Origin of the sequence: Micromonospora antibiotica (assembly GCF_017599305.1) — a bacterium.
Lineage (GTDB): Bacteria > Actinomycetota > Actinomycetes > Mycobacteriales > Micromonosporaceae > Micromonospora > Micromonospora antibiotica.
Genome location: NZ_JAGFWR010000013.1, coordinates 1 through 57,671 on the forward strand (window position 1 = coordinate 1; position 57,671 = coordinate 57,671).

A 57,671-nucleotide genomic window follows, 5' to 3' on the forward strand; every position below is an offset into this window, starting at 1 on the left:
CTCGACGAAGTCGCCCACGAACTCAACACCCGACCCCGCGAAACACTCGACTGGAACACACCAGCCCAACGCCTCGCACAACTCATCGTCCCCTAACGATTGCACTCACCCCTTGACCCCGCCTCGCTGGATTGACGCAAACCTCTTGATCGCCGGAGAGGGTGACGCAAACCTCTTGATCACCGGGGCGGGCCGGGGCGGGGCGGAGGGGTGGGGGTGGGCGGGGAGCGGGGGCGGAGGAGGGGGGTGGGGGGAGAGGGTGGGGGAGTTAGGGTAGCCTTAGTTTTATGGCGGAGCGCTCCAAGATGGTTACTGCGGCGCGGGTGGTGCGGGTCGGACGGCCCACCCCGCACCTGGTCCGGCTCGTTCTCGGTGGGGAGGAGTTGGTCGGGCTGCCGGTGGGAGAGTTCACCGACCACTACGTCAAGCTGGTCTTTCCGCCCGAGGGGGTGGACCTGCCGAGGCCGCTGGACCTGACGGCGATCAAGCGGGAGCTGCCCCGGGAGCAGTGGCCCCGGCTGCGCGCGTACACCGTGCGGGCCTGGGACGCGGCGGCCGGTGAGTTGACCATCGACGTGGTGCACCACGGCGACGAGGGGTTGGCCGGTCCGTGGGCGGCCCGGCTGCGGCCCGGCGACGAGGTGCTGTTCACCGGCCCCGGCGGGGCGTACGCGCCGGACCCGACGGCGGACTGGCACCTGCTGGTGGGTGACGAGAGTGCCCTGCCGGCGATCGGCGCCGCGTTGGAGCGGCTGCCCGAGGGTGCCCCGGCGGTCGTCCTGGTCGAGATCGCCGACCCGGCCGACGAGCAGTCGTTGCCCAGCCCCGGCGCGGTGGCGTTGACCTGGCTGCACCGGGCCGGCCGACCGGTCGGCGAGGCCCTGGTCGCGGCGGTACGGGAGCTGGAGTTCCCGCCCGGCCGGGTGCACGCCTTCGTGCACGGCGAGGCCACGTTCGTCAAGGAGCTGCGCCGGCTGCTGCGGGTCGAGCGGTCGGTGCCCCGGGAAGCGCTGTCGATCTCCGGCTACTGGCGACGCGGCATGGACGACGAGGGCTGGCGCTCCACCAAGCCGGACTGGAACCGTCAGGTGGAGGCCGAGGAAGCCGAAGTTCTGACCTGAGCACCGCCAGGTGAGGGCCGAGGAGGCCGAAGTCCTTACCTGAGCACCGCCAGGTGGGGGCCGAGGGGGCCGAAGTCCTGACCTGAGCCAGGTGGAGGCCGAGAGGGCCGAAGTCCTGGCCTGAGCACCGCCCACGGGTCGTGGGAATGGGCGCAATCGCCTGCTGTCGGGGTCACCGGGCGGGACGATGTGACCATGGCTGAGCGGGCGCGGGACGTGGATGCGCGGGCGGGTGGCAGGCCCGACCCGGTGGTGCTCACCCTGGGCGTCGGCGGGGTGCTGGCGGTCGTTCTCTGGGGGTGTCCGCGCGCGGTTCGCTGGCCGACTTCGGCGAGTCCGGGCTGGCCTGGGTGATCGGCACCTTCGGCTGGTTCTTCGTCGTCGCGGCGGACGCCTTCCTGGTGCTCGCGGTGGTCATTGCGGCCTCCCGCTACGGCCGGATCCGGCTGGGCGCCGACGACGACCAGCCGGAGTTCGACACGCTGGCCTGGGTCGCCATGATGTTCAGCGCGGGGATGGGCATCGGTCTGGTCTTCTTCGCGGTGGCCGAGCCGATCCAGCACTACGCCACCCCGCCGCCGGCCACCGGCGTCGGGGCACAGACCCCGGGTGCCGCCGCAGCGGCCATGCAGTACACGCTCTTCCACTGGACGCTGCACCCGTGGGCGATCTACGCCGTCACCGCGCTGGCGCTGGCGTACTCGACGTTCCGCAAGGGGCGGGACAACCGGATCTCGGCCGCGTTCCACCCGCTGCTCGGCGCGCGGGCCGACGGGGTGGCCGGTCGGGCCATCGACCTGCTCGCCGTGTTCGCCACGGTCTTCGGTTCGGCCACCAGCCTCGGCCTCGGCGCGCTCCAGGTGGCCGCCGGTCTGGACCTGGTGGCCGGCGTACCGGACACCCGGTCGGTGGAACTGACCGTGATCGGCGCGCTGACCCTGGCCTTCGTCGTCTCGGCCTTCTCCGGCCTGCACCGGGGGGTCAAGTGGCTGTCCACCACCAACGTCCTGCTGGCCGTGGCGCTGATGGTCTTCGTGTTCGTGGTGGGGCCGACGATCTACACGCTGGAGGTGCTGCCCGCATCGGTCGGTGACTACCTCAGCAGCCTGGTGTTCATGTCCACCCGTACCGGCGCGTTCTCCGACCCGGCGTGGCTCGGGTCCTGGACGATCTTCTACTGGGCCTGGTGGATCTCCTGGGCGCCGTTCGTCGGCACCTTCATCGCGCGGATCTCACGCGGGCGGACCGTGCGTCAGTTCCTGGTCGGGGTACTGCTGGTGCCCAGCGGGGCCAGCGCGATCTGGTTCGCGATCATGGGCGGCAGCGCCCTGCGTACCCAGGCCAGCGGCACCCGCGATCTGGTGGCGGACGTCGGGGCGGGCAGTGAGCAGGCGCTGTTCGGGCTGCTGGACGCGCTCCCGCTGGGGACCGTCACCAGTGTGCTGGCCATGGTGCTCATCGCGCTCTACTTCGTGACCAGCGCCGACTCGGCGTCGCTGGTGCTGGGGGCGCTCACGTCGGGCGGCGCACTGCGCCCGCACCGCGTACTCGTGGTGCTCTGGGGGGTGCTGATCGGGGCGGTCGCCGCCGCGCTGCTGCTCGCCGGGGGCCTGGCCGCCCTGCAACAGGCGACCATCATGGTGGCGCTGCCGTTCGTGGTGGTGATGCTCGGGCTCGCCGTGGCGCTGCTGCGTGACATGGCCCGGGACCCGGCGGTCAACCCGCACCCGGACCGGGGACGCCGGTCCGGCCTGTCCGCCGCCGTGCGGGCCGCCCGGTCGTACGACGAGGAGAACCCACCCCCGGTCACCCACTGGCTGCACCGTCCTCCCCGCTGAGCCGGGCGTTCGCCAGCCGCCCGTCCCCCGCCCGACGGATCGTCGGTCCGGCAGGGCAGGATGGAGGGCCGAGGGGGTGGCACCGCATGGCTGGGCGGATCAGGGACGAGGACATCGCGTTGGTCCGCGAGCGTGCCTCCATCGCCGAGGTGATCTCGGACACGGTGACCCTGAAGTCGGCCGGTGGCGGCAACCTCAAGGGCCTGTGCCCGTTCCACGACGAGAAGAGCCCGTCGTTCAACGTCTCACCGGCCCGTAACGTCTTCTACTGCTTCGGTTGCGGCGTCGGTGGCGACGCGATCAAGTTCCTGATGGACGCCGAGCATCTCACCTTCGTCGAGTCCGTCGAGCGGCTCGCCGACCGGGTCGGCATCCAGCTGCGCTACGTCGAGGGTGACCAGGCCGCGCCCCGGGCCCGTCCGCAGCAGGGGCAGAAGCAGCGGCTGGTGGCCGCGCACGCCGCCGCCGTGGAGTTCTATCAGGCGCAGCTCACCACGGCCGGCGCCCGCCCGGCCCGGGAGTTCCTGGCCCGGCGCGGTTTCGACCGGGCCGCCGCGCAGCGGTACGGGTGCGGTTTCGCCCCGGACGCCTGGGACCTGCTCACCAAGCACCTGCGTCAGCAGGGGTTCACCCATGACGAGCTGGTGACCGGCGGGTTGTCCCGGCCGTCGCGCTCGGGCACCCTGATCGACCGGTTCCGTCGCCGGCTGATGTGGCCGATCCGCGACATCGCCGGTGATGTGATCGGCTTCGGGGCGCGGAAACTCTTCGACGACGACGACGGCCCGAAATACCTCAACACCCCCGAGACGCCGATCTATAAGAAGTCGCACGTGCTCTACGGCATCGACCAGGCCAAACGGGAGATCGCCAAGCAGGGCCGGGTGGTCGTCGTCGAGGGTTACACCGACGTGATGGCCTGCCACCTGGCCGGGGTCCCGACCGCCGTGGCGACCTGCGGCACCGCCTTCGGCGCCGACCACATCGGCGTGCTGCGCCGGCTGCTGCTCGACACCGACGCGGTGGCCGGTGAGGTGATCTTCACCTTCGACGGGGACGCCGCCGGGCAGAAGGCCGCGCTGCGTGCCTTCGAGGACGACCAGCGCTTCGTCGGGCGTACCTTCATCGCGGTCAGCCCGGACAACATGGACCCGTGCGACCTGCGGTTGGCAAAGGGTGACCTGGCGATCCGTGACCTGGTGGCCCGCCGCGAGCCGCTCGTCGACTTCGCCCTCCGGCACGTGATCAACCGCTACGACCTGGACACGGTGGACGGCCGGGTCGAGGCGATGCGCCGGGCCGCGCCCCTGGTTGCCAAGATCAAGGATCGGGAGAAACGTCCCGAGTACGTCCGCAAGCTCGCCGGTGACCTCGGCATGGAGATCGAGCCGGTGCAGCGGGCGGTGCTGGCCGCCGCCAACTCCCCGGGTGAACGGGAGGCTGCCGCCCCGCCCCGGGGTCGGACCCGTCCGGCCGTGCCCGCCGTGGACAGCCCGGAGTCGATGGTCGAGCGGGAGGCGTTGAAGCTCGCCCTCCAGGTGCCGGTCCTCGCCGGCCCGATGTTCGACGCCGTCGAGGCCGCCGAGTACCGGCACCCGGTGCACGTCGCGGTCCGTACGGCGATCGCGGCGGCCGGCGGGGTGGCGGTGGCGGCCGGCGGCGCGGTGTGGATCGGTGCCGTGCGGGACGCCTGCGAGGACCTGGCCGCCCAGGCGCTCGTCGGTGAGCTGGCGGTGGAGCCGCTGCGGATCGACGGCGAACCCGATCCGAGGTACGTCTCCAGCACCCTCGCCCAGTTGCAGTGGGGCTCGGTGACCGCCCGGATCAGGGACCTGAAGTCCAAGATCCAGCGGATCAACCCGGTCAACCAGAAGGACGAGTATTTCGCCCTCTTCGGGGAACTGCTCTCGCTGGAACAGCATGCGCGGGCCCTACGCGAGCAGGCCGCGGGAGGACTCTGATGGGACTGTTCGGCCGCAAGCCCAAGCTGCCCGCCGCCGCCCGCCCCGCCCTGACCGCCGGGGAACGGGTGCTGGCCTGGGCCGCCGCTGGCAACGGCGCCAGCAACGACGCACCGCCCACCGACGATGTGCCTGCCGGCCCGTCGGCTGTCGCCGGCCCGCCGCCCGCCGACGATGTGCCTGCCGCTGACGGTGCGTCTGTCACTGCCGGCCCGTCGGCTGCCACCGGCCCGCCGCCCGCCGACGATGTGCCTGCCGCTGACGGTGCGTCTTCCGTTGACGGAGGGTCCGCCGTCGCCGGCCCGTCGGCTGTCGCCGGCCCGTCGGTCGTTGGCGGTGCGTCGGCTGTCGGCGGTGCGTCGGCCGGTACCGGTTCCGGTGGCGGCGGGGTGCTGGTGGCGACCAACCTCGGGCTCTGGCTGCCCGGTCGGGCGGAGCGGCTGGGCTGGCACGACATCCTCAAGGCCGTCTGGTCCGAGCGGGAGCTGACCGTCACGGTGGCGGAGACGATCGACGAGCGGGACGGTTACCTGGTGGTCGCCGACGGTCCCGTCGAGACGTACCTGCTGCTCGATCCGGGGGACCTGCCGCACCAGGTGCGGGCGCGGGTGACCCGCTCGGTGGCGTACACCCAGCAGCACCCGGTGCCCGACGGCTCGGGGCGGATCGCGGCCCGGCGGGTGGCCGGGGCGGACGGTCTGACCTGGACGGTCCGCTACGAACCCGGCACCCCGGTCGACGCCGACGGGGTCCGCGCCGAGACCGACCAACTGGTCGCCGCCGCCCGCGCCGCCACCGCCCCGGCCGACCTCTGACTCTCGGCGGGTACGTCTCGCAACTCCGGCCAGGTCGCGTGGTCGCCGCGAGGCGGATGCCGCCATCTCGGCCCCGTTGAGTCGATCATGGTCGCGGGGGGCCGGGGTCGGCGGTGCGGTTCGAGCCCGGCGCGGCGAGATCGTGGTGACCGGCCAGACCGACCGATACCGACCGAGGCCGAGCCAGGCGGACCGATACCGACCGGGTCAGCGGGTTCTTGCCCAGGTCACAAAGCGTGCGGTCAGGTCGGGTGGGGCGACACCGTCGTGCAGGGTGGCGAGATCGCTCATCGCCTCGCCCAACAGGGTGCCCAGATAGAACAGCAGGGCGGTGCGATCCTCGCGGTACTCGCCGAGCAGCGCCAACCGGGCCGGCGAGCACGGCCAGGCCGCCCCGCACACCCGGCAACGCCAGGAGGGGCGGGCCGCGACATGTGGGCGGTACCGGGGCATCAGCGCACCCCTGGCCGGCCGCTGCGGGGGTGGGGGTGACGCGGGAATCCGCAGCGGAGCCGGCTGGTCTGGCGCATGGTCGAGCCTCCGTCACTGGTGGAGGGGAGCGCCCGCCGACGACACCGACGGACGCTCCCGGCCTGGTTCCGCCCACCGTCCGATCCCGGGAGCGGTCCCGCTGGGTGACAGTCTGTTGATGATCCGACTACGGTGGGAGGTTCGACCTGCCGACGGCCCAGGCGTGGACCGGTCGACCCGGAATGGTACGAGGATGTACGGAGGCTGTCTGGTGGAACGTTCGTCCATGCTGGACCACTTCGCGGAGGAGTTGCGGCTCGTGCGGGCCGCCAACGGCATGTCCCAGGCGACGCTGGCCGAGGCGCTGAGCTATTCGGGCGCGCTGGTGGCCAAGGTGGAGACCTGCGAACGCCGGCCGAGCCTGGACTTCGCGCGCCGCTGCGACACGGTGTTCACCACCGACGGCCGCTTCGAGCGCATCCAGAAACGGATCAGCCGGGAAACCGTGGTGCCGTGGGCCCGGGACTGGACGGCAGTGGAGGCGGAGGCGCGGGCGTTCCGCTGGTTCGAGCCGCTCTATGTGCCCGGTCTGCTCCAGACCGAAGAATATGCCCGCGCCATTCTGGTCGGTGCCGGGCTATTCGGTGCCGACGAAATCGAACAGCAGGTGGCTACGCGAATCGAACGCCAGATCGTGCTCACCCGGGACCGGCCGCCGCTGCTCACTGCCGTCATCGACGAGTACGTGTTGCGCCGCCGGGTCGGTGAGCCGCAGGTGATGTGCGAGCAGTTGCAGCATCTGGTGAAGCTCGGCACGACTCTGCCGAGGGTCCGAATCCAGGTCGTGCCGCTCTCCGCCGGTGCCTACCCCGGCCTTGACGGCCCCTTGGTGATTGCCACCGCGCCCACCGGCGAGGACGTCGTCTACCTGGAGGGGCAGCGTCACGGGCAGGTGGTCGACCGCACCGACTACCTGCGCGAGGTGGTCGAGGTATGGGAGTCGATCCGCGGTGCGACACTTTCGCAGCAGCAGTCCATCGAGTTGATATCGGAGGTGGCGGAAACATGGATCTGAGCGACGCCCGGTGGCGCAAGAGCACCCGCAGCAACGGTGGCGGCGGTGCCTGTGTCGAGGTGGCCGATAACCTGGCTGGCGTGGTGGTCGTGCGTGATTCCAAGGATCCGGGCGGGCCGGTGCTGGCCTTCGAGCCGCAGGCATGGTGCGCGTTCGTGGCACGGGTGGGCGGCCGGCCATGACGGCGGAGACTCGTGGCGCTGCGTTCTCCGAGCAGGGCCACCACCCCGGGTTCCCCTCGGGGCCGCCGTCCTTGTGGAGATTTGTTGTCGCTCCAGCGACAATAAATCTCCACAATCCTGCGGAAACCCCTGCCCTCAGCCCGCAGCGCCCAGGCTCCTGTCCGCCAGGGTGAGTTGAGGCCAGCGATGCAGAGCAAGTCCCTGCTACTTGGCGGAACGCCCCCGGGGACGTGACCGGTGCATCGCTTTCGACGGTGGGGAAGGTTGCCCCGGAGTCTCGCCAGAAGACTCAAGGGCTATGCGGTTATGAACTCGACCGCACCGTGGGTGATTTTGATGTCGAAGCTCATGCCGGTCCCTTTGGAGAGCTTCGCCAAGGTGGCGATGGAGGGGGGCTGGTCGCCGGACTCCAAGCGAGCAATGACGGACTGGGTCATGCCCACCATGCGCGCCAGGGCAGTCTGGGTGAGACCGTTGTCTTCGCGGTACTTCACGATGCGGAGAGCCACGTCGCGGGCGAATGCTGTCCGGTCCCACTCGGCGCGGAACGCCGGATCCTTGCGGCGTTCGTCGATGACTTGCTGCGAGGTTTTCAGGTCGGAGAGCTTCATCACGCGTCCTCTATGTCTTTGATCCTCTGTTCTGCGGCTGGCACTGCTCGGTTGAATCTTCGCTGGTTGACGCTGGCTTCAGGGTCGATTGCTCCGACGATGAACGCGGCGCCGGCCTGTCCGTAGATGGCTCGCCATTGGCTGCGTCCACCACGTGGGCGCAGTTCCCGTAGGCCGTTCGCAGTCTTGATGGAGCTTGAGTGGGGGTAGCCGAGGTTCACGCCCTGGCTTTCCAACTTCTCGACCACGTGACCGATTGCTGCTTGTTTGGTGGTGGGGAGGGCGTGAAGCTCGGTTTCGGCCTCAGGGTGGTAGAAGACTGGCCAGGACACTTGCTGACTATAGCAAACTTGCGATGTTGAAACAGGTTGCGCACAGATCAACGCGGCTGGGTTCGATCCCATGATCATGAACCCTCGCCGGAGCGGCTGGTCGAGGGCCCCTGTCTGGGATTGGTCGTCGTCTGCCGGGGAGGTGACGGGTCTGTGCTGCCGGTTTAGTCCGCGGGGTCGGTGGGGCATGTCGGAGGGCGACACCCGCAGATCCCCGAGGAGGGGCGATGGCCTCCGACGAGACCCACGCCGACCGCGACGACGCGGCCACCGTGACCGCAGCCCGGCGTGACCGGGACCGGTCGGGTGACCGAACGGCCGGTGACCGCCCGTCGGGCGAGCGCGTGTCCGGCGAGTCCGTGGCCGATGACCGACGGCGAGGTGACCGGCGGGACGCGGACCTCCGTACCCGGCCGGTGGGTCCCGACGACGGCCCGGACAGCCCCGCCGACCTGCACCGGGCGGACTGGAAGGCGGCGCTCAAGCGCACCGGGCGGGAGTTCCAGGAGGACAGCCTGACCGACTGGGCCGCCGCGCTGACCTACTACGGGGTGCTGTCGATCTTCCCCGGGATGCTGGTGCTGATCTCGATCCTCGGTCTGCTCGGCGAGCGGGCCACCAGCGGGGTCCGGGACACGGTCGGCCAGGTGGTGCCGGAGGAGAACATCCGGACCATCATCGAGACCGCGATCGACCAGGCCGGCCAGTCCGGTGGGCTGGCCAGCGTCGCCGCGATCATCGGTCTGGTCGCCGCCTTCTGGTCGGCCTCCGGCTACGTGGGCGCGTTCATGCGCGCCTCGAACAGCATCTACGACGTGCCGGAGGGGCGGCCGGTGTGGAAGACCCTGCCCATCCGGCTCGGGGTGACCGCCCTGGTGGGGGTGCTGCTGCTCGCCGCCGCGGTGATCGTGGTCTTCACCGGCGGCCTCGCCGAGCAGGTCGGCAACGCCATCGGGCTCGGCTCCACGGCGCTGACGGTGTGGAACATCGCCAAGTGGCCGGTGCTGCTGGTGCTGGTCAGCCTGATGTTCGCGATCCTCTACTGGGCGTCGCCGAACGCCCGGCACGGCGGGTTCCGCTGGGTCAGCCCGGGTGGCGTGCTGGCGGTGCTGCTCTGGCTGCTCGTCTCCGGCCTGTTCGCCCTGTACGTGAGCAACTTCGGGTCCTACAACAAGACCTACGGCGCGCTGGCCGGCGTGATCATCTTCCTGGTCTGGCTCTGGCTGAGCAACATCGCGATCCTGCTCGGTGCGGAGTTCGACGCCGAGCTGGAGCGGGGCCGGGCCATCTCCGCCGGCCACGACCCCGACGAGGAGCCGTACGTCGAGCTGCGCGACGACCGCAAGCTGCGTAAGAAGCGCAACGCCGCCCCCGGCCGCTGACCCACCGGCGACCCCACGCCGCCCCGCCTGCCCCACGCCGCCCCGCCTGCGTCGCCACCCGCGCCGGCCGCGCCCTGCCCCGCCCACCCGCGCCGGCCGCGCCCCGCCCCGCCTGCCCTGCACCGCCCCGCCCACCCGCGTCTGCCGCGCCCCGCCCCGCCTGCCCCGCCCCGCCGCGTCTTCGTGGCGGGGCGGCCACTTGTCACGGTCGGCCTGATCCGGTAGTGCTTCGGCCGCGCGGAGCGGGGCCGGTGTGCGAGGGTCACCCGGTGGTGGTTGCAGGTCGTTGCGGATGTTTCTCAGTCTGTCAACCTTTTCTTGATCCACTAGTAGCTTTTGTTCTTTCGGACAAAAGTTGCCGGCGGAACGACTGAAGGTATGGACATGCGCCTCGGAACTCTCCTACTGTGTCGACCACAACACATCGGCGTGACGTCAATGTGAACCCTGAGACGGAGGTGAGTCCCGTGCGGGCGGCAGATCCCCTGCATGTGCAGCTGTTGCGGCTGCTCCGCGACGAGGGGCCCGCGTCCCGGGCAGAGCTGGGCGACCGGTTGCAGATGCCCCGTCCCCGGCTCCTCGCCGAGTTGGAGCGCCTGGTCGGGCTGGGCCTGGTGGCCGAGGCCGGACTGGCCGCCTCCCGCGGCGGTCGTCGCTCCACCCTGGTCGAGCTGAACCCCGACCTCCGGTTCGCCGCCGTGGACATGGGCGCCAGCTCGATCGACGTCGAGGTGGTCAACGGGCGGCTGGAGCCGGTCGCCGCGTACGCCGAGGTCGCCGACATCCGCTCCGGCCCGAAGGCCATCCTGCACCGGGTCAACGACCTGCTGCACAAGGCCCGGGTGGACGGGGCGTACGAGCGGCTCAACGGCGTCGGCGTCGGGGTCCCCGGGCCGGTGAGCTTCCGCGACGGGTTGCCGGTGTCGCCGCCGATCATGCCCGGCTGGGACCGCTACCCCGTGCGTGAGCTGCTCAGCCGGGAGCACGGCTGCCCGGCGGTGGTCGACAACGACGTCAACATCATGGCGATCGGGGAGCGGCACGGGGGGGTGGCGCACTCGGTCGACGACTTCCTCTTCATCAAGATCGGCACCGGAATAGGGTGTGGGATCTACCTCAGCGGCGACGTCTACCGGGGCACCGACGGGTGCGCGGGGGACATCGGGCACATCCAGGTCGACGCCGGGGGGCCGACCTGCTCCTGCGGCAACGCCGGTTGCCTGGAGGCGCTCTTCAGCGGAGCGGCCCTGGCCCGGGAGGCCGGCGTCGCCGCGCGTACCGGCGCCTCGCCCGCGCTGGCCGAGCGGCTCGCCGCCCGGGGTGCCGTCTCCGCCCGCGACGTCGCCGAGGCGGCGATCGAGGGGGACGTCACCTGCATCCAGCTGATCCGCGACGGGGGTCGCCGGGTCGGGCAGGTGCTGGCCGGGCTGGTCAGCTTCACCAACCCGTCGATGATCGTCATCGGCGGCGGGCTGGCCCACCTCGGGCACATCCTGCTCGCCGAGATCCGCAGCGTGGTCTACCGCCGATCGCTGCCGCTGGCCACCGGCAACCTGCCGGTCGTCCTGTCCGAGCTGGGACCGCGCGCCGGAGTGGCCGGCGCGGCCGTCCTCGCCAGCGACGTCGCCTTCGGGGAGGCATCGTGAGCGCGAGGAGTGAGCCGGTTTTGCGAGCCCCGCAGTCGCGAACGAAGGAGACGCGGGTGAGCGCGAGGAGTGAGCCGGTTTTGCGAGCCCCGCAGTCGCGAACGAAGGAGACGCGGGTGAGCGCGAGGAGTGAGCCGGTTTTGCGAGCCCCGCAGTCGCGAACGAGGCAGACGCGGGTGAGCGCGAGGAGTGAGCCGGTTTTGCGAGCCCCGCAGTCGCGAACGGAGGACGCGCGATGAGTACCGAACCGACCGCCGCCGGGGACAAGGCCCCGCTGGTCGAGGCGCCCGCCGACACCGTCGCCGGTGAGGTGGTGCTCCGGCTGACCGACGTGGTCAAGACCTTCCCCGGGGTACGCGCCCTCGACGGCGTGCAGTTGGAGGTGCGGGCCGGTGAGGTGCACTGCCTGCTCGGGCAGAACGGCGCCGGCAAGTCGACCCTGATCAAGGTGCTCGCCGGGGTGCACCGGCCGGACTCCGGCCAGGTGCAGTGGCGCGGTGAGCCGGTGCACTTCGCCAACCCGCAGGCCGCCATGCGCGCCGGCATCGCCACCATCTACCAGGAACTCGACCTGGTCGAGGACCTCTCGGTCGCGGAGAACGCCTTCCTCGGCCACGAGCCCAAGGTCGCCGGGTTCGTCCGGCGCGGCCACATGGCCCGGCGTACCCGGGAGATCCTGAGCCGGCTCGGCCACGGCGAGATCCCGCCCGGCCGGATGGTGCGCGCGCTGCCGGCCGCCGGCAAGCAGGTGGTCAGCATGGCCCGCGCGCTGTCCCACGAGGCCCGACTGATCATCATGGACGAGCCGAGCGCGGTGCTGGCCCACGACGAGGTCGACAACCTGTTCCGGATCATCCGGGAACTCACCGCCCAGGGCATCGCGGTCATCTACATCTCGCACCGGATGGAGGAGATCCGCGAGATCGGCGACCGGGTCACCGTACTGAAGGACGGCCGGACCACGGCGGCGAACCTGCCGGCCCGCGACACCCCGACCCGCGACCTGGTCGCCCGGATGACCGGCCGGAACATCGAGTACGTCTTCCCGGACCGCCCGACCGCGCCGACCGCCGGTGACGAGCTGCTGCGGGTCGAGGGGCTGAGCCGCACCGGTGAGTTCGCCGACGTCTCGCTCAGCGTCCGTCCCGGTGAGATCGTCGGCATCGCCGGCCTGGTCGGCTCCGGGCGCTCGGAGCTGCTGGAGACGATCTACGGGGCCCGCCGCGCCGAGTCCGGCACCATCCGGATGGGCGGCCGGATCCTGCGACCGGGCAGCGTCGGCGCGGCGGTACGGGCCGGCATGGGCATGGCCCCGGAGGAGCGGAAGAGCCAGGCGTTGCTGCTCGGCGAGCCGATCCACCGCAACGTCACCCTGGCGACCTTCTCCCGGTACGCCCGCCTCGGCTTCACCAACGCCGGGCGGGAGCGGGCCGAGGCGGAACGGATCGCCGACGAACTCCAGCTCCGGCCCAACGACGTGCGCCGGGCGGTACGCACCCTGTCCGGCGGCAACCAGCAGAAGGTGGTGGTCGGGCGCTGGCTGCTCGGCGACACCCGGCTGCTGCTGCTCGACGAGCCGACCCGGGGGGTGGACGTGGGGGCCCGGGCCGAGCTGTACCGGGTGATCCGTGGCCTGGCCGCCCAGGGGGTCGGCGTGCTGCTGGTCTCCAGCGAGGTACCCGAGGTGCTCGGTCTGGCCGACCGGGTGCTGGTGATGCGCGAGGGCCGGATGGTGCGCGAGGCGCCCGCCGGCGAACTGGACGAGAACACCGTGCTCGACCTCGTCATGGCGGGGTCTCTGATGGAAGGCGCGCCGGCATGAGCGAGCGCAGTGGACATAACGAGGTGACGGCATGAGTGAGTCGACCGGGACCGCGACACCGGACCGGCCGGCGGACCTGCCGGCGCAGTCCCCGCCGGTCGACCCGGCGGTGACGGCGTCGCTCAAGGAGAAGCCACGGACGGGCGGGTTGTCCTTCTGGCAGGGCGACGGGGGTGAGGGCGCGAAGCGTAACCTCGGCCTGATCGGCGTGCTGGTGGTGCTGGTCGTGATCGGCGCCGCGACCCGCTGGGATCTCTACTCCAACCCGGACTGGGTGTGGGGCAACACGCTGACCATCCTCAAGCTCGCCTCGGTGGTCGGGGTGGTCACCGTCGGGATGACCTTCGTGATCATCGGCGGTGGCATCGACCTGTCGGTCGGCGCGATCGTCGCCCTCGCCGGGGTGTGGGCGACCACGCTCGCCACCCAGAGCTACGGCGCCGGCGGCATGATCTTCACCGCGATCGTGGTCGGCACGGCGGTCGGGGTGGTCAACGGGATACTCATCTCCTACGGCCGGCTGGTGGCGTTCATCGCCACGCTGGCCATGATGGTCGCCGCCCGGGGCCTGGCCGCACAGATCTCCGGCAAGCAGACCCAGGTGTCGAACAACTCCTTCATCAACGGCATCGCCAGCACCGAGCTGTTCGGTATCCCGCTGCTGGTCTACATCCTGGCCGCCGTGGTCGCCGCCGGCTGGGTGCTGCTCAACCGGACCACCTTCGGCCGGCGTACGGTCGCCGTCGGCGGCAACCCCGAGGCGGCCCGGCTCGCCGGGATCAACGTGCGGCGGCACACCCTGCTGTTGTACGCGCTGTCCGGGCTCTGCTGCGGCATCGCCGCGATCATGCTGACCGCGCAGGCCAACTCCGCCCAGGCGGCCATGGCCAACCTGTACGAGCTGGACGCGATCGCCGCGGCCATCATCGGCGGCACGCTGCTCAGCGGCGGCCGGGGCACCATCGTCGGCTCCCTGCTCGGGGTGCTGATCTTCTCCACCATCACCAACCTCTTCGCCATCAACGGCCTGTCCACCGAGGCGCAGAACATGGTCAAGGGCGGCATCATCGTCGGCGCCGTCCTGATCCAGCAGGTGCAGTTCCGCAGCGTCACCCAGTTCCTCGGCCGCAACAAGGCCACCACCTCCGCCTGACCGGGCACGTCCCTACCCCTTCGCACCAGCGCAATTCCGGCGGCCACCGACGGTGGCCGGGATCAGCACAACCTTTTTCACCCCCACCATCCGTCATTTCAGGAGGTCGTCATGACCCAGCCCCGTGACCTGTCCCGTCGCCGGTTGCTCTTCGGCGGTGCGGCGGTCGGCGCCGGTGTGCTCCTCGCCGGTTGCACCAGCAACGAGTCCACACCGACCGCGGCGCAGACCAAGGCGGCCGACAACTCCGGTGGTGGCAACGCCGCCCCCGGCAAGAAGGTCACCATCGGCTTCTCCGCCCCCGCCGCCGACCACGGCTGGATCGCCGCCATCACCAACAACGCCAAGGCGCAGGCCGGGGCGTACTCCGACGTGGACTTCAAGACCGTCGAGGCGGGTGCGGACGCGGCTGCCCAGCGGGCCGCGCTGTCCACCCTGGTCGCCCAGAAGCCGGACGTCATCGTGGTGCTGCCGCACGACGGCAAGGAGCTCAACGCCTTCGGCCTGGAGGCGATGAAGGCCGGTATCCCGGTGGTCAACCTGGACCGTGCCTTCCCGGACGCACTGGCCTACCGGCTCCAGATCATGGGCGACAACTACGGCATGGGTGTGGCCGCCGCGAACTACATCGTGGCGCAGCTCAAGGCCAAGGGTGTCAGCGCCCCGGTCATCGGCGAGATCCCCGGCATCGACTCGCTGGAGCTGACCCAGCAGCGGTCCAAGGGTTTCGCCGACACCCTCGCCACGGCCGGCTTCAAGGTGGCCAACCGGCGGCCGGCGGAGTTCACCGCCGACTCCGGCCAGCAGGCCGCCACCGGTCTGTTCCAGGCGCTGCCCAAGATCGACGCGATCTGGAACCACGACGACGACCAGGGCATCGGTGTCCTGGCCGCCGTCAACCAGGCCAACCGCAAGGAGTTCTTCATGGTCGGCGGCGCCGGCTCGAAGAAGGCCATGGAGGACATCCAGGCCGACAACACGGTGCTCAAGGCGACCGTGACCTACAGCCCGTCGATGGCCTCCTCGGCCATCTCCCTGGCCCGCCTGATCGGCCAGGGCAAGGGCATGTCCGACCTGGTGGAACTCCAGGTGCCCAAGGAGATCGTCCTCGCCTCGGAGACGATCACCAAGGAGAACGCGAGCAACTACCTCAAGCTCGGGTTCTGATACACGGGGGGAGACCCACCTTGTCCACTCATCACCGCGAACTCCGGGTCGGCATGATCGGATACTCGTTCATGGGCGCCGCGCACTCACAGGCGTGGCGCACCGTGAACCGGGTGTACGAACTGCCTGCCCGGGTTCGGATGGCGCAGATCTGCGGCCGGGACGCCGCGAAGGTCGCCGAGGCAGCCGACCGGCTGGGCTGGGACACGCACACCACAGACTGGCGTGCCCTGGTCGCCTCGGACGACATCGACGTGGTCGACATCTGCACCCCAGGTGACAGCCACGCCGAGATCGCCCTTGCCGCGCTCGCCGCCGGCAAGCACGTGATCTGCGAGAAACCGTTGGCCAACACGGTGGAGGAGGCGCGGGCGATGACCGCTGCCGCCGCCACCGCCGGGGCCTCCGGGGTCCGGTCCATGTGCGGGTTCAACTACCGCCGGGTGCCGGCCGTCGCGCTGATGCGACAACTGGTCGCCGAAGGCCGGCTCGGCACGATCCGGCACGTCCGCGCGACGTACCTCCAGGACTGGATCGTCGATCCGCAGTTCCCCCTGGTCTGGAGGCTGCAGAAGGACAAGGCGGGCTCCGGTGCCCTCGGTGACATCGGGGCGCACATCATCGACCTGACCCAGTTCGTGACCGGCCAACGGATCACCGGGGTCAGTGCGGTGACCGAGACGTTCGTCAAGGAGCGCCCGCTGCCGGGTGCGTCGAGCGGCCTGGCCGCCGAGGTCGACGGCACCGCGACGGCGACCGGCACGGTCACCGTCGACGACGCCGCGATCTTCGTGGCCCGGCTCGACGACGGGGCACTGGCCACGTACGAGGCGACCCGGTTCGCCACGGGCCGTAAGAACGCCCTCCGGGTGGAGATCAACGGTTCGCTCGGCTCGGTGGTGTTCGACCTGGAACGCCTCAACGAGTTGGAGTTCTACGACGCCTCCCGGCCGGCGACCGAGCAGGGATTCACCCGGATCCTGGTCACCGAGGCCGAACACCCGTACATGGCGGCGTGGTGGCCGCCGGGCCACATCATCGGCTACGAGCACTCCTTCACCCACGAGATGCGCGACTTCGTCGAGGCGGTCGCCAACGGTGTCGACCCGACCCCGTCGTTCGCCGACGCGTTGCAGGTCCAGCTGGTGCTGGACGCGGTGACCCGCTCGGCGGATCTCGGTTCACGGTGGACCGACGTCGAGCCGGCCCTGGCCGCGCTCGCCGTCTGACCCAGGCACCTCCGCCGTCGACCGGCGAGGGACCGGCCGTGGTTGCGCCCCGCGGCCGGGCCGGGGTCGGCAGTGGAGGGGCGCGCACCCGGGCCACCCGGCCCGGGGACACGCGCACGATGGCCGTCCGGTGCGGCCGGACCGGGATTCCCCGGCCGCACCGGAGGGCCGCCAGCAGGAATATAGATAAGTATGATTCGGGTTCCCTGGGGAATCCGGTTCACCACCACCCATTCGTCCGGCCGAGGGCGCGCCGCCGCCGTTGGCCGGATGCGGGGAGGCAGGGCCGAGACGCCGAACCGGCCCTGCCTGCCAGCCCCGCCCGCACGCCGTGCGGGACCGGGTACGGCGTCGACGCCGCCGACGTCTACGCCGTCACCGGTGCCATCCCGCACGACCGGGCGGGCGGGGCCACCCCGCGCCCCGCCGGCACGACCGAACCGAGCACGTTCCATCCGGAAGGAGCACCATGCGTACGGGTGTCTGGCTGGTGGGAGCGCGCGGTTCCGTCGCGACCACCGGCATCGTCGGCGGGCTCGCCCTACGGGCCGGCCTCACCGCCCCCACCGGCTGCGTCACCGAACTGCCCGACCTGCGGGGACCCGCCCTGCCCCCCTTCGCCGACCTGGTCTTCGGCGGTCACGACGTGGCCACCACGCCGCTGACCAAACGGGCCGAGGCGCTCGCCGCCGCCGGGGTGCTGCCCGGCCGGCTGGCCGCCGCGCTCGCCGCCGACCTGGCCGCCGTCGAGGAGGACCTGCGGCCCGCGCCGACCGGCGGCAGCCAGGCCGACCGGGCCGCCGCGGTCACCGCCGACCTGACCGCGTTCCGCGACCGGCACCGGCTCGACCGGGTGGTGGTGGTCAACGTCTCGGCCACCGAACCGGCCCCGTCACCGCACCCCGGCCACGCCGACCCGGACGCCCTGCGGGCCGCCCTCGCCGGCGGCGACGAGGTGCTGCCGCCCAGCTCGCTGTACGCGTACGCGGCCGTCGAGGCGGGCTGCCCGTACGTCGACTTCACCCCGTCCACCGGGCTGCGCCTGCCGGCGCTCGCCGCGCTCGCCGCGCAGCGTGGCCTGCCGTACGCCGGGCATGACGGCAAGACCGGGGAGACCCTGGTCAAGTCGGTGCTCGCCCCGATGTTCGCGATGCGTCACCTCGCGGTGCGCTCCTGGTCCGGGGTCAACCTGCTCGGTGGCGGCGACGGGGCGACCCTGGCCGAGCCGGGCGCCAACGCCGCCAAGGTGGACAGCAAGCAGCGGGTCCTCGGCGAGACGCTGGGCTACGTGCCGCAGGGCGGCACCCGGATCGACTACGTCGAGGACCTCGGTGATTTCAAGACCGCCTGGGACCTGATCACCTTCGCCGGGTTCCTCGGCACCGGGATGCGGATGGAGTTCACCTGGCACGGCTGCGACTCCGCGCTGGCCGCCCCGCTGGTGCTGGACCTGGCCCGGCTCACCGCCGCCGCGCACGCCGCCGGGCGGGTCGGCCCCCTGCCCGAGCTGGCCTTCTTCTTCAAGGACCCGATCGACGCACCCACCCACTCGCTGAGCGAGCAGTGGCAGCGGCTGGTCGACTTCACCCGGGAGCTGCACGCCGGGGGTGCCGGGTGACCAGCGTGGCCGACCTGGCCGAGCTGGTCCGGGCACCGGCCGCACTGTCCGTACCGGGGGACCTGGTGGCCGGGGCGGCGGCGGCCGGGGTGCTCGGCCCGCGTACCGCCGGGCTGGCCGGCGCGTCGGTGCTGCTCTACTGGGCCGGGATGGCCGCCAACGACTGGGCCGACCGGGGGTTGGACGCCGAGGAACGCCCGGAACGGCCGATCCCGAGCGGCCGGATCACCCCGGCCGCCGCCGCCGGGGTCGCCATCGGGCTCACCGCCGCCGGCCTGGGCCTGGCCGCCGCCGTGGGCGGCCGACGGGCCACCGCCGTCGCGCTTCCGCTCGCCGCCACCATCTGGGGGTACGACCTGGTGGCCAAGAACACCGCCGCCGGTCCCGCCGTGATGGCCGCCTGCCGGGGGCTGGACGTGCTGCTCGGCGCGTCGTCCGGCCGACCGGTCCGGGCGCTGCCGGCGGCGCTGACCGTCGCCGCGCACACCTGGACGGTGACCGCCCTGTCCCGGCGTGAGGTGACCGGGGCCGACGCGGCGCTGCCCCGGCGTACCCTCGCCGGCACCGCCCTGGTCGCGCTGGCCGCCACCACCCTGCCCCGCGCCACCACCCCGACCCGTCCCGCCGGCCGGCCGTCCCCGGTGGACGATGCGCCGACGGCGACCGAGGCGCCCGGCCGTCGTACCGCACCGGGCGTCCGCACCGGTGCCGCCGGGGTCGGCCGGTCGCTCGCCGGCGCGCTGCCGGTGGCGCTGGCCGGCTGGTACGTCGCCCGGTACGGCGGCGCGCAGGCCCGGGTGGCCGCCGACCCCACCGCCGGCCGGGTCCGGGCCGCCGTCGGGGCCGGCATCACCGGGCTGCCCTCGTTGCAGGGTGCGCTCACCGCCCGCGCCGGTGCCGGGCTGGTCGGCGCGCTGGTCGCGCTCGCCGCGCCGCTGGGCGGCCGGCTGGCCCGGAAACTCTCCCCGACATGACCGCCCCGGACGCCGTTCCGCCGGCCGCTGCCGGCGCGTCCCGCCGCAGCCCGGCCCCGGACCGTCCGGCCGACGCCGCCGGCCCGCCGGCCGGCGAGGTGGACCGGCTGCGGTTCGGCTACGGCACCAACGGCTTCGCCAACCACCGGCTCGACGACGCCCTGACGGTGCTGGCCGACCTCGGCTACGAGGGGGTCGCGCTCACCCTCGACCACGACCACCTCGACCCGTACGCGCCGGGACTGGCCCGCCGGGTCGACGCCGTGGCGCACCGGCTGGCCGCGCTCGGTCTCGGCGTGGTGGTCGAGACCGGTGCCCGCTACCTGCTCGACCCGTGGCGCAAGCATGCCCCGACGTTGCTGCACGACGACCCGGCCGGCCGGATCGACTTCCTGGACCGGGCCGTCCGCGTCGGCGCGGACCTCGGTGCCGAGGCGGTCTCCTTCTGGGCCGGCATCCGACCCGGTCACGTCGCCCCCGAGGTCGCGTGGGACCGGCTGGTCGCCGGCTGCGCGACGGTGACCGCCGCCGCCGACCGGGCCGGGGTGACCCTGGGCTTCGAACCGGAGCCCGGAATGCTGGTCGAGGACATCGCCGGCTGGCGTCGGCTGCACCGGGCCCTCGGCGAGCCGGCCCGCTTCGGCATCACCCTCGACATCGGACACTGCCGCTGCCTGGAGTCGTCGACCGTGGCGGACTGTGTGCGCCAGGTCGCCGGGCACCTGGTCAACGTGCAGATCGACGACATGCGCCGGGGGGTGCACGAGCACCTGGAGTTCGGCACCGGCGAGATCGACTTCCCGCCGGTGCTGCGCGCCCTGGCCGACGCCGGCTACCGGGGACTGGTCGCCGTGGAGCTGCCCCGGCACTCGCACGCCGCACCCACCGTGGCGGCCCGGTCGCTGGACTTCCTGCGTACCGCCGCCCGGGACGCCGGCCTCGCGGCGGGCGCGGCACCCGTCCCCGCCGGCACCACCGAGGCGGACTGACCACCGCCGGACGCACACACCTGGGGAGGGGAGACGGATGACACCGGATCGACTGCGGGCCGCGCTGGAGGGCGCACCCGATCCCGACTGGCTGGAGACCGCACTGCGCCGCGTCGCGGCCGAGCCCGGCGCGGTCGGACGGTACTTTCCCGCCGCCGCCCGGCGGTGCGGCCGGCACGACCTGCCCGGTGCCCCCGGCTGGACCGCCGACGAGGCGGCGCGGGCGCTGCTGCTGGCCGCGCTCCCCGCCGACCAGGCCGCCGCGCAGGCCGACGAGGTCTACCGGTACGGCGACGCCGCCGAGAAGCGGGCCGTACTCAAGGCCCTTGCGCTGCTGCCGATCGGCGACGCCGGGGTGCCGCTGCTGCACGACGCGATCCGCACCAACGACACCCGGCTGGTCGCCGCCGCGCTCGGCCCGTACGCCCGGCACCTGGCGGCGGACGCCTGGCGGCAGGCGGTGCTCAAGTGCGTCTTCATCGGGGTGCCGCTGGCCGTCGTCGCCGACCTCGACGACCGGGCCGACGGGGAACTGGCCACCATGCTCGCCGCGCTCGCGGCGGAACGGCACGCCGCCGGTCGGCAGCTCCCCGCCGATGCCACCGCACTGCTCGACCGGCTCACCATCAGGGAGGCGTGAATGCGCATCTTCGACCCGCACATCCACATGACGTCGCGGACCACCGACGACTACGAGCGGATGGCCGCCGCCGGGGTCCGCGCCGTGGTCGAGCCGGCCTTCTGGCTGGGGCAGCCGCGCACCAGCGCCGCCTCCTTCGCCGACTACTTCGACTCGCTGATCGGCTGGGAGCCGTTCCGGGCCGGCCAGTTCGGGGTCCGGCACCACGCCACCGTGGCGCTGAACCCCAAGGAGGCCAACGACCCGCGCTGCCGCCCGGTGCTCGACCTGCTGCCCCGCTACCTGGAGAAGGACGCCGTGGTAGCGGTCGGCGAGATCGGCTACGACGACATGACGCCGGCCGAGGACGAGGCGTTCGCCACCCAGCTCGCGCTGGCCGTCGACCACGACCTGCCGGCCCTGGTGCACACCCCGCACCGGGACAAGGCGCGCGGCGTCGAACGCAGCCTCGCGGTGGTCGCCGAGAGCGGCATCGCGCCGGGTCGGGTGGCGCTGGACCACCTCAACGAGGTGACCGTGAAGCTGGCCCGCGACAGCGGCTGCTGGCTGGGTTTCTCCATCTACCCGGACACCAAGATGTCGCCGCCGCGGATGGTGGAGCTGCTGCGCACGTACGGCACCGAGCGGATGCTGGTCAACTCGGCCGCCGACTGGGGCCGCTCCGACCCGCTGCTGACCCGGGCCACCGGTGAGGCGATGCTGGCCGCCGGATTCACCGACGACGACGTCGACCTGGTGCTCTGGCGCAACCCGGTGGAGTTCTACGGGCAGTCCGGCCGGCTCGACCTGACCGACCTGGACACCCCGTCCAGCGGCACCTTCGAGGGCAACTCCATCCTGCGCGGCGGCGACTGATGCGGCTGCGGCACGCCGATGGCAGCACCGTCCACCTCGGCTACTGCACCAACGTGCACCCCGCCGAGGACGCCGCCGGCATCCTCGCCCAACTCGACACGTACGCCCTGCCGGTGCGGGAGGCGCTCGGCTCGGACCTGCTCGGCCTGGGGCTGTGGCTGGCCGCCCCGGTCGCCGCCGAGCTGGCCGCCGACCCGGCCGCCCGTCGCCGGTTGCGCGCCGAGCTGACCCACCGGGGGCTGGAGGTGGTCACCCTCAACGGCTTCCCGTACGCGGCCTTCCAGGCCCCGGTGGTCAAGGGCGCGGTGTACCACCCGGACTGGACCACCGGGCAGCGGCTGCGCTACACCCTCGACCTGGCCCGGATCCTGGCCGACCTGCTCCCCGACGACGCGGCCCGGGGCTCCATCTCCACCCTGCCGCTGGCCTGGCGGCAGCCCTGGGACCCGACGCACGCCGGGGCGGCCCGCCGCCGGCTCGACGCGCTCACCGCCGGCCTGGCCGAGGTGGAACGCGACACCGGCCGCCCGGTGCGGGTCGGTTTCGAACCGGAACCGGGCTGCGTGGTGGAGAGCAGCGGGCAGGCCGCCGCCCTGCTGGGCGGCCTGGACCCGGACCGGCTCGGGATCTGTCTCGACCTGGCCCACCTCGCCTGCGCCTGGGAGGAACCCGTCGCGGCGCTGGCCCGGCTGCGCTCCGCCGGGCTGCCGGTGGTCAAGGTGCAGGTCTCCGCCGCGCTGGAGTCGGCCGACCCGGTCGCCGACGCCGACGCGCTGGGCCGCTGGGTGGAGCCCCGGTTCCTGCACCAGACCCGCACCGCCGGTTGCGCCCACGCCGCCGACCCGGCCGACCCGGCGTACGCGGCCGACGACCTGGACGAGGCGCTGGCCGCGCGGCTGCCCGGGGCGTGGCGGGTGCACTACCACGTGCCGCTGCACGCCCCGCCCGAGCCGCCGCTGACCTCCACCCTGCCGGTGCTGCGCACCGCGCTGGCCGCGCTGCTGGCCGGCCCGACGGCCGGCTGCGACCACCTGGACGTCGAGACGTACACGTGGGGGGTGCTGCCGGCGGCGCGGCGTCCGCGCACCGATGCGGAGCTGGCCCTCGGGATCGCCGCCGAGCTGGCCTTCGCCCGCGACGAACTGGTCACCCTCGGCCTCACCCCGGCCGAGCGAGCCGTCCCGACGACCCTGGGGGTACGACGATGAGCGAGCGTCACCGACCGGGCACCGTGCGGTGCCACCGCCGTGCCGGGCGCAGCGGGATGTCGGCATGAGCCGCCGGTTGGTGGTGCTGGACGTGGTCGGGCTGACCCCCCGGCTGCTGGCCCACATGCCCCGGTTGCGTGCCGTCGCCGAGCAGGGGTTCTCCGCCGAACTGGGTACCGTGCTGCCGGCGGTCACCTGCTCGGCGCAGGCCACCCTGCTGACCGGTGAGCAGCCGTCCGGGCACGGCATCGTCGGCAACGGCTGGTACTTCCGTGACCTCGGTGAGGTGCTGCTGTGGCGGCAGCACCACGCGCTGGTCGGCGGGGAGAAGGTGTGGCAGGCGGCCCGCCGGGTCGAGCCCGGCTACACGGTGGCCAACGTCTGCTGGTGGTACGCGATGGGCGCGGACGTCGACTGGACCGTCACGCCCCGCCCGATCTACTACGCCGACGGGCGCAAGGAACCGGACTGCTGGACCGACCCGCCGGAGCTGCACGACACGCTCACCGCCGCGCTGGGCACCTTCCCGCTGTTCACCTACTGGGGACCGGGGGCGGGGCTGCCCTCGTCCCGCTGGATCTGCCGGGCGGCTGAGCGGATCCTCGCCGACCAGGCCCCCGACCTGACCCTGGTCTACGTCCCGCACCTCGACTACGACCTGCAACGCTTCGGGCCGTCCTCGCCGCGGGCCACCGCCGCGGCGGCGGAGCTGGACGCGGTGCTCGCGCCGCTGCTGGACGCCGCACGGGCCGCCGACGCGACGGTGGTGGCGCTGTCGGAGTACGGCATCACCGACGTCTCCCGCCCGGTGGACGTCAACCGGCTGCTGCGCGCCGAGGGGCTGCTGCGGGTCTACACCCAGGACGGCATGGAGTACCTGGACCCGTGGACGTCCCGGGCGTTCGCCGTCGCCGACCACCAGATCGCCCACGTCTACGTGAAGGACCCGGCGGACGTGGCGGCGGTGGCGAAGCTCTGCGCCGGGCTGCCCGGGGTGGCCGAGGTGCTCGACGCCGAGGGCAAGGCGGCGGCCGGGTTGGACCACGAGCGGGCCGGTGAACTGGTGCTGGTGGCCGAGCCGGACTCCTGGTTCACCTACTACTACTGGCTCGACGACGCCCGTGCCCCGGATTTCGCCCGGAACGTGGAGATCCACCGCAAGCCCGGGTACGACCCGGCGGAGCTGTTCTTCGACCCGGCCGCGCCGGGTGCGGCGAAGCGGCGGGCGGGGGTGGCGCTGGCCCGCAAGAAGCTCGGCATGCGTTACCTGATGAGCGTGGTGGGTCTGGACGCGGGGGCGCGGGCGGTCCGGGGTTCGCACGGCCGGTTGCCGGCCGACCCGGCGGACGGCCCGGTGCTGCTCTGTTCCGACCCGTCGCTGGCCCGGGACTCCTTCGCCGCGACGGAGGTCAAGGCGCTGCTGCTGGACCTCGCCGGGCTGGGAGCGGGTGCCGACGGGGCGTCGACGGCCCCGACCGGCCCGCCGGGCACGGGGGACCGGCGGTGACCCTCACCGCCGCCCCGACCGACGCCAGTGAGCTGCGGACCCGCTTCGACGCCGAGCTGGTGGCGTTTCTCGACCGGCAGGGTCCGGACTGGCCGGACGGTGCCCCACGGGGCATCTTCACCGCCCTGCACCGGTTCGTGCTGGCCGGCGGGAAGCGGCTGCGTCCGCTGTTCTGCTACTGGGGTTGGCGGGGTGCCGGGGGAGCGGACGACCGCCCGATCGTGGTGGCCGCGGCGGCGTTGGAGCTGTTCCACGCGTTCGCGCTGATCCACGACGACATCCTCGACGGCAGTGACCACCGTCGGGGTGCGCCGTCGGTGCACCGGGTCTTCGCCGAGCTGCACACCCGTTCGGCGTGGCGGGGCGACCCGGAGACCTACGGCCGCAACACCGCCCTGCTCTGCGGGGACCTCTGCGCGGCCTGGTCGGACCAGATGTTCCACGAGTGCGGGATGACCTCCGCGCAGATCTGGCAGGGGTACCGGGTCTTCGCCCGGATGCGTACCGAGGTGATCGCGGGGGAGTACCTGGATCTGGTCTCCGGGGTCGGGGACGGCTCGGTGGCCAGCGCGCTCACCGTGATCCGGATGAAGGCGGCCCGCTACACGGTGACCCGGCCGTTGCAGATCGGTGCGGCGTTGGCCGGTGCCCCGGCGGAGCTGGTCGCCGCGCTCGTCGACTTCGGTGACCCGCTGGGGGACGCCTTCCAGCTCCGCGACGACGTGCTGGGGGTCTTCGGTGATCCGGCGGTGACCGGGAAGTCGATCCTGGACGACCTGCGGGAGGGCAAGCCGACGGTGATGATGGCGATGGCCCGCGACGCCGCCGACCGGGCCCAGGCCGCCCGGCTGCGGGAGTTGTTCGGCAATCCCGAGCTGGACGCGGCGGGTGCCGCCGATCTGCGGGCCATCATCGAGGCGACCGGCGCGCGGGAGAAGATCGAGCGGCTGATCCGGGTCCGGGCCGACGCGGCCCGGGTCGCGCTGGCCCAGGTGCCGCTGGCGGAGCCGGCCCGTGCCGCCCTGGCGGGCCTGGCCGACCAGGCCGTGCACCGGCAGCACTGAGCCGGGCCGCTCCGACGGTCCGGGCTGTGGGTCCGGCGCGGTGGGCGGTGCTCCGACCGGCAGGCGCCCGGTCTTTCATCAGATGAATGTGGATTCCCGTACGGCCGGGTCGTCCCCGCCTGCCGGCCGGTGCCGCCGGGCTGCGGCAGGTCGGGGCTACCCGGGGTGGAACTGCTCGTCACCGTTCGGTGACCCACGGGTCGACCGGCCCGCCGCTGCTCGGCGCGGGACCGGGGATGCCCGACCGGTGGGCGGGCTTCATCTGATGAAAACCCACACCGGTGGGCAGAGGGTATAGACATTGACATAGGTCACCATTAATGTTTGTGGCATCACGGGCATGTTTCGTCAAGGTGAACCGGCGGCGCGGTAACCCCTCGGCGAGCGACCTTCCGCCGGCGGTTCGCGCCCCGGCCGAGGGTTCTGACCGGCCGACCGGGGCACCCCGGCCGCCCGGCCTGCCCTGCCACACCCCACCACTCCACCCCACCACCCCGGCATCCGGCGCGGCGGCACGCGTCCCGCCCTGGCCGTGATCCGTCAGGAAGGGACAGCCCTCCAATGTCCACAAAGGACTACACCGGTCACCGTTCCCGACGGTGGCTACCCTCCGCAGCAGCACTGCTGCTGGCCGTCACCGCCGGTGCGGTCGCCGCCACCACCACCGGCCCGACCGCCCCGGCCGCCGCGCACACCATCAACGCCAGCGACTTCCAGCAGGTCGAGCTGGCCCGGGGCGTCAACGAGATGGGCGAGCCCATGTCGCTGGCCGTGCTGCCGGACCGGTCCGTGCTGCACACCGCCCGCAACGGCACCGTGCGGCGCACCGACTCCGCCGGCGTGACCCGGGTGATCGGCACCATTCCCGTCTACACCCACGACGAGGAGGGGTTGCAGAGCCTCGGGGTCGACCCGAACTTCGCCACCAACCGGTTCATCTACCTCTACTACGCGCCGCCGCTGTCCACCCCCGGCGGCGACGCGCCCGCCACCGGCAGCAACTGGTCCGCCTGGCAGGGCGTCAACCGGCTCTCCCGGTTCACCCTCAACAGCGACTTCACCATCAACCAGACCAGCAAGGTCGACGTGCTGGACGTGGCGACCGACCGGGGCATCTGCTGCCACGTCGGCAGCGACATGGACTTCGACGCCGCCGGGAACCTCTACCTGTCCACCGGCGACGACAGCAACCCCTTCGACTCCGCCGGCTACTCGCCGCTGGACGAGCGGACCAACCGCAACCCGGCGTACGACTCCCAGCGCGGCGCCGGCAACACCAACGACCTGCGGGGCAAGCTCCTGCGGATCAAGATGAACGCCGACGGGACGTACTCGATCCCGAGTGGGAACCTGTTCCCCCCGGGCACCGCGAAGACCCGCCCCGAGATCTACGCGATGGGCTTCCGCAACCCGTTCCGGATCAGCGTCGACAAGGCCACCGGCGTCGTCTACGTCGGCGACTACGGGCCGGACGCCGGCAGCACCAACGCCAACCGGGGCCCCTCCGGCCAGGTCGAGTTCAACCGGGTCACCGGCCCCGGCAACTACGGCTGGCCGTACTGCACCGGCACCAACACCACGTCCGAGACGTACAACGAGTGGAACTTCGCCACCAACTCCACCGGCCCCAAGTACAACTGCACCGGCGGGCCGACCAACAACTCGTTCCGCAACACCGGCCTGACCACCCTCCCGCCGGCCAAGCCCTCCTGGATCCGGTACGGCGGCGATGCCGGCAGCCCGGCCGCGTTCGGCGGCGGCTCCGAATCCCCGGCGGCCGGCCCGGTCTACCGGTACGACCCGAACAACCCCTCGGCGACGAAGTTCCCGCAGGCCTTCGACGGGCAGTTCTTCGCCACCGAGTTCGGCCGGGGCTGGGTCAAGCCGATCCACGTCAACTCCGACGGGTCGCCCGGCACCATCGACAGCTTCCCCTGGGTGGGCAAGCAGGTGATGGACTCCGCGTTCGGCCCCGACGGGGCGTACTACCTGCTCGACTACGGCACCGGCTACTACAACGGTGACGCCAACTCGGCCCTGTACCGCTTCGACTACGTCGGCGTCGGCAACCGGGCGCCGGCCGCCCGGGCGAGCGCCGACCGGACCTCCGGACCCGCGCCGCTGACCGTGAACTTCTCCTCGGCCGGCTCCGCCGACCCCGAGGGTGGGGCGTTGACCTACTCGTGGGCGTTCGGCGACGGCACCACCTCCACGGCGGCCAACCCGACGAAGACGTACACCACGGACGGCTCGTACACCGCGACGCTCACCGTGCGGGACCCGCAGGGGGCGACCGGCACGAACAGCGTGACGGTCAGCGTCGGCAACACCGCTCCGACGGTCACCATCACCGGCCCGGTCGACGGCTCGCTGTTCTCCTTCGGTGACACGGTGCCGTTCAGCATCACCGTCACCGACCCGGAGGACGGCACGGTCGACTGCACCAAGGTCAAGATGACCTACGTGCTCGGCCACGACCAGCACGGTCACCAGATCTCCTCGGTCGACGGCTGCTCCGGCACGATCACCATCCCGGTCGACGGCGAGCACGACGACGCGGCGAACATCTTCGCGATCTTCGACGCCGAGTACACCGACGCCGGTGGGCTCACCACGCACACCCAGCACACCCTGCAGCCCCGGCACCGGCAGGCCGAGCACTTCAAGACCTCGTCCGGCGTGACCCTCTACGACAAGACCCCCGCCGAGGGCGGCAAGACCGTCGGCAACATCGAGAACGGGGAGTGGATCGGGTTCTCCCCGTACCAGATCGGCAACGTCACCTCGTTCACCGCGCGGGTCTCCTCGGCCGGTTCCGGCGGCACCCTCCAGATCCGCGCCGGCTCACCCACCGGCACCGTGCTCGGGCAGGCCAGCGTGCCGGTCACCGGCGGCTGGGAAACCTTCACCACGGTCACCGGCACGGTGTCCGGCGCACCCACCGGCACCACCACGCTCTACCTGACCTTCGCCGGTGGCACCGGGCTGCTCTACGACCTGGACGCCTTCACCCTGAACACCGGCACCGTCCCGCCGCCGACCAACGGCACCGGGCCGATCAAGGGGCTGGGCGGCAAGTGCCTGGACGTGCGTAACGCGGCCACCGCCGACGGCACCCAGGTGCAGATCTTCACCTGCAACGGTGGGGCCGGGCAGACCTGGACGGTCACCCCGAACGGCCCGATCAAGGCGCTCGGCAAGTGCCTCGACGTCAACGGCGGCGGCACCGCAAACGGCACCAAGATCCAGCTGTGGACCTGCACCGGCGGCAGTCCGCAGGTCTGGTCGGCGCAGTCCGACGGGACCCTGCGTAACCCCGCCTCGGGCAAGTGCCTGGACGTCTCCGGCAACACCTCGGCCGACAGCACCGTGGTCCTGCTGTGGACCTGTAGCGCCGCCGCAAACCAGAAGTGGACCCTGCCCTGACCTGACGGGCGCGGGACCGGCAGTGTCCGGTCCCGCGCCCCCGGCGTACTGGAGCACGACATGAGACTTTTCCGGCCCATCCTCGGCGCGGCCACCGCCGTCCTCGCCGCCATCGCCTGCACCGCCCCGGCCACCCCCGCGTCGGCCGCCGACGTCGCCTACGACGTGCTGGTCTTCTCCAAGACCGCCGGCTTCCGGCACGACTCCATCGCGGTCGGCACCCAGGCCATCCGTGACCTGGGCGCGGCCAACAACTTCACCGTCACCGCCACCGAGGACGGTGGCCAGTTCACCAGCGCCAACCTCGCCCGGTTCGAGGCGGTGATCTTCCTCAACACCACAGGCGACGTGCTCAACGCCAGCCAGCAGAGCGCCTTCGAGTCGTACATCGCCGCCGGTGGCGGGTACATGGGCGTGCACTCCGCCGCCGACACCGAGTACGACTGGCCGTTCTACGGCAACCTGGTCGGGGCGTGGTTCGCCTCCCACCCGGCCATCCAGCAGGCCACCGTACGGGTGGAGGACCGCGCGCACGCGGCCACCGCCCACCTCGGCCCGACCTGGCAGCGCACCGACGAGTGGTACAACTTCCGCACCAACGCCCGCTCCACCGCGCACGTGCTGGCCAACCTCGACGAGTCGTCGTACTCGGGGGGTGGGATGGGGGCCGACCACCCGCACGTGTGGTGCAAGACGTACAACGGCGGCCGGTCGTTCTACACCGGCGCCGGGCACAACCAGTCGGCGTACTCCGAGCCGGCGTTCCGGGCCCACCTGCTCGGCGGCATCCGGTACGCGGCCGGCCGGACGAAGGCCGACTGCCGGCCCGAGACCGGTTACACCGCCCTCTACAACGGCTCCACCAACGGCTGGTCGCAGGCCGGGCCGGGCAGCTTCACCAACTCCAACGCCACCCTCAGCTCCGTCGGCGGGCTGGGCATGCTCTGGTACAGCGCGAAGCAGTTCACCAACTACTCGCTGAAGCTGGACTGGAAGGTGGACGGCGACGACAACTCGGGCGTCCTGATCGGCTTCCCGCCGTCGAGCGACCCGAACTCGGCGATGGACAACGGCTACGAGGTGCAGATCGACGCCACCGACACGGTCGACCGGACCACCGGCTCGGTCTACTCGTTCCAGGCCGCCGACCAGGCCGCCCGGGACGCGGCGCTGAACCCGCCGGGGGAGTGGAACACCTACGAGCTGCTGGTCGAGGGGGAGCGGCTCCAGGTCTTCCTCAACGGCGCGAAGATCAACGACTTCACCAACACCAACCCGGTGCGCTCGCTCGCCGGCCACATCGGCATCCAGAACCACGGCACCGGTGACGACGCCTCGTTCCGCAACATCCGGATCAAGGAGCTGGGCGGCACCACGCCGACCAACGGCACCGGCCCGATCAAGGGCCTGGGCGGCAAGTGCCTGGACGTGCGCAACGGTGCCACCGCCGACGGTACCCAGATCCAGATCTTCACCTGCAACGGCAGCGCCCGCCAGACCTGGACGGTGACCCCGAACGGCCCGATCAAGGCGCTGGGCAAGTGCCTGGACGTCTCGGGCGGCGGCACCGCCAACGGCACGAAGATCCAGCTCTGGACCTGCACCGGTGGCAGCCCGCAGGTCTGGTCGTCGCAGTCCGACGGCACCCTGCGCAACCCCGCCTCGGGCAAGTGCCTGGACGTCAACGGCAACAACTCGGCCGACAACACCGTGGTCCTGCTCTGGACGTGCAGTTCCTCCGCCCCCAACCAGAAGTGGACCCTCCCCCAGTAACCCACCCACCCACTCCGACCCCGGCTCCCGTCCGTGGGTTCGCATCGGTGATCAAGAGGTTTGCGTCACGCGGGTCGCCCGTCGTGACGCAAACCTCTTGATCGTTACCGGCTCGGTCCGGCCGGCTCGGTCCGGCGGGGCCGGGGTTGACGGGTCCCGCCGGGCCGGGCGGGAGGGGTTTCGTGAGGGGCGGGGCGGGCCTAGAGTGGTGGGCGGCGACCTGCGGGTGGCCGGTGACCCGACGGGAGGCGCAACCCGTTGGGCCCAGGTGCACGTGCACCCACCGGTGATCCGGCACGGCCTCCGACGTACCGGCCCGGCCCGGTCACCCTCGCCCCGGTCCCGCCCAGGAATCCCCACCACAACAGGGGAGAGACAGACGATGGCGCGACCGATCACGCTCTTCACCGGCCAGTGGGCCGACCTGCCGTTCGAGGAGGTATGTCGGCTCGCCTCCGAATGGGGCTACGACGGACTGGAGATCGCCTGCTGGGGCGACCACTTCGAGGTCGACAAGGCACTCGCCGACGACTCGTACGTCGAGCGCAAGCGGGAGACGCTGGCCAAGCACAACCTGAAGGTCTTCACGATCTCCAACCACCTGGTGGGCCAGGCCGTCTGCGACCACCCGATCGACGAGCGGCACCAGGACATCCTGCCCGCCCGGATCTGGGGCGACGGCGAACCCGAGGGGGTACGCCAGCGGGCCGCCGAGGAGATCAAGGACACCGCCCGCGCGGCGGCGAAGCTCGGGGTGGACACGGTGGTCGGCTTCACCGGGTCGTCCATCTGGCACACCCTGGCGATGTTCCCGCCGGTGCCGCCGGCCATGATCGAACGCGGCTACCAGGACTTCGCCGACCGCTGGAACCCGATCCTCGACGTCTTTGACGAGGTGGGGGTGCGGTTCGCCCACGAGGTGCACCCCAGCGAGATCGCGTACGACTACTACACCACCAAGCGGACCCTGGAGGCGATCGACCACCGGCCCGCGTTCGGCCTCAACTGGGACCCGTCGCACTTCGTGTGGCAGGAGCTGGACCCGGTGAACTTCATCTTCGACTTCGCCGACCGGATCTACCACGTCGACTGCAAGGACGCGAAGGTACGCACCGGGGACGGTCGGCGGGGTCGGCTCGCCTCCCACCTGCCCTGGGCCGACCTGCGGCGCGGCTGGGACTTCGTCTCCACCGGCCACGGTGACGTCCCCTGGGAGGACTGCTTCCGGGCGTTGAACGCGATCGGCTACACCGGGCCGATCTCCGTGGAGTGGGAGGACGCCGGGATGGACCGGCTGGTCGGTGCGCCGGAGGCGCTGGAGTTCGTCCGCCGGCTCGCCTTCGACGCTCCGACGGCGGCGTTCGACGCGGCGTTCAGCAGCGGCAAGGACTGAGACGTACTTCGGGCCGGTCGCCACGTGGCGACCGGCCCGAACGACGTACGGACGATCAGAGGGTGCTGCCGTTGGTGCCGGTGCCCGGCGCCTTCGGCTTCGGGGTGGTCACCGACGAGCTGGTCGGGCTGACGCCCGACTTGGCGCCGACGGTGGCGGGGGTGCCCGCGAAGGCGTCGTCCGCCGGGGTCAGCTCCGGCTTGCCACCGTTGCCGGTGTGCAGCTTCTCGCCGAGCTTGGACTGGCCGAGCTTGTCCTTGCCCTCGCTGTAGAGGCGGTTGGCCTGGGCCTGCGCGACCCCGGCCGCCTCCTGGACGGTCGGGTGGTCGAGCACCTTGCGGCCCCGCACCACCAGCTCCTCGTACTTCTCCCGGCCGGCACGGGCGCCCAGGACGAAGCCCGCAGCCAGCCCGCCAAGAAACATGATCTTTCCGCGCATGGCGGCTCCTTCCGTACCTGACGCTCCCGTCGTTCCCGCCCGGTGGTGCCGGTCGGGAACGACCATCGTCGCGCCCCACAATTTCTCGGTCGACAGCTAACTACCCATCCTGCTCCGCAGTCATACCTGCTTGGGTGGGGATGGCGATTTGTCCTTATTGTTGGGGCTGATCGTCCCACCCCGTGGCGGCGTGGTCGAAAGCGGCAACCCCCTGGACCGAACCCCCCCGAAGTCCTGTACTCTTGTGCCGTCGCCGAGCGCCGGAGAGATCCGGTTCACCGCGACACGGCAGTCCCCCGTAGCTCAATTGGCAGAGCAGCCGGCTGTTAACCGGCAGGTTTTTGGTTCGAGTCCAAACGGGGGAGCGCAATCCCCACCACGAGCCCGTCGGCCCCTGCCGACGGGCTTTTCCATGCGCCCGGCCCCGCCGCCCGCCCGTCCCCCTGCGACCCCGCGCCGCCTCGCGACCCCCGCGCGGTCACCGCCGCACTCGCGCTACCGCCACCAGCGCCCCCGCTCTGCTGCCCCCGGGTGACCGCGTTGCCGTTGTTCCGCCCGATGCGTTGCCGCTCTGCTGCCCCCGGGTCGCCACGTCGCCGTTGTGCCGTCCGCCCGGTGCCGCCGCTCCGCTGCCGTGCCGCTTCCGTTCGGTCGCGTGACGTCCGGTTGCTGTCGCCGGTGCCGCCGGGCCGTGTCTGGGGAGACTTGTTGTCGCTGGGGCGACAAGGAGTCTCCACAATCCTCAGGTTCGGATCGTGGATACGCGGGTCGGGGTGGTCAGAGGTCCGGGGTGGCGCAGCTCGGTGCGGGTCCCGCCGACCGCGAAAGCCCGGCGCTGCGGCGCAGTCGGGCGACGGGGTAGTGCGTCGCGCTGCGGCGTCGGCGGCTCCCGGTCGATCCAGCCGATCGTGCACGGCTGAGCCGATCGTGCACGGCTGAGTGGTGCGGATGGGCGGTTTCGGCCCCGGACGGCGTATTCGGACGGCAGGATGACAACTGTCGACCTAGACTCCCGTTGCGTCGATTGCTGCGTCGATTGAGGGGTGGACCGGGAATGGCCGGTGGGCGGAGCCGGGGCGCGGCCACGCTGATCGCCGTGGCGGTCGTGCTGGCGTGGCTGGTCGTCGGTGGGATCGCCGGGCCGTACGCGGGAAAGTTGGGCGACGTCGCGACCAACGACAACGCCTCCTTCCTGCCTGCCGACGCCGAGGCGACCCGGGCGCAGGACCTGGCCGCCGGCTTCGTCGCGGAGCCGACCACCCCCGCCCTGGTGGTCTATGCCCGCAGCACCGGCATCACCCCCGCCGACACCCGGCGGGCGGTCGCCGACAGCGCCCGGTTCGCCCAGGTCGACGGGGTCGTCGGGCCGCTGCCCCCACCGATCGCCAGCCAGGACGGGCAGGCCCTGCAGGTGGTGGTGCCGATCGACGACTCCGAGGGGGAGCGGATCGGCCAGGTGGTCGACGAACTGCGGAGCATCGCGGGGGGCGACCGCGACGGGCTCACCGTGGACGTCGCCGGCCCGGCCGGTCTGCTCGCCGACCTGATCGAGGTCTTCTCCGCCATCGACGGGCCACTGCTGCTGGTCACCCTGGTGGTGGTGCTGATCATCCTGCTGATCGTCTACCGCAGCCCGGTGCTCTGGGTCTTTCCGCTGCTGGCGGCGGGGATGTCGTACGCGTTGGCGTCGGTCTTCGTCTACTCCCTGGCCAAGAACGACGTGATCAAGCTGAACGGGCAGGCCCAGGGCATCCTCACCGTGCTCGTCTTCGGCGCCGGCACCGACTACGCATTGCTGCTGATCGCCCGTTACCGGGAGGAGCTGCACCGGCACGAGCGCCCCTGGGACGCCATGCGCGCCGCCTGGCGGGGTGCCGCCCCGGCCATCGCCGCCTCCGGCGCGACCGTCATCGTCAGCCTGCTCTGCCTGCTGTTGTCCAGCCTGAACTCCAACCGGGCGCTCGGCCCGGTCGCCGCCATCGGTATCGCCGCCACCCTGCTGGTGATGCTGACGTTCCTGCCCGCCCTGCTGGTGCTCGGCGGCCGGCGGGCGTTCTGGCCGCGTACCCCCAGGGTGGACCGGGCGGACCCACAGACCGAACACGGGCTGTGGGCCCGGATCGCCGGCTTCGTCGCCCGGCGGGCCCGGGTGGTCTGGCTGACCACCGCCGTGGTGCTGGCCCTGCTCACCCTCGGCCTCACCCAGCTCGGTGCGACCACCCTCGGCCAGTCGGAGCTGTTCACCGACCGCACCGACTCGGTCGCCGGGCAGGAGGTGATCGCCCGGCACTACCCGGCCGGCACCGGCAGCCCGGCGACCGTCTTCACCCGCCAGCAGAGCGCCGGGCAGGTCGCCCAGGTCGCGCAGGGCGTGCCCGGGGTGGCCGCCGTCCGCCCGGTGACCCGGCGTGACCAGACCGGCCCGCCGGACCCGAACGCCCCGCCCCTGGTGGTCGACGGGCGGGTGCAGCTGGAGGCGACCCTCACCGACCCGCCGGACAGCGACGCGGCCGAGCGGACCATCCGTGACCTGCGTGAGGCGGTGCACCGGGTGCCGGCCGCCGACGCCGTCGTCGGCGGGTTCACCGCGATCGACGTGGACACCTCCGACGCGTCCACCCGGGACCGCAACGTCATCATCCCGGTCGTCCTGGCGGTGATCGCGGTCATCCTGGCGCTGCTGCTGCGGGCCCTGGTCGCGCCGGTGCTGCTGATCGCGACGGTGGTGCTGTCGTTCCTGGCCACCCTCGGCCTCTGCGCGGTGATCTTCCGCTACCTGCTGGACTTTCCCGGCGTCGACGCGTCGTTCCCGCTGTTCGCCTTCGTCTTCCTGGTCGCCCTGGGCATCGACTACAACATCTTCCTGATGAGTCGGGTCCGCGAGGAGTCGGTCCGCCGGGGCACCCGGGCGGGGGTGCTGGCCGGGCTGACCGTCACCGGCGGGGTGATCACCTCCGCCGGCATCGTGCTCGCCGCCACCTTCTCCGCGCTGGCCGTACTCCCGTTGGTGGTACTGGTCGAATTGGGTGTGGCGGTGGCCGTCGGGGTACTGCTGGACACCATCGTGGTCCGCTCGCTGCTGGTGCCCGCACTGTCGTACGACATCGGGCCGAAGGTGTGGTGGCCGAGCCGGCTGTCCCGGTCGGCGCGCAACGACACGGAGGTGCAACGTGCCCGCTGAGACGGACGTGGTGATCGTCGGCGGTGGACTCGCCGGGCTGGCGGTCGCCCGCCGGCTGCACCGGGCCGGGGTGCCCTGGCGGCTGCTGGAGGCCGGCGACCGGATCGGCGGCCGGGTCGCCACCGACACCGTCGACGGCTACCTGCTCGACCGGGGCTTCCAGGTGCTCAACACCGCGTACCCGAGGCTCGGCACCCTGCTCGACCTGGGCACCCTCGACCTCGGGTGGTTCACCTCCGGGGTGCTGGTCCGCCGCGGCGACCGGCTCGACCGGCTGGTCCACCCGCTGCGCGAACCCGGCGGCGCACCCGCCACCGCGCTCGCCGGCATCGGTTCGCTGGCCGACCGGCTGCGCTTCGCCGCCCTCGCGACCGGTTGCGCCACCCTGCCGGCGCACCGGCTGCTGACCGCGCCGGAGACCACCAGCGAGGCGGCGCTGCGCCGGGCCGGCCTGTCCGACACCATCATCGAGGAGCTGATCCGGCCGTTCCTGTCCGGCGTCCTCATCGACCGGGAACTGGAAACCTCCAGCCGCGTGCTGGCGATGATCCTGCGGTCCTTCGTCCGGGGCCGCATCGGCCTCCCCGCCCGGGGGATGGCCGCGCTGCCACAGGCCGTCGCCGCCCCGCTGCCCGCCGACCTGATCACCTGCGACACCCCGGTCACCTCGGTCGCCCCCGGCCGGGTCCGCACCCCGGACGGTGAGATCGCCTGCCGCGCCGTCGTGGTCGCCGCCGACCCGACGGCCGCGACCACGCTGCTACCCACCCTGCCCCGGGTACGCACCCACAGCTACACCACCTACTACCACAGCGCCCCCGAGGCGCCGCTCGACGAACCGATCCTGCTCGTCGACGGCGACCGGCGGGAACTCGTCGCCAACACGGTGGTGGTCAGCCGGGCCGTCCCGTCGTACGCCCCGGCCGGGCGGCACCTGGTGGCGACCTCCGTGGTCGGCCCCGACGCCCCGCCCGAGCCGACGGTCCGGGCCGAACTGGACCGGCTCTACGGATGCTCCACAGCGGACTGGGACCACCTGACCACCGTGTCGGTGCCGCACGCCCTGCCCGCCGCACCACCGCCGCAGGGACGGCTGCGTAAGCCGGTGGCGCTCGGCGGGGGGATCTTCGTGGCCGGTGACCACCGGGACAGTCCGTCCATCCAGGGTGCCCTGGCCAGCGGCTGGCGTACGGCCGGGGCGGTGCTCACGGAACTGCGCGCGGCGGGCTGATCCGCAGGCTCGCGCAACACCGGTTCGGGTGCGTCCGGATCGACTGCTGACTGTTATTCTCGCGTTGCCCATCGTGCCGGGCGGTGACTTCTCGTCCTACCGGTTCGGGTGCTGGCAGGTGGTCTGGCGGGCAGGTTATGATCCGGCGCGGTATCGGGGCGGTAGCTCAGCGGGTTAGAGCAGGGGACTCATAATCCCTCGGTCGCGGGTTCGAGCCCCGCCCGCCCCACCAGCGCAGACATGGTCAGTCGGTGCTCTGCCGGTGCCCGCGTACCCGGGGTTGTCCAGGTTCATCCGTTACGGGCGGCAGGGCCGGCGTCGGGGCGCGTCGGGTCGGTCCGTTCTGTGCCGTCGTGGCCGTTCTGCTGGGCGGCACGCTGTGCGGCGTGCATCTCCCAGGGCGCCTGGGGCAGCACGCGGCCGGTTTCGAGCAGTGACTTCAGGTTGGCCATGACCGCGGGCCAGCCGGCGGAGACGGCCTCGAAGTCGTCGTCGGACGGCAGGTTCACGTGCGTGACGGTCAGCCGGACGATGTCCCGGTGCGGTTCGATGAGGAAGGTGACCGTGGAGGCGTCCGGCCCGGCTTCGGCGTCGACGTCGCCGAAGGTCATCACCAGCCGGGTCGGCGGGGTCGCTTCGAGGATCGTGCCGCCGCCGTCGGCGATGCCCGAGCCGTCGGTGCGTTGGTGTTCCCACCGGGAGCCGGGCCGCCAGTCGGAGACGTTGCGGTGGCCCCAGTAGGTGCCGGTCAGGTCGGCATCGGTCAACGCCTCCCAGACCCGTTCCGGGGTGGCGTGGATGTAGGTCACGTAAACGAACGTGGGTCTGGTGACGTTCATCTGCGGCTCCTCTGCCTGTCGGCGGATCCCGTCGAGCACCCGCAGTCGAGGTTCCTCGAAGGCGGCGATCCAGCGTTGCGGCAATTCGTGGATGGGGACGGGGTTGAGATAGTGCCACTTCTCCCGGCCTCGCCGGACGGCGTTGACCAGGTTGGCCTCCTGCAACACGCCGAGGTGCTGCGTCACCGACTGCCGGGTCATGGCCAGCTGGGCACAGAGTTGGCCCAGGGTCTGACCGTCTTCCCGGCGAAGGCTGTCGAGCAGGCGGCGGCGGGTCGGGTCGGCGAGCGCCTTGAACACCTTGTCCATGTCACCGGCCATGACCAGGATTATGCAGGCATCTGCCTGCCTAATGTCAAGCGCTCTGCCCGGGGGTGTACTGGCGGATGATCGTGATCGTTCGGCTGCGATTTCGCACCCTGCCCGACCGGGCCTTGCCCAGCAGCCACAACGGCCCTCCGAAATGGCTTCCGGAGGGCCGCCGCGCGCGCTGTGGAGGCACTGAGGCCGGCAGAGGCGGGGGACCGACGAAGGCAGGGGGTCGGCGAAGGCGGGGGGTCGGCGAAGGCCGGGAGCGGGCAAAAGCAAAGGCAGGGAGTACACGCCTCCCTGCCACTTCTAACGTATATCGCACCCCGGGGCTTGTGGCAAGACCCCGGTGCTGGTGCAGAATCTCCACTCGACGCCAGAACCTGGCGAAATCTGTGATTCGCGAAGCATGTGTTGGTATCGACGCAGCGGGCGGCGCGAACAACCGAACGGGGATTCCATGATCGACGTCATCGTCGTGGGCGGCGGACCGACCGGCCTGATGCTGGCCACGGAGCTGCGGCTGCACGACGTACGGGTGGTGGTGCTGGAGCGCGACGCCGAACCGACAAGCGTGGTGCGCTCGCTCGGCATGCACGTACGCAGCATCGAGGTCCTCGACCAGCGGGGCCTGCTGGAGCGGTTCCTCGCCCACGGCAAACAGTTCCAGTTCGGCGGCTACTTCGCCGGTATCGCCAAGGAGTGGCCGTCGCGGATGGACACCGCGCACGGCTACATCCTCGGCATCCCGCAGCCGGTCACCGAGCGGCTGCTGACCGAGCACGCCACCGGGGTCGGCGTCGAGATCCGGCGGGGCACCGAACTGGTCGGGCTGAGCCAGGACGCCGACGCGGTGACCGCCGAGCTGGCCGACGGCACCCGCCTGCGTACCCGCTATCTCGTCGGCTGCGACGGCGGTCGCAGCACCGTTCGCAAGCTGCTGGGTGTCGGCTTTCCCGGTGAGCCCACCCGGAACGAGACGCTGCTGGGCGTGATGGAGCTGACCGCGCCGCACGACGAGGTCGTCGCGGTGATGACCCGGGTACGCAGGACGCAGCTGCGGTTCGGGGTCGGCCCGGTCGGGGACGGCGAGGGGCTGTACCGCGTCGTCGTACCCGCCGCGGGGGTGAGCGAGGACCGGGCGGTCCCCCCGACCATCGAGGACTTCCGGCAGCAGTTGCAGGCGACCGCCGGCACCGACTTCGGGGTGCACTCGCCCCGCTGGCTGTCCCGCTTCGGCGACGCCACCCGGCTGGCCGACCGGTACCGGGTCGACCGGGTGCTGCTGGCCGGCGACGCGGCGCACGTGCACCCGCCGCTGGGCGGACAGGGGCTCAACCTCGGTATCCAGGACGCGTTCAACCTGGGCTGGAAGCTGGCCGCACAGGTCGCCGGCTGGGCACCGGACGCGCTGCTGGACACGTACCAGGCCGAGCGCCGGCCGGTGGCGGCGGACGTGCTGGACAACACCCGCGCGCAGACCGAGCTGATGGCGCTGGAGGCGGGCCCGCAGGCGGTGCGGAAGCTGGTGGCGGAGCTGATGGACTTCGAGGAGGTCAACCGGTACCTGATCGAGAAGATCACCGCGATCTCGGTCCGGTACGACCTCGGTGCGGGCCACGACCTGCTCGGCCGGCGGCTGCGCGACGTGGGCCTGAAGCGGGGACGCCTCTACGGGCTGATGCACCAGGGGCGGGGGCTGCTGCTGGATCAGACCGGCGGGCTCTCGGTGGCGGGCTGGGCGGACCGGGTCGACCGGGTCGTCGACGTCAGCGAGGAACTGGATGTGCCCGCGCTGCTGCTGCGCCCGGACGGACACGTGGCGTGGGTCGGCGACGACCAGCAGGAACTGCGTGCCGAACTGGCCCGGTGGTTCGGGTCCGCCACCGCTCACGCATCGTGAGTCGGCTCGGTGTGGGTGAAGAACTGCACCACCACGAAGCCGAGCACCAACGCGGCGGCCGGCAGGAAGATGCTCGTGCCCATCGCCTCGGCGAATGATCCGCGCAGCACCTCGGGCAGCGGCCCGGTGGACTGGGCGGCGGCCCCCGCCGACACCGTGCCGCCGGACTGCCCGAACCTGCTCTCGACCTGGTGCTGCATGAGTACGCCGACGGCGGCGCTGCCCAACACGGCACCGACCTGACGGGTGGTGTTGTAGACACCGGAACCGGCGCCGGCCAGCCGCAGCGGAATGTTGCGGTTGGCCGTCGCCGTCAACGGCCCCCAGATGAACGCGTTGCCGACACCGACCAGGGCGAGCGGTGCCAGGACGGTGCCCACCCGGGTGTCGTCCCCGGTCACCAGACCCAGCCAGAAGAGGGCGCCGGCGTTGGTGGCGAAACCGAACCCGGTCAGGTAGCGGGGGTGTACCCGGTCGGCCAGCTTGCCCGCCGGCAGCGCCAGCGCCCCGGCGAGGACGGCCAGGGGGATCAGGAGCGCCGCCGACCCGGTGGGGCTCAGGCCCATCGATTTCTGCGCGAACAGCATCAGCGGGACGGCCATGCCGGTGATCGAGAAACCCATGCAGGCGACGGCCACGTTGGACAGGGCGAAGTTGCGGTCCCGGAACAGCGCCAGCGTCATCAGCGGGTGGGCCGCCCGGGTCTGCCACCACACGAACAGCAGCAGGGTGGCGACGCCGGTGCCGATCAGGCTCCACACCGTGATCGGCACCGGACCCACCTCACGCACGAGCCCCCAGTCGTACCGTTGCCCCTGCTGGAGCCCGAACGCCACCAGGAACAGCCCGACCCCGCTCAGCGCGATGCCCGGGTAGTCGACCCGCTGCCGGTGGGTCGGCAGCGTCGGCACCAGCACCGTCGCGGCGACGAAGGCGGCCACGCCCAGCGGAAGGTTGATGAAGAACACCCACTGCCAGCCGAGCCCGTCGACGAGGAGGCCACCCGCCAACGGCCCGACCAGGATCGCCACCCCCGCCACCGAACCCCACACCGCCATGGCGGTGCCGCGCTGCTGCCGGGGGAAGGTGCGGGTGATCACGGCCATCGTCTGCGGCGCCATCAGCGCCGCGCCGAGGCCCTGGACCACCCGCGCGGCGATCAGCACCTCCGCGGTGGGTGACAGCCCGCACCACACCGAGGCGGCGGTGAACAGCAGCAGACCGAGCAGGTACGGGCGCTTGGGGCCGAACATGTCACCGAGTTGGCCGGCCAGCAGCAGCGGCACCACGTAGGCCAGCAGGTAGCCGCTGGTGACCCAGACGACCGCGTTGAGGTCGGTCTCGAGGTCCACCCAGATGGCGTCGGCGGCCACCGAGACGATGGTGGAGTCCAGCAGGATCATGAAGATGCCCGCCAGCATCGCCCACAGCGCCGGCCAGGGGCGGTAGCCGGGGGGCAGCCCCGACGTGTCGTCCGGCGTGGGCGTCGGCCCGGTGGTCGGCCCGGGGTCGGCTGCCCGGTCGGGTTGCCGGCCGACCGGTGCCCCGCCGGCGACGTCCGGCCGCGCCTGCCGTCCGGCTACCTGATCGTGGTCCATATGGGCCTCCAGTGGTGACTGTCATCGCTGCCGGGAGGTCGGCTGCCGCGGCCGGGCCCGATGACGGCAACCGGCGGGCCGCCGGGTGCCACCGACCGACGGTCGGCCGGAGCCGCCCGGGCCGGCCGTTTCCGCAGCACGTTGGGGGCCGGCCCGGCCGGTCGCCCCCGCCGCACGGCACGTCCGCCACCGCAGGCTCCCACAGCCGGTGGCCCCGCGACCACGACCACGACGCCGTGTGTCGGTGCGGGCCGGTGCGGTCGGTCATGGCTAGCTGACCAGTGGCTCGGGCTCACCCGAGTGCCGCGCGACCGGGGCCAACTGCGCCGGACCACCCGCGTACGGGAGCAGGCACGCGTTGCCACCGGGCAGGTCGCGGACTGCCCGGCCGGCGGGCTGCCGGGTGTTCTCCCGCCCCGGCAGGACCGGGGCTGTCGGCTGCCCCTGCACGGTGACCTCGGTGATCTCGTAGAACCAGTGGATGGTGTCGCCCTTCGTCACGTAGCTGGCGGCGTACTCCTGCCGCCCTTTCTCGAACTGGGCCAGCAGCGAGTTCTTCACCTGCAACCACTCGTCGGTGTAGAACAGCAGCGGGATCTCGATGCGTTCGAGCAGCCGGGACCGGATGACGCTGCCGTCCTGGGGCGGATGCGTCGACCGGGAACGGGTGAAGATGTCGGCGATGCCGATCAGCGAGTTCAGCCCGATGATGGCGCGTCCGTTCGCGGTCAGGTGGTTCGGCAGTTGTTGCAGAAAGCGCAGCAGGACGCTGTCGCCGTAGAACATCGCCTCCAGGCCGAGCGAATGGTGCTTCTCGTCGAGTTCCGCGATGAGATTGTCCGACGGGGTACGCCAGCCGGGCGGGTTGAACACGATGAGGTCGAACAGGGCCGGCTCCCCGTCCACGGCGGGCGGAAAGAGGTCGCTGTGCCAGAAGTCGATGGTCGGGACACCGAAATTGGCGAGTTCGTTCTGTCGGGCGGTGGCGACGGCCGAGGCGGAGATGTCGGTGGCGGTTACCGAGGTGGCGCCCAGGTGGCGCAGCAGCAGCGCGATCGCGCCACTTCCGGTGCCGATCTCCAGGATGCGGCCGGTGATGTCCCGTCCGCGCAGGCTGCGGACCAGGTAGTCGCCGAGGGCGATACCGGCGCGGCTGACGTGGAAGGTCCCCGGCCGGTCGAACAGGCGGAAGTGGTGCCCGCACCCGAACTCGGCCTCGTAGGTGTCACCGTCGGTGCCGCCCACCGGGGGGACGTCGGTGCCGGTGGGCGGTGCCTCAGCCATCGGACCCACCGGGGCGTGCGCCGCCCTGCGGGACTCCGTCGGTGGACGCGGTCACGCCGAGGGATCCTCGGACGGTCATCCGTCCCGTGGGGCCAGCACTGACGATGAACAGACACCCGGCATTGGTCATGGCCATTTCCCCGATGTGTGTGGCGATCCTGGTGCGACTGCCGGGCCGAGGTGCGCGGTCTGTGGTTCAGCGGATCGCGCCCGTGGACCGATGGTGACTCGACCGGTGGGCAATGGGATTTGCGACGAGCCGTACCCCCCGGTCACGGCAACGAACGGTGTCACATAGACATTCATGATCACAAGCAGATGAATGTCTGCAATTATTGCCCCCAATGACGTGATGTCGGGCGGGCAGGTGTGGGGTCGCCGTCCGTACGGACGGCGACCGACGGATTTCCCGACCGGGTCCACCGTGGCCGGGGAACCGGCACCCGCCCCCCGGGGCGACGGCACACCGTCCGGACCGGGCCCGCCGCGAGTGGCGGTACCCGTTCGGTCAGAGCGCATTCTCGGCATCGATGAACCTCACGAGTTCCGCGAGCGGAACGGCGCGCTCCGGCGCGGCGGTACGGACGAACCGCTTTTCCCTGCGCAGGTACTCGGAGAAGAAGTCGATCCGCTTGGCGAAGAAGCGCTCCAGGGTGGAGGGGTCGTCGAAGCTCTCGTTGATGACGAACAGGCGGTCCTCCAGCCCGAGCAGTTTCAGCATGTAGTCGAGGATGTCGCCGGTCGCGGCCTCGGAACGCCCGCTGACGTGGTAGATGTCCTGCCGCGGCGACGCCATCTCGGCCGCCACGATCGCCCGCAGGTCCGCCACGACGTGATCCACCGGAATGAAGGACAGCCGGGTGCTGCGGTCGGCGGTGAAGCGGACCGACTCGTCGGAGTCGCCGAGCATCTCCCGGAACTTGCGCAGTTCACTGAGGAAGCCGTAGAGGCCCGTGTAGCTGCCGCTGGGCCGGTAGTCGTGCGAGGTGCCGGTGATGATCGAGGGACGCAGGATCAGCCGCCGTGGCCCGTCGAAGCCGGCCACCAGGTGCTCGGCCGCGCACTTGCTCTCCTCGTAGACGTTGCTGAACCGGGGCGGCCGGTGCAGCGCCTCGGGCACCTCGCCGTGCAGCGTGCCGCAGGTGAACGCCGTCGACACGTAGACGAACAGGTCGGCACCGAGCTCCGTCGCCAGCTCCAACGCGTGCCGGGTGCCCTCGACGTTGGTGCGGAACACCTGTTCGCGCTGTCCCCGCCGCCACTGCAACGACGCCGCGAGGTGCCAGAAGACCAGCGGCCCGGCACCGCGCCGGACGGCGTCGGGGGCGACCCCGCAGCGCGGTTCGGTCAGTTCCGACTCCACCACGGTCATCCGGCGGCGGGCCGGTGGCAGGTCACCCCCCGCCTCGTCCAACGCCGCGTGGACCCGGTCGCTCGCCGGTTGCCGCGAGTTCCCCCGGGCCAGCGCGGACACGTTAAGGGCGGTGTCGTCCAGGAGAAGGTCGGTCAGCAGGTGGCTGCCGACGAACCCGGTCGCACCGGTCAGCACATGGTCGGTCATCTCAGATCGCCCGCTCGACGGCCCGCGCCAGATCGGCTGCGGAGCGGGACTCGATGTCGTCGGACTGCGGCACCCGACGGTCCTTGATCCGGGCGGTCTTCCAGCTCACCCAGCCACCGGTGGCGCTCTTCAGATCCAGCAACGGATGGATGGTGACCTCGGTGGGGACGCCGAACGCGGCGGTGACCCGGTCCGCGACGAGCGTCTTGAGGTGGTCGTGGTCGGCGCCCTCCTTGGCCTTGATCCGGACCTGCACCCGGTCCTGGCCGTCGACCGAGTCGACCTCCAGCTCGTACCCGTACTTGAGCTCCGGATCGGCCAGGATGGTGTCGTCGATCTCGGCGGCGCTACGCCTGCGGCCACCGAGTTCGGTCATGTCCTTGACCCGGCCGAGCACCTTGACGATCCGCCGGCCGGAGTCGTCCGGCACGATCGAGACCAGGTCGCCGGTCCGGTAGCGGATGAGGGGCTTGAGGCCGGGCACCAGGGTGGTGAGGCAGAGTTCGCCGTAGCCCTCCAGCCCCAGCGTCTGCTCGGTCTCCAGGTCCAGCACCTCCAGCAGGTAGGTGGGCTCGATCGCCACCACCGTGCCGTCCGGGCGGGTCACCGCCGGACACCCCGCCTCCTGGGAGCCGTACATGAAGTTGTAGGTCTCGGCGTTCCACGTCTGGGCGAGCAACCGGCCCATGCCGTCCGAGCACATCTCGCCGGTGGTGAGCAGCACCTTGACCGCCAGGTCGTCCGGCACCTCCACACCGTAGGAGGAACTCATCTCGGCCAGCGCCATCAGCAGCCCCGGCGAGCAGAGGATCATGTTGACCCGCAGCTCGACGAGCACCTCGAAGAACCGGGGGAACCCGAGGGTCGGGGTGATCGGAAACAGGTCCAGCTTGGCGATGCCGATCTGCTTCGCGGCGAAGGACAGGCTCAGGCAGGCCGCGTGGACGTCGTTGGGGGCCACCACGGCCAGGATGGGGCGCTCGCCGCCGTCCGGGAAGTGCTTGCGCACGATGCGGTCGAGCGCGTGCGCCAGCGGCAGCACGTTGAGGTCGAAGTCGATCGCCGCCCGGGGGCACGGGGTGGGTCGGCCGGTCGTCCCCGTGGTCTCGAAGTAGAACTGCGCGTCGCCGACCGGCCCGCTGAGCATGTCGTGCATGGCTTCGCGCAGGTCGTCCTTGGTCGTGTAGGGCAGGTGCGCCAGGTCCGCGAGCTCCTCGATGTCGAGGTTCGCGCCCGCCAGGTGCCGTCGGTAGAAGGGCGATCTGTCGTGAACGTGGCCGAGCACCGTCCGCAGCGCCGTCGTCTGCCAGTCGGTGAGCTCCGCCGCGCTCACGCGTCCCTCGTTCCATCGTTCCATGAAGTCAACCCACGGGGCGGTATCCACGTGTCGGGACTCTCTCTGTGAAGGGTTTCGGATGGGGACGGGCGGTACGGAGCTGGCTGCACCCGGGTTCGGCTGGTCGCCCGCCGGGTCCGGCGTCCCGTCGGTGTCGAGGCGTCGCAGGAGCCTGGTCGTTTCCACAATTCGGTGCTGCGTCGCGCCTCGGCACGGCCGGGTCGATCCGCCCGGGACGGACCGGCTGCGACAGGTCGCGTCCCAGGTAATGGCACAGAAGGTTTCACGCTCCATCCAAGATCACAAGTATCTGGAATCCGACATGGACGGTGCTGGGGCGCCCGCCGCGCCGGGTGGCCGGCCCACCGCCGCCGAATGGTCGTGTAACTTTCTGTCCGAACATTGACGTCCATGGTTGTGGAGGTCCGATGCAGACAAACGGGGCACTGCTGTTTCGTGAGCACGTGGTGGCGACTCCGGATCGGATCGCCTTCATCGCCGAGTCCGACGGCACCGAGACCCGGGTGACCTACGCCGAGTTCGACGAGGCCGTGCACCGGGTCGCGGCCGGGCTGTCCGCGCTCGGACTCGCCCCGGCCGACCGGGTGCTGATCTCGACCCGGCCGGGACCGGGGCTGCTCCAGGCGGTCTACGGCACCATCCGGGCCGGCCTGACCGCCGTGTTGTGCGACCCGGCGCTGCCGAGGCCGACGGCTGAGGCGTACCTCGCGGACGTGGGGTGCGTGGCGGCGATCGTCGAGGGCGTCGGATCGGGGGTGGACGACGCGGTCGCCGACTCCGCCGTGCCGCACCGGTTCACGGTCAGCGGGCGTTGGGGGCGACCGTTCGCGGAACTCCTGCGTGCCGAACCGGTGGCGCTGCCGGAGCAGGTGCCGCCCCGGCATCCGGCGGTCGCCTTCTCGACGTCGGGCAGCACCGGACGACCAAAGATGATCATCAAGACCCACGAGCACTTCCACCTGCTGTCCCGCTACCGCAGCGGCGCCTACACCGCCTCGTCGCCGGGGGAGCCCGGCACGCCGACGCGCTACCTGGTGGCCACGTCGCTCTACCACACGGGAGGCATGAACGCGGGCGTCATGCTCGGTCTGCTGCGGGGCTGGACGGGGGTGCTCGCCGGTGCCTTCCACCCGGCGCACGTGCTGCGTCAGCTGGCCCGCCACCGCTGCTCGACCGTGTTGTTCACCCCCTCGCAGGCGGCCGTGCTGCTGCGGGAGGTGGCCCTGCTACGCGACCTCGACCTGCGCCACCTGCGCTCGGTCCGGGTGGCCAGCGGCCCGTCCACCCCCGAGCTGCTCCAGCGCCTGCGGTCGGCCTTCGGCGGCACCGAGATCCTCAACGTCTACGCGCTCACCGAGTGCGCGCCGTGCCTCGGGCAACCGCCGGGGGAGCAGCAGCCGTTGGAGAGCTGCGGGCGGCCCTGGGTCGGGGTCACCGCCCGGGTCCTGGACGACGCCGGCCGCGACAGCGCCGAGGGGGAGCTGTGGCTGCGCAGCGACCTCATCTCCGAGGGCACCATCCTCGACCCGGTGACGACGCGCGAGCGTTACCTCGACGGCTGGCTGCGGACCAAGGACATCTTCCGGGTGGTCGACGGCTGGTACTTCTTCGTCGGCCGCATCGACGACATGTTCGTCTGCGGCGGCGAGAACGTCTTCCCGTTGCAGGTCGAGCAGATCCTCGTCGCCCATCCGGACGTCCTCGACGCGTGCGTCGTCGGCCTGCCCGACCCGGCCCTGGGCGCGGTCGCCGGCGCGCACGTCGTCCTGCGGCCGGGGGCGACGGCGAGCGCGGTCGACCTCGTGGACCACGTGCGCCGGCACGCCCCGGTGCACTGCGTGCCGCACCGGATCGAGCTCGTGCCCGCGATCGCGACGCTCGGGCCGGGCAAGGCCGACCGGCGTACCGTCCGGTCCGCGCTGGAGGGCGGCGGCACGGTCACCCGCCAACGGGCGGACGGCGACGACGTCCGCGCCCGGATCGTCGAGACCTGGAAGTCGGTCCTGGACCTCGACACCGTCGACCCCGACGTGCCGTTCCTGGAGTCGGGCGGCACCTCCCAGCTGGCGGTGGAGATCGTGACCCGGATGAACGCCCTCGGTGTCCCGGTCGACCTGGGGGAGTTCTTCGTCGACGGCAGCCTGCGGCAGCTGCTCGACAGCGCGGACGCCGATCCGGTGCCGGGCGGGTGACCGCGCCAGGCATCGATGGCGGAGATTGTCATCCCGGGGTCACGCATCGATAATCCTGCAATGGATCTCGACGGCCGGGTGCTGGCGGAGGCGGTCGCCGAGCTCGTCCGCATCCCCAGCGTCAACCCGCTGCACACCGGGCCGAGAGCCGAGGAGCATGGTCCGGTCGGTGAGGGGGCGATCGCCCGGCACCTCGCGGACCGCTTCGACCGCTGCGGTGCCGCCGAGGTCGTGCTGGACGAGGTCCGGCCGGACCGACCCAACGTCTACGGCCGCTTTCCGGGCCGGTCCGACCGGCTCGTGGTGCTGGACGTGCACACCGACACCGTCGCCGTCGAGCACATGACCGACCCGCCCTTCGACGGACGCATCGAGCACGACGCCGTCTGGGGCCGGGGCGCCCTGGACACCAAGGCGACCATGGGGGTGGTCCTCGCGCTGCTCGCCGCGATGCACCGCGACGGCCGCCGCCCCGACCCCACCCTGCTGCTGGTCGGCTCGATCGGCGAGGAGGCCGGCGGCCTGCTCGGGGCGACCCGGTTCGCCCCCTGGGCGAGACAGCAGGGCCTGCGGATCGACCAGCTCCTGGTGGCCGAGCCGACCGGGTTCCGGCCCGTGCACGGGCTGAAGGGACTCGTCCTGATCGAGGTGACGACGCACGGGGTGGCGGCGCACTCGGCGCGACCCGACCTCGGGGTGAACGCCATCGACGCGATGGTGCCGGTGCTCGCCGCCTTCGCCGCCGCCCACGAGCGGCTGAGCGCGACCCCGGGGCGCACCGAGCTGGGCGGCGGCACGCTGTCGGTCACCCAGATCACGGGCGGCTCCGGCAGCAACGTGATCCCCGACCGCTGCTCGATCACCGTGGGCCGGCGCATCGTCCCCGGTGAGGACCCGGTCGACGTGCTGGCCGAGCTGACCGCCATCGCCCGGGCCGCCTGCCCCGTGCCCTGCGACGTGGTGTCGCTGCTGCCGCGTACGCCCGACGGCAGGCCCGCCTCGCCCGCGTTCTACCAGCGGCCCGACAGCGGACTCGTGCAGTTCCTGGCGCGGACCTGCGGCACCCGACCCACGGTCGCACCCTTCGGTGCCAACGCGTTGCGGTACTCCGGTCTGGCCGAGGAATTGGTAGTCTTCGGCCCTGGATCCATCGAGGACGCTCATCAGGCCACCGAGCGGATCGACATCCCGGACCTGCGACGGCTCGCCGACGTCCTGACGTCGTGGCTCTCGCCCGGCTGACCGGGCCGGCGGGATCGGCGGGCCTGCCCGGCGTCGCGACCCGCGCTGCCGCACCCCGGGCGCGTCGGCGGTCGTCCGGCCACGCGGCAGAGCCGACGCGGTACGCCATCCCCGCCCCTGCCAGGCGGGTGGCCAGGGAGGGAGGACAGATGGCGACAGCCACGGCTGCGGAGACCATCGACCGGGTGTGTGAGCCGGTGCAGCAGTTGAGTCGCAGCTGGATCATGGCGAAGTCCACCAACGCGTACGGGGTGGAGCTGGGATTCGCGACCGGGGTTCAGTTCTGGATCGTCGGTCGGGCCGGCGTGCTCGGCAGTTGCCCGGTCGAGGTGGCGGCGGCGGCGATCGCGTTCGAGCCGGTCGAGGAGGTACGCCGGGCGTGGCTCGCGGTGCCGGCGGGCCTGACCCACCACGACGTGGCGCTGCACTACCGGGACCGGATCACCGGCTGGGGCGAGCGGGTCTTCGCGGACGTCGACCCCGACACGCTCGGCGTCATCGACACCCTGGGCCGCCGCGTCGTCGAGGCGGCACCTGCGGCGGTGGGTGCCCTCTTCACCGGCTGGCGGGGACTCCCGCCCCCGGTGGCGTTGCCCGGCCGGGCCGCGTTGACGATCCACCTGATCCGCGAACTGCGCGGCGCCGCCCACATCGCCGCGATCCTGGCCTGTGGCCTCACGCCGCTCGACGCGATCCTCGCCGCCCCCCATCCGCCGCCCCGCACCGGGCCCGCCTACGCCGAGCGGATGGGCTACCGGGGGCCGTTCCGGGACCCGGCCGAGGTACGCGAGCAGCGGCTGGAAGCCGAACGGTTGACCGCGGCGATCATGGTCCCGTACTTCTCCACGCTCGACGCGGCGGAACTCGCCCGGTTCGGTGAACTCGTCGAGACCGTCGGCCACCTGGCCGTCTAGGTGACCGGGTGGGGGTCGGCCGCGTCGCCGGCCCGCCGAGTCCCCGTGACCCGTCGGCCGGCGACGACCCATCCGGCTGGAGACAGGAGACCGTCATGAAGTTCGTCATCCCCGCCAAGCGTTCGTCGACGAGGGTGCCCGACAAGAACTACCGTCCGTTCGCCGGGGGGAAGTCGTTGCTCGACATTCTCGTCGAGAAACTCGCCCGGCTGGCCGACGATCCGGGCGACGTCTGCCTGTCCTCCGAGGACGCGTCGACCCGGGAGTTGGCCGACCGGTACGGCGCCACCTATCTGCCCCGGCCCCGGCACCTCACGGAGAACTCGTACCCGTTCCAGTCCGTGGTCAACGAGGTCTGCAAGCAGGTGCCCGGCGACGACGACGTGATGTGGTGCCACGCCACCGACCCGTTCTTCGACGAGCACGGGGAGGTGGTGCGTACCTGGCGGGCCCGCGACACCGCCGCTGCGGACTCGATCGTGGTGGTGTACCCGATGAAGGAGTACCTCCTCGACCCGAACTTCAACCCGATGGGGTTCGGGTTCGGCCCCTGGCACCGCCCCTCGCAGGAGCTGCCGACCTATTACCAGCTCGGGTTCTCCTGCTCGATCATGACCCGGCACGTGGCGACGACCATCGGGTTGGTCGGCGCCCGCCCGATCTGGCACCAGGCGACGAACCTGACGATCGACATCGACACCCAGGCCCAGTTCGATCTCGCCGCCCGGCTGTACGAGCTGAGCAACCCGGCCTGACCGTCCGGGCCCGCCGCCGGGGCGGCATCGGGTGGATGGTGGGTCCCCACCGTCCACCCGCCGGCCCCGGGCGGGTTCGTCGGGCGGCGCGGCCGGGAGGTCGGTTCACGGCGTGCGGGTCGGGACCTCGGTGGTGGGCCGTCGGGCCGTCGGGGTCGGACCGGCCGCACCGGCCGCGTCCGTGACGATGCGTTTGTACGCCTCGGCGTACTCGCAGCCGATGGCCGTGCCGTTGCCGCGCATCCGGTCCACCACCCACTGGACGTCGGCGCGGGGATCCGGTGAGCTGCGGAACTGGCTGCGGTGGGCGAGGATGGCCGACACCTTCAGCTCGGCGGTCTCCCCGACGTCGACGAGCAGGTCGGTGTGCTCGTGCCCGGGCACCCAGACCTCGGCCACCCGGTGCGCGGGCAGATCCTCGGCCAGCAGCTCGGGGAAGGCCCGGGGGTTGCGGGCGTCGGGGTAGACGGCGTTCAGCGCGGCCTGCCCGACGGCGAGGTGGTCGGGGTGGGACGCACCGATCGGGAACTGCAGCGACCGCAGCGGTTGGTGGGTGAGGACGAGTTCCGGCCGGTGCCGCCGGATCTGGCGGGTCAGGGCGAGTCTGAGCGCGGGGGTGTCCGTGAGCAGGCCGTCGGGCAGCCCCAGGAAGACCACGTCGGTGACCCCGAGCATCCGGGCCGCGTCGCGCTGCTCGGCGTACCGGGTGGCGGTCAGCTCGGGGGCCGGCACGGTCGGATCCTCGCCACCCTGCGCGCCGTCGGTGACGACCAGATAGGTCACCTGCGCGCCCTCGCCGGTGAGGCGGGCGACGGTGGCGCCGAAGGCGAATTCGGCGTCGTCCGGGTGGGCGGCGATCACCAGGACCCGGTGGAAGCTGCGGGGCAGCGGCAGGAGTCGATCGGAATCAGCCGGGGAGGCGGGCGTCATGGCGGCAACATACACGCTACGGGCGACATTGATCGACGCCGTGCTGGTTGCGGCCCAGGTTATTGACGTTTAGCATTTGACGGCGGTGTTCTCTGATCTGTCGGTCGACACCGCAATGCGCAGCGCAGCATCGGACATGACGCACCACGGCACCGACTTCGCCTCACCGAACACCACCCTGAGTGCCACTTCTGCGCGACGAATCCTCCTGGAAGGCCGACCCGCTGGAACTGTCGCCACCCTTCGTGCCGATCACGTCCATTCCGGCGAATTGTGGCAGTCCGTGGTGCGGGACGCGTCGACGTGCCGGGTCCACAGGTGTGCGCCGGACGGCGGCCGGGCCGGTGCGGCCGGGTGTCGCGGCCGGGCGGTGGACACCGTCGCCGCCGGCAACCGGCCGGGAAGTCCGAGATCCGTCGGTGCCGAGAGCGATTGGTGAGGCCGCATGAACGTCGGAGAGCACCTCGTCGCGAAACTCGTCGAGGAAGGGGTGGAGGTCGTCTTCACCGTGCCGGGTGAGCAGCACGACGCCATCTTCGCGGCGCTCGCCGACACGACGATCCGGGTGGTGCACACCCGGCACGAGCAGGCCGCCGCGCTGATGGCCTACGGGTACGCCCGGGCCAGCCGCCGGGTCGGCGTGTACCTCGTCATCTCCGGGCCGGGCGTGCTCAACTCGTTGACCGGGCTGGCCACCGCCTACGCGGGCGACGCCCGGGTGCTGTGCGTCGCCACCCAGATCCCCACCCCGGTGCTCGGGCGGAACCTGGGTGTCCCGCACGAGATCCCCGACCAGTTGGGCGTGCTCCGGTCGCTGACGGGGTGGGCGGCCCGGGTCGAGGAGCCCGCCGCGATCACCCACGTGCTCGGTGAGGCGTTCCACCGGTTGGGCCACCACCGCCCCCGGCCCGTCGCGATCGAGATCCCGACCGACGTGCTGGCCGCGGAGGTCACCGCCGCCCCACCGTGGCCGGCGTCGCCGCCCCCCGCGCCGCCGGACCCGCGCGCCGTCGAGGCGGCCCGCGCGGAGCTGGTCGCCGCCCGCGCGCCCGTCATCTTCGTCGGCAGCGGGGCGCGCGGCGCGACGGCGGAGGTCGCCCGGCTCGCAGAGCTGCTCCAGGCGCCCGTCACGACGGAGCTGGGCGGGCGCGGGGTGCTGCGTGACGACCATGAGCTGTCGGTGTCGTTGCCCGTCGCACACCGGTTGTGGCCGCACGCCGACGTCGTCCTGGCCGTCGGGACCCGGCTGCTGCGGCCCCAGGTCGAGTGGGGCACCGAGGGTCTGCGGATCATCCGCGTCGACCTCGACGAGGAGGAGATCCACCGGGTGTCCCCGCCGGCGGTGTCCCTGGTGGGGGACGCCACCGAGGTGCTCCGCGCGCTGCTCGACGGGCTGCCGCCGGTGGGGCGGCGGCCGCAGTGGCGGGCCGCGGTCGAGGACGCCCGGCACGCGGTGGACGCCGAGCTCGACAAGCTCGCCCCCCAGGTCGACCTCGTCCGGGCGATGCGGGCCGCGTTGCCCGAGGACGGGTTCTTCGTCGACGAGATGACCCAGGTGGGTTACGTCGCCCGGCTGATGTTCCCGGTGCTGCGCCCGTCGACCTACGTGCTGCCGACGTACGTCGGGGCGCTCGGTTTCGGGTTCGCGGCGGCGCTCGGTGTCAAGGTCGCCTACCCGGACCGCGCGGTGCTGTCCATCTCGGGTGACGGCGGTTTCCTGTTCACCGCGACGGAGCTGGCGACGGCGGTCCAGCACGGGATCGGGGTCGTCGCCGTCGTCTTCGACGACGGGTCCTACGCCAACGTGAAGCGCGCCCAGCGCAAGTTCCTGACCCAGACGATCGGCACCGAACTGCACAACCCCGACTTCGTCAAGCTCGCGGAGGCGTTCGGCGCGGTCGGTGTCCGCGCCCACGACCCGCAGGAGTTGCGGGCCGAGATCGAGAAGGGCCTCGCCCGGGAGCGGGTGCCGACGGTGATCGAGGTTCCGGTCGGGGAGATGGCCAATCCGTGGCCGTGGATCCGATTGCCGCGGGTGCGCTGACAACGCCAGACTTCGATGCGTCGCCCATTCCCCGCGCCGGACGTGCGCCCCAGCCGTCAAGGAGACCCACCCATGCCGACCGCCCCGCGCAACGACGTCCCCCCGTTCCGCGCCGCCCTGGCGCACATGCGGACGCAGGAGATCGTGGCCGTCGCGCGCCTGTGCCAGGACTATCCCGATGCCGTCAGTCTCTGCTTCGGTGAGTCGGATCTCCCCACCCCGCTGGTCGTACGGCAGGCCGCCGAACTCGCCATGGCCCAGGGCAAGACCCGCTACGCGGACCGCCGGGGCATCGCACCGCTGCGGCAGGCGATCCAGGAGTACCACCGGCGTACCAACGGGGTGGAGGTCGAGCTGGAGCGGTTGTCGGCGACCTCGTCGGGGATGACCTCCATCATGATCTCGTTGCAGTGCCTGGTGGAGCCGGGGGACAACGTCGTCGTCGTGGCGCCGGTGTGGCCGAACATCGTCATCGCCGTCGAGTCGATGGGCGCGACCGTACGGTTCGTCAACCTCGAAGCCGACCCGGACGGCTGGTCGCTGGATCTCGACCAGGTCGAGGCGAACTGCGACGACCGGACGCGCGCGGTGTTCCTGGCCTCACCCGGCAACCCGACCGGCTGGACGATGACCTCGGCCCAGCAGCGGGAACTGTTGGAGCTGACCCGGCGCAAGGGCATCTGGATCATCTCCGACGAGGTCTACAACCGGCTGGTCTTCGACGGGTCCGTCGCGACGCCGTCGATGCTGGAGGTCGCCGACGACAACGACGCGCTCTTCGTCGTGCAGAGCTTCTCCAAGACCTGGTCGATGACCGGCTGGCGGCTCGGCTGGCTGGTGCACCCCGCCGGCCTGGCCCACCAGGTGGGCAACCTCAGCGCGATCAACAGCACCGGGTCGGCCACCTTCGTGCAGCACGCGGGGGTCGCGGCGATCCGCGAGGGTGAGCCGTTCGTGGCCGAGATGGTGGAGCGCAGCGCGCGGGGCCGGGAGACCGTGGCGGACGCCTTCCAGGGCCACCCGCGCATCCTCGCGCCGGACGTCCCGGCCTCCTTCTACTCGTTCTTCCGGATCGAGGGCGTCGACAACTCCCTGGCGTACGCCAAGGAGCTCGTCGCCCGTGCCGGGGTCGGCATCGCGCCCGGCTCCGCGTTCGGCGACGGATTCGACGGCTACTTCCGGATCTGCTTCGCCCAGGACCCGAAGCGCCTGCAACTCGCCCTCGAACGCCTCATCGCCGCGGTCTGACCGGTCCCGCACGGGCCACCACTGCGGGTGGTCGGGTCGGGGCGCGCACGGCGCGGCTCGACCCGGCGGGGCGTCAGAGCCGGTCGGGGCTGAACGCGGCGATGTCCACCGTCGACCGTCCGTCGAGCGCGAGCTGCGCCAGGACCTCCCCGATGCCCGGGGCGAACTTGAAGCCGTGGCCGGAGCAGGCGCTGGCGTAGCAGACGCCGTCGAGTTCCCGGGAGCGGCCGATGAGGAAACTCTCGTCGGCCGACATCGTGTAGATGCAGGAGCGGCCCCGGCCCGTGGGCTGGACGGCGGGCAGCACCGGGCTGATCGTCCGCCACAGCTCATGCTGCTCCGCGTCGCTGGGTGGACGCCGGTCACCGTCGACGTCCTGCGGTGACAGTTGCCGGTTGTGGAAGCCGATCTTCAGCCCGCCGTCGACCGACCGCCAGCGGGGGAGCCCGTAGACCAGGGCTCCCCCGGCGTCCTCGTAGAGGAAGACCGGGAAGCGTCCGGGCAGGTGGTCGCGTTCCCGCGCCTCGGCCACGTCGAACTCGAAGACGGGAATGCGCATCGGGGTGACGGCGGGGGCGATCTCACCGGGCAGGAAGCGACCCACCCAGCCGCCGACCGTCAGCACCACCGCGCCGCAGCTCACCTCCCACCCGTCGCCGACGACCGTTACGGTGCCCCCGGAGCCGGGGGAGAGCGTACGCACGGCACGTCCGTGGACCAGGTGGGCGCCGGCGGCGGTCGCCCGCGTCAGGTAGGTGAGCCGGGCGTTGTCGGCGAAGAGCATCAGCGCGTCCGGCTCGTGGACGGCGACCGCGTCGGGCTGGACGTGGAAGGCGGGAAACCGGCTGGTGATCTCGCCCGCGTCGAGGTACTCGTGGTTGATCCCGCACCGGAGCGCGGTGTCCCGGGAGCCCTGCACCAGCTTGGAGTCGGGGGAGCCGACGAACAGGCCGCCGGTGCGCAGCGCGATCGTCTCGTCGGTCGCGGCGTCGAGTTCCCGCCACCCCTGGTACGAGCTGTCCAGCAGCGGGACGTACTGCTCGCCCTCCCAGTACGCCCGCCGGAAGATGCGGGTCTGGCCGTGCGAGGAACCCAGGTCGTGCAACGGTCCGTGGGCCTCGACGCCCAACACCCGCGCTCCCCGCCGGCTGAGCTGGTGGAGCGCCGACGCACCCATGATCCCGAGCCCGACGACCACCACGTCGTACGTGGGGGACACCTCACCCCACCGCGCATCCGGGCCCGTGGGGGCGGGCCAGTTCCCGTGAGCGCTGCGCGGCGGCGGTGAGCGCGGTCAGGATGGAGCCCTTCAGCCCGGCGGCGTCGAACGCGGCGATGCCGCGCTCGGTGGTGCCGTTGGGCGTCATCACCTCGTGGCAGAGTTGCATCGGCGGTTTCCCGCTCTCCGCGATGAGGGTCGCGGTCCCGCCGAACACCTGCACCGCCATCTCCCGGCCGGCCGCCTCGCCGAAGCCCCGGGCGGCGGCGAACTGGCAGAAGGCGTCGACGATGTAGCTCACGAACGCTGGTCCGCCGCCGCAGATCGCGGTGGCGTCGTCGACCAGTTCCTCGCGGTCGACCCGCAGCACCCGGCCGATCACTCCCAGCAGGGCCTCCGCCTGGGCAGTGGTCTCCGCCGACACCTGCGGGCCGGCGTGGTAGACCGACATCCCCTGGAACACCTCGGACGGTGTGTTGGGGATGGACCGGACGACCTGCGTGGTGCCCAGCGCTGTGGCGATCGTCTCGGCGGTGAGGCCGGCCATCACCGACAGCACCGGCGTCCCCGGGGTGAACCGGTGGCGCTCGGCGTCGGCGAACTCGGCGAAGACCTGCGGCGGGACGGCCAGCACGACGAAGTCGCCGTCGGCCAGATCCAGGTGGGCGACGACCGTGAGCCCGTCGAGTTCGGCGAGGAGTTCGCGTCGGGCGGCACTGCGCTCGACCACGACGAGTTCCGGACCGGCCGGTCCGCCGAGCAGCCCCCGGATGATCGCCAACCCCATGTGACCACCGCCGACGATGACCAGCCGCCGGGTGGCGGTCATCCGCGAGACTCCGCGTGCGCCATCGTCACCTGGTAGTTGGTGACGACGTCGGACACCGTCGTACGGTGCAGGACCCGCCGTTGCCGCAGGTCGTACGGGCGGCCGCGGTGCATGGTGCAGCGGTTGTCCCATACCGTGAGGTCGCCGACGCGCCAGTGGTGGGTGTAGACGAACTGGTCCTGGGTGGCGAACTCGATCAGCTCTTCGAGCAGGGCCCGCCCCTGTTCGACCGGCCAGCCGACGATGTGTGAGGCGTGTGAGGCGAGGAAGAGGCTGCTGCGGCCGGAACCCGGGTAGTGGTCGACGACCCGCTGCGGCACCGGCGGCAGCGCGGTGGCGATGTC

The 57,671-nt window shown here is 71.9% G+C and carries 43 protein-coding genes, 2 tRNA genes and 2 pseudogenes (1 of these 47 running past the window's edge); 34 read left to right on the forward strand and 13 right to left on the reverse strand.

Annotated features, from left to right (window positions below):
- Positions 1 to 287: 287 nt before the first annotated feature.
- From JQN83_RS20815 to JQN83_RS20830, 4 genes and pseudogenes are all read left to right on the forward strand, one after another.
- Positions 288 to 1,121, forward strand: coding sequence for a siderophore-interacting protein (locus JQN83_RS20815; protein ID WP_208568820.1), 834 nt, complete (start codon positions 288 to 290; stop codon positions 1,119 to 1,121).
- Between the two features lie 195 nt (positions 1,122 to 1,316).
- Positions 1,317 to 2,959: pseudogene (locus JQN83_RS20820) on the forward strand (BCCT family transporter).
- An 86-nt stretch (positions 2,960 to 3,045) separates the two neighbouring features.
- Entirely contained in the window at positions 3,046 to 4,920 is a 1,875-nt protein-coding gene (gene dnaG / locus JQN83_RS20825) for a DNA primase (RefSeq protein WP_208568821.1), read from the forward strand.
- 356 nt (positions 4,921 to 5,276) lie between these two features.
- A pseudogene (locus tag JQN83_RS20830) lies at positions 5,277 to 5,735 on the forward strand (hypothetical protein); the annotation flags it as partial.
- A gap of 207 nt (positions 5,736 to 5,942) precedes the next feature.
- Here the strand turns inward: JQN83_RS20830 and JQN83_RS20835 are convergent.
- A complete protein-coding gene (locus JQN83_RS20835; protein ID WP_208568822.1) occupies positions 5,943 to 6,188 on the reverse strand; it encodes a flavin reductase in 246 nt (81 codons plus the stop codon).
- 304 nt (positions 6,189 to 6,492) lie between these two features.
- Between JQN83_RS20835 and JQN83_RS20840 the strand changes: the two genes are divergently transcribed.
- Positions 6,493 to 7,281, forward strand: coding sequence for a helix-turn-helix domain-containing protein (locus JQN83_RS20840; protein WP_208568823.1), 789 nt, complete (start codon positions 6,493 to 6,495; stop codon positions 7,279 to 7,281).
- Positions 7,272 to 7,463, forward strand: coding sequence for a DUF397 domain-containing protein (locus tag JQN83_RS20845; protein WP_208568824.1), 192 nt, complete (start codon positions 7,272 to 7,274; stop codon positions 7,461 to 7,463). Before JQN83_RS20840 ends, JQN83_RS20845 begins: the two co-directional genes overlap by 10 nt.
- Positions 7,464 to 7,759: 296 nt before the next feature.
- Here the strand turns inward: JQN83_RS20845 and JQN83_RS20850 are convergent, their stop codons facing one another.
- Together JQN83_RS20850 and JQN83_RS20855 are read right to left on the reverse strand one after the other, a co-directional pair.
- Positions 7,760 to 8,074, reverse strand: a complete 315-nt coding sequence (locus tag JQN83_RS20850) for a helix-turn-helix domain-containing protein (protein ID WP_208568825.1) — start codon at positions 8,072 to 8,074, stop codon at positions 7,760 to 7,762.
- Positions 8,074 to 8,406, reverse strand: a complete 333-nt coding sequence (locus tag JQN83_RS20855) for a type II toxin-antitoxin system RelE/ParE family toxin (protein WP_208568826.1) — start codon at positions 8,404 to 8,406, stop codon at positions 8,074 to 8,076. Before JQN83_RS20855 ends, JQN83_RS20850 begins: the two co-directional genes overlap by 1 nt.
- Before the next feature lie 227 nt (positions 8,407 to 8,633).
- Between JQN83_RS20855 and JQN83_RS20860 the strand changes: the two genes are divergently transcribed.
- The 17 genes from JQN83_RS20860 to JQN83_RS20940 all read left to right on the forward strand — a co-directional run bounded on the left by JQN83_RS20860 (position 8,634) and on the right by JQN83_RS20940 (position 32,252).
- On the forward strand, positions 8,634 to 9,788 hold the full coding sequence (locus JQN83_RS20860) for a YihY/virulence factor BrkB family protein (protein WP_244252904.1): 1,155 nt from the start codon (positions 8,634 to 8,636) through the stop codon (positions 9,786 to 9,788).
- Positions 9,789 to 10,255: 467 nt separating this feature from the next.
- Positions 10,256 to 11,434 (forward strand): ROK family transcriptional regulator, encoded by a 1,179-nt coding sequence (locus JQN83_RS20865; RefSeq protein WP_208568827.1) that lies wholly within the window; start codon positions 10,256 to 10,258, stop codon positions 11,432 to 11,434.
- 235 nt (positions 11,435 to 11,669) lie between these two features.
- Positions 11,670 to 13,256: a sugar ABC transporter ATP-binding protein gene (locus JQN83_RS20870; protein WP_244252905.1), complete on the forward strand. Its 1,587-nt coding sequence runs from the start codon at positions 11,670 to 11,672 to the stop codon at positions 13,254 to 13,256.
- A gap of 31 nt (positions 13,257 to 13,287) precedes the next feature.
- Entirely contained in the window at positions 13,288 to 14,409 is a 1,122-nt protein-coding gene (locus tag JQN83_RS20875) for an ABC transporter permease (protein WP_208568828.1), read from the forward strand.
- Between the two features lie 111 nt (positions 14,410 to 14,520).
- A complete protein-coding gene (locus tag JQN83_RS20880; protein ID WP_208568829.1) occupies positions 14,521 to 15,576 on the forward strand; it encodes a substrate-binding domain-containing protein in 1,056 nt (351 codons plus the stop codon).
- A gap of 53 nt (positions 15,577 to 15,629) precedes the next feature.
- Positions 15,630 to 16,805, forward strand: coding sequence for a Gfo/Idh/MocA family protein (locus tag JQN83_RS20885; RefSeq protein ID WP_208568943.1), 1,176 nt, complete (start codon positions 15,630 to 15,632; stop codon positions 16,803 to 16,805).
- A gap of 469 nt (positions 16,806 to 17,274) precedes the next feature.
- Positions 17,275 to 18,423, forward strand: coding sequence for an inositol-3-phosphate synthase (locus JQN83_RS20890; protein ID WP_208568830.1), 1,149 nt, complete (start codon positions 17,275 to 17,277; stop codon positions 18,421 to 18,423).
- Entirely contained in the window at positions 18,420 to 19,397 is a 978-nt protein-coding gene (locus JQN83_RS20895; RefSeq protein WP_208568831.1) for an SCO3242 family prenyltransferase, read from the forward strand. Before JQN83_RS20890 ends, JQN83_RS20895 begins: the two co-directional genes overlap by 4 nt.
- The gene (locus JQN83_RS20900) at positions 19,394 to 20,386 is read left to right on the forward strand and encodes a sugar phosphate isomerase/epimerase family protein (protein WP_208568832.1); all 993 of its coding nucleotides are present in this window, start codon (positions 19,394 to 19,396) and stop codon (positions 20,384 to 20,386) included. Before JQN83_RS20895 ends, JQN83_RS20900 begins: the two co-directional genes overlap by 4 nt.
- A 37-nt stretch (positions 20,387 to 20,423) precedes the next feature.
- The gene (locus JQN83_RS20905) at positions 20,424 to 21,026 is read left to right on the forward strand and encodes an EboA domain-containing protein (RefSeq protein ID WP_208568833.1); all 603 of its coding nucleotides are present in this window, start codon (positions 20,424 to 20,426) and stop codon (positions 21,024 to 21,026) included.
- Complete coding sequence (locus JQN83_RS20910) at positions 21,027 to 21,881, forward strand: TatD family hydrolase (RefSeq protein WP_208568834.1); 855 nt, start codon at positions 21,027 to 21,029, stop codon at positions 21,879 to 21,881.
- Positions 21,881 to 23,089: a metabolite traffic protein EboE gene (gene eboE, locus JQN83_RS20915; protein ID WP_208568835.1), complete on the forward strand. Its 1,209-nt coding sequence runs from the start codon at positions 21,881 to 21,883 to the stop codon at positions 23,087 to 23,089. The genes JQN83_RS20910 and eboE overlap by 1 nt, the downstream gene beginning before the upstream one ends.
- A gap of 64 nt (positions 23,090 to 23,153) precedes the next feature.
- Complete coding sequence (locus tag JQN83_RS20920) at positions 23,154 to 24,596, forward strand: alkaline phosphatase family protein (protein ID WP_208568836.1); 1,443 nt, start codon at positions 23,154 to 23,156, stop codon at positions 24,594 to 24,596.
- Positions 24,593 to 25,660 (forward strand): polyprenyl synthetase family protein, encoded by a 1,068-nt coding sequence (locus JQN83_RS20925; protein ID WP_208568837.1) that lies wholly within the window; start codon positions 24,593 to 24,595, stop codon positions 25,658 to 25,660. Before JQN83_RS20920 ends, JQN83_RS20925 begins: the two co-directional genes overlap by 4 nt.
- A 561-nt stretch (positions 25,661 to 26,221) precedes the next feature.
- Complete coding sequence (locus JQN83_RS20930; protein ID WP_208568838.1) at positions 26,222 to 29,086, forward strand: carbohydrate-binding protein; 2,865 nt, start codon at positions 26,222 to 26,224, stop codon at positions 29,084 to 29,086.
- A gap of 60 nt (positions 29,087 to 29,146) precedes the next feature.
- On the forward strand, positions 29,147 to 30,859 hold the full coding sequence (locus JQN83_RS20935; RefSeq protein ID WP_208568839.1) for a ThuA domain-containing protein: 1,713 nt from the start codon (positions 29,147 to 29,149) through the stop codon (positions 30,857 to 30,859).
- A gap of 382 nt (positions 30,860 to 31,241) precedes the next feature.
- Positions 31,242 to 32,252, forward strand: a complete 1,011-nt coding sequence (locus JQN83_RS20940; RefSeq protein ID WP_208568840.1) for a sugar phosphate isomerase/epimerase family protein — start codon at positions 31,242 to 31,244, stop codon at positions 32,250 to 32,252.
- 55 nt (positions 32,253 to 32,307) lie between these two features.
- On the opposite strand, the gene JQN83_RS20945 is transcribed toward JQN83_RS20940, so the two are convergent.
- Positions 32,308 to 32,691, reverse strand: coding sequence for a hypothetical protein (locus JQN83_RS20945; RefSeq protein WP_208568841.1), 384 nt, complete (start codon positions 32,689 to 32,691; stop codon positions 32,308 to 32,310).
- Positions 32,692 to 32,983: 292 nt separating this feature from the next.
- Here JQN83_RS20945 and JQN83_RS20950 point away from each other — a divergent pair.
- The 4 genes from JQN83_RS20950 to JQN83_RS20965 all read left to right on the forward strand — a co-directional run bounded on the left by JQN83_RS20950 (position 32,984) and on the right by JQN83_RS20965 (position 37,335).
- Positions 32,984 to 33,056: transfer RNA gene (locus tag JQN83_RS20950), tRNA-Asn, on the forward strand.
- Positions 33,057 to 33,745: 689 nt separating this feature from the next.
- Positions 33,746 to 35,872, forward strand: a complete 2,127-nt coding sequence (locus JQN83_RS20955; RefSeq protein WP_208568842.1) for an MMPL family transporter — start codon at positions 33,746 to 33,748, stop codon at positions 35,870 to 35,872.
- Entirely contained in the window at positions 35,862 to 37,103 is a 1,242-nt protein-coding gene (locus JQN83_RS20960; protein ID WP_208568843.1) for an NAD(P)/FAD-dependent oxidoreductase, read from the forward strand. Before JQN83_RS20955 ends, JQN83_RS20960 begins: the two co-directional genes overlap by 11 nt.
- 155 nt (positions 37,104 to 37,258) lie before the next feature.
- Positions 37,259 to 37,335: transfer RNA gene (locus JQN83_RS20965), tRNA-Ile, on the forward strand.
- 58 nt (positions 37,336 to 37,393) lie between these two features.
- Here JQN83_RS20965 and JQN83_RS20970 read toward each other — a convergent pair.
- The gene (locus tag JQN83_RS20970) at positions 37,394 to 38,263 is read right to left on the reverse strand and encodes an ArsR/SmtB family transcription factor (RefSeq protein ID WP_244252907.1); all 870 of its coding nucleotides are present in this window, start codon (positions 38,261 to 38,263) and stop codon (positions 37,394 to 37,396) included.
- A gap of 448 nt (positions 38,264 to 38,711) precedes the next feature.
- Here JQN83_RS20970 and rox point away from each other — a divergent pair, with 448 nt between their 5' ends.
- Complete coding sequence (gene rox / locus JQN83_RS20975) at positions 38,712 to 40,154, forward strand: rifampin monooxygenase (RefSeq protein ID WP_208568844.1); 1,443 nt, start codon at positions 38,712 to 38,714, stop codon at positions 40,152 to 40,154.
- On the opposite strand, the gene JQN83_RS20980 is transcribed toward rox, so the two are convergent.
- From JQN83_RS20980 to JQN83_RS20995, 4 genes are all read right to left on the reverse strand, one after another.
- On the reverse strand, positions 40,142 to 41,752 hold the full coding sequence (locus JQN83_RS20980) for a DHA2 family efflux MFS transporter permease subunit (protein WP_208568845.1): 1,611 nt from the start codon (positions 41,750 to 41,752) through the stop codon (positions 40,142 to 40,144). The two genes, rox and JQN83_RS20980, sit on opposite strands and share 13 nt — an antisense overlap.
- Before the next feature lie 270 nt (positions 41,753 to 42,022).
- Positions 42,023 to 43,036: a N5-glutamine methyltransferase family protein gene (locus JQN83_RS20985; RefSeq protein ID WP_208568846.1), complete on the reverse strand. Its 1,014-nt coding sequence runs from the start codon at positions 43,034 to 43,036 to the stop codon at positions 42,023 to 42,025.
- Positions 43,037 to 43,544: 508 nt separating this feature from the next.
- Positions 43,545 to 44,597, reverse strand: coding sequence for an SDR family oxidoreductase (locus JQN83_RS20990; protein ID WP_208568847.1), 1,053 nt, complete (start codon positions 44,595 to 44,597; stop codon positions 43,545 to 43,547).
- Between the two features lies 1 nt (position 44,598).
- A complete protein-coding gene (locus JQN83_RS20995; RefSeq protein ID WP_208568848.1) occupies positions 44,599 to 45,930 on the reverse strand; it encodes a phenylacetate--CoA ligase family protein in 1,332 nt (443 codons plus the stop codon).
- 431 nt (positions 45,931 to 46,361) lie between these two features.
- Here JQN83_RS20995 and JQN83_RS21000 point away from each other — a divergent pair, with 431 nt between their 5' ends.
- From JQN83_RS21000 to JQN83_RS21015, 4 genes are all read left to right on the forward strand, one after another.
- A complete protein-coding gene (locus JQN83_RS21000; RefSeq protein ID WP_208568849.1) occupies positions 46,362 to 48,146 on the forward strand; it encodes an AMP-binding protein in 1,785 nt (594 codons plus the stop codon).
- A gap of 60 nt (positions 48,147 to 48,206) precedes the next feature.
- Complete coding sequence (locus JQN83_RS21005; RefSeq protein ID WP_208568850.1) at positions 48,207 to 49,388, forward strand: M20 family metallopeptidase; 1,182 nt, start codon at positions 48,207 to 48,209, stop codon at positions 49,386 to 49,388.
- A 149-nt stretch (positions 49,389 to 49,537) separates the two neighbouring features.
- Positions 49,538 to 50,302, forward strand: a complete 765-nt coding sequence (locus tag JQN83_RS21010; RefSeq protein WP_208568851.1) for a helix-turn-helix domain-containing protein — start codon at positions 49,538 to 49,540, stop codon at positions 50,300 to 50,302.
- 95 nt (positions 50,303 to 50,397) lie between these two features.
- Positions 50,398 to 51,057 (forward strand): cytidylyltransferase domain-containing protein, encoded by a 660-nt coding sequence (locus tag JQN83_RS21015; RefSeq protein ID WP_208568852.1) that lies wholly within the window; start codon positions 50,398 to 50,400, stop codon positions 51,055 to 51,057.
- A 105-nt stretch (positions 51,058 to 51,162) separates the two neighbouring features.
- Here JQN83_RS21015 and JQN83_RS21020 read toward each other — a convergent pair whose 3' ends face one another.
- A complete protein-coding gene (locus tag JQN83_RS21020) occupies positions 51,163 to 51,987 on the reverse strand; it encodes a PIG-L deacetylase family protein (RefSeq protein WP_208568853.1) in 825 nt (274 codons plus the stop codon).
- A gap of 445 nt (positions 51,988 to 52,432) precedes the next feature.
- On the opposite strand from JQN83_RS21020, the gene JQN83_RS21025 reads away from it, so the two are divergent.
- The gene (locus JQN83_RS21025; RefSeq protein ID WP_208568854.1) at positions 52,433 to 54,031 is read left to right on the forward strand and encodes a thiamine pyrophosphate-dependent enzyme; all 1,599 of its coding nucleotides are present in this window, start codon (positions 52,433 to 52,435) and stop codon (positions 54,029 to 54,031) included.
- A 72-nt stretch (positions 54,032 to 54,103) separates the two neighbouring features.
- Positions 54,104 to 55,279: a pyridoxal phosphate-dependent aminotransferase gene (locus JQN83_RS21030; protein ID WP_208568855.1), complete on the forward strand. Its 1,176-nt coding sequence runs from the start codon at positions 54,104 to 54,106 to the stop codon at positions 55,277 to 55,279.
- A 73-nt stretch (positions 55,280 to 55,352) separates the two neighbouring features.
- On the opposite strand, the gene solA is transcribed toward JQN83_RS21030, so the two are convergent.
- The 3 genes in view from solA to JQN83_RS21045 are tightly spaced (at most 1 nt apart) and all read right to left on the reverse strand, a layout consistent with a single transcriptional unit that may run on beyond the window.
- Positions 55,353 to 56,498, reverse strand: a complete 1,146-nt coding sequence (gene solA, locus JQN83_RS21035) for an N-methyl-L-tryptophan oxidase (RefSeq protein ID WP_208568856.1) — start codon at positions 56,496 to 56,498, stop codon at positions 55,353 to 55,355.
- A gap of 1 nt (position 56,499) precedes the next feature.
- Complete coding sequence (gene proC, locus JQN83_RS21040; RefSeq protein ID WP_208568857.1) at positions 56,500 to 57,327, reverse strand: pyrroline-5-carboxylate reductase; 828 nt, start codon at positions 57,325 to 57,327, stop codon at positions 56,500 to 56,502.
- Positions 57,324 to 57,671 carry the final stretch of a TauD/TfdA dioxygenase family protein gene (locus JQN83_RS21045; RefSeq protein WP_208568858.1) on the reverse strand. 546 nt of this gene lie beyond the right edge of the window, so 348 of the gene's 894 nt are visible here — the last part of the coding sequence; its start codon lies beyond the right edge, outside the window; its stop codon occupies positions 57,324 to 57,326. The genes proC and JQN83_RS21045 overlap by 4 nt, the downstream gene beginning before the upstream one ends.

Bases quoted from the DNA above. Each gene is read 5' to 3' on its own strand.
- dnaG (WP_208568821.1), top strand. From the start codon at position 3,046: ATGGCTGGGCGGATCAGGGACGAGGACATCGCGTTGGTCCGCGAGCGT.
- JQN83_RS20885 (WP_208568943.1), top strand. From the start codon at position 15,630: ATGATCGGATACTCGTTCATGGGCGCCGCGCACTCACAGGCGTGGCGC.
- JQN83_RS20940 (WP_208568840.1), top strand. From the start codon at position 31,242: ATGGCGCGACCGATCACGCTCTTCACCGGCCAGTGGGCCGACCTGCCG.
- rox (WP_208568844.1), top strand. From the start codon at position 38,712: ATGATCGACGTCATCGTCGTGGGCGGCGGACCGACCGGCCTGATGCTG.
- JQN83_RS20955 (WP_208568842.1), top strand. From the start codon at position 33,746: ATGGCCGGTGGGCGGAGCCGGGGCGCGGCCACGCTGATCGCCGTGGCG.
- JQN83_RS20880 (WP_208568829.1), top strand. From the start codon at position 14,521: ATGACCCAGCCCCGTGACCTGTCCCGTCGCCGGTTGCTCTTCGGCGGT.
- JQN83_RS20870 (WP_244252905.1), top strand. From the start codon at position 11,670: ATGAGTACCGAACCGACCGCCGCCGGGGACAAGGCCCCGCTGGTCGAG.
- JQN83_RS20985 (WP_208568846.1), bottom strand. From the start codon at position 43,036: ATGGCTGAGGCACCGCCCACCGGCACCGACGTCCCCCCGGTGGGCGGC.
- JQN83_RS20900 (WP_208568832.1), top strand. From the start codon at position 19,394: ATGACCGCCCCGGACGCCGTTCCGCCGGCCGCTGCCGGCGCGTCCCGC.
- JQN83_RS20930 (WP_208568838.1), top strand. From the start codon at position 26,222: ATGTCCACAAAGGACTACACCGGTCACCGTTCCCGACGGTGGCTACCC.
- JQN83_RS20980 (WP_208568845.1), bottom strand. From the start codon at position 41,752: ATGGACCACGATCAGGTAGCCGGACGGCAGGCGCGGCCGGACGTCGCC.
- JQN83_RS20840 (WP_208568823.1), top strand. From the start codon at position 6,493: ATGCTGGACCACTTCGCGGAGGAGTTGCGGCTCGTGCGGGCCGCCAAC.
- JQN83_RS20910 (WP_208568834.1), top strand. From the start codon at position 21,027: ATGCGCATCTTCGACCCGCACATCCACATGACGTCGCGGACCACCGAC.
- JQN83_RS21020 (WP_208568853.1), bottom strand. From the start codon at position 51,987: ATGACGCCCGCCTCCCCGGCTGATTCCGATCGACTCCTGCCGCTGCCC.
- JQN83_RS21005 (WP_208568850.1), top strand. From the start codon at position 48,207: ATGGATCTCGACGGCCGGGTGCTGGCGGAGGCGGTCGCCGAGCTCGTC.
- JQN83_RS21010 (WP_208568851.1), top strand. From the start codon at position 49,538: ATGGCGACAGCCACGGCTGCGGAGACCATCGACCGGGTGTGTGAGCCG.
- JQN83_RS20990 (WP_208568847.1), bottom strand. From the start codon at position 44,597: ATGACCGACCATGTGCTGACCGGTGCGACCGGGTTCGTCGGCAGCCAC.
- JQN83_RS21015 (WP_208568852.1), top strand. From the start codon at position 50,398: ATGAAGTTCGTCATCCCCGCCAAGCGTTCGTCGACGAGGGTGCCCGAC.
- JQN83_RS20935 (WP_208568839.1), top strand. From the start codon at position 29,147: ATGAGACTTTTCCGGCCCATCCTCGGCGCGGCCACCGCCGTCCTCGCC.
- JQN83_RS20835 (WP_208568822.1), bottom strand. From the start codon at position 6,188: ATGCCCCGGTACCGCCCACATGTCGCGGCCCGCCCCTCCTGGCGTTGC.
- eboE (WP_208568835.1), top strand. From the start codon at position 21,881: ATGCGGCTGCGGCACGCCGATGGCAGCACCGTCCACCTCGGCTACTGC.
- JQN83_RS20945 (WP_208568841.1), bottom strand. From the start codon at position 32,691: ATGCGCGGAAAGATCATGTTTCTTGGCGGGCTGGCTGCGGGCTTCGTC.
- JQN83_RS21000 (WP_208568849.1), top strand. From the start codon at position 46,362: ATGCAGACAAACGGGGCACTGCTGTTTCGTGAGCACGTGGTGGCGACT.
- JQN83_RS20815 (WP_208568820.1), top strand. From the start codon at position 288: ATGGCGGAGCGCTCCAAGATGGTTACTGCGGCGCGGGTGGTGCGGGTC.
- JQN83_RS20875 (WP_208568828.1), top strand. From the start codon at position 13,288: ATGAGTGAGTCGACCGGGACCGCGACACCGGACCGGCCGGCGGACCTG.
- JQN83_RS20905 (WP_208568833.1), top strand. From the start codon at position 20,424: ATGACACCGGATCGACTGCGGGCCGCGCTGGAGGGCGCACCCGATCCC.
- JQN83_RS20845 (WP_208568824.1), top strand. From the start codon at position 7,272: ATGGATCTGAGCGACGCCCGGTGGCGCAAGAGCACCCGCAGCAACGGT.
- JQN83_RS21030 (WP_208568855.1), top strand. From the start codon at position 54,104: ATGCCGACCGCCCCGCGCAACGACGTCCCCCCGTTCCGCGCCGCCCTG.
- JQN83_RS20970 (WP_244252907.1), bottom strand. From the start codon at position 38,263: ATGGCCGGTGACATGGACAAGGTGTTCAAGGCGCTCGCCGACCCGACC.
- JQN83_RS20890 (WP_208568830.1), top strand. From the start codon at position 17,275: ATGCGTACGGGTGTCTGGCTGGTGGGAGCGCGCGGTTCCGTCGCGACC.
- proC (WP_208568857.1), bottom strand. From the start codon at position 57,327: ATGACCGCCACCCGGCGGCTGGTCATCGTCGGCGGTGGTCACATGGGG.
- JQN83_RS21025 (WP_208568854.1), top strand. From the start codon at position 52,433: ATGAACGTCGGAGAGCACCTCGTCGCGAAACTCGTCGAGGAAGGGGTG.
- JQN83_RS20920 (WP_208568836.1), top strand. From the start codon at position 23,154: ATGAGCCGCCGGTTGGTGGTGCTGGACGTGGTCGGGCTGACCCCCCGG.
- JQN83_RS20860 (WP_244252904.1), top strand. From the start codon at position 8,634: ATGGCCTCCGACGAGACCCACGCCGACCGCGACGACGCGGCCACCGTG.
- JQN83_RS20850 (WP_208568825.1), bottom strand. From the start codon at position 8,074: ATGAAGCTCTCCGACCTGAAAACCTCGCAGCAAGTCATCGACGAACGC.